The sequence below is a fragment of the Azohydromonas sp. genome, assembly GCF_035325925.1.
Classification (GTDB): Bacteria; Pseudomonadota; Gammaproteobacteria; order Burkholderiales; family Burkholderiaceae_C; genus Calidifontimicrobium.
The window spans coordinates 1-56,844 of the sequence record NZ_DAOKZA010000018.1 but is presented as its reverse complement, the minus strand read 5'-3'; the positions used below and the strand labels follow the sequence as shown (position 1 = coordinate 56,844).

Annotated in this window: 53 protein-coding genes (1 of these 53 only partly in view); 40 read left to right on the top strand and 13 right to left on the bottom strand. The window is 72.7% G+C overall.

What is annotated here, in order from left to right; translation table 11 throughout:
- From PKC53_RS08940 to PKC53_RS08895, 10 genes are all read left to right on the top strand, one after another.
- On the top strand, positions 1-350 hold the 3' portion of the coding sequence (locus PKC53_RS08940; protein ID WP_324428126.1) for a type II secretion system protein GspK. 505 nt of this gene lie to the left of the window's left edge; the window shows 350 of its 855 coding nt (coding positions 506-855); its start codon lies beyond the left edge, outside the window; it ends in the stop codon at positions 348-350.
- Entirely contained in the window at positions 351-1,508 is a 1,158-nt protein-coding gene (locus tag PKC53_RS08935; RefSeq protein ID WP_324428125.1) for a PilN domain-containing protein, read from the top strand.
- Positions 1,505-2,053, top strand: coding sequence for a type II secretion system protein GspM (gspM, locus tag PKC53_RS08930; RefSeq protein ID WP_324428124.1), 549 nt, complete (start codon positions 1,505-1,507; stop codon positions 2,051-2,053). The genes PKC53_RS08935 and gspM overlap by 4 nt, the downstream gene beginning before the upstream one ends.
- Positions 2,054-2,069: 16 nt before the next feature.
- Positions 2,070-2,717 (top strand): hypothetical protein, encoded by a 648-nt coding sequence (locus PKC53_RS08925; RefSeq protein WP_324428123.1) that lies wholly within the window; start codon positions 2,070-2,072, stop codon positions 2,715-2,717.
- A gap of 4 nt (positions 2,718-2,721) precedes the next feature.
- Positions 2,722-5,061, top strand: a complete 2,340-nt coding sequence (gspD, locus tag PKC53_RS08920) for a type II secretion system secretin GspD (RefSeq protein ID WP_324428122.1) — start codon at positions 2,722-2,724, stop codon at positions 5,059-5,061.
- A 19-nt stretch (positions 5,062-5,080) separates the two neighbouring features.
- A complete protein-coding gene (locus PKC53_RS08915; RefSeq protein WP_324428121.1) occupies positions 5,081-5,512 on the top strand; it encodes a hypothetical protein in 432 nt (143 codons plus the stop codon).
- Between the two features lie 132 nt (positions 5,513-5,644).
- On the top strand, positions 5,645-7,492 hold the full coding sequence (locus PKC53_RS08910) for a cell surface protein (RefSeq protein WP_324428120.1): 1,848 nt from the start codon (positions 5,645-5,647) through the stop codon (positions 7,490-7,492).
- A 154-nt stretch (positions 7,493-7,646) separates the two neighbouring features.
- Entirely contained in the window at positions 7,647-8,495 is an 849-nt protein-coding gene (locus PKC53_RS08905) for a peptidylprolyl isomerase (RefSeq protein ID WP_324428119.1), read from the top strand.
- A 67-nt stretch (positions 8,496-8,562) separates the two neighbouring features.
- Positions 8,563-9,342 carry an ABC transporter permease gene (locus PKC53_RS08900; protein WP_324428118.1) on the top strand — a complete coding sequence of 260 codons (780 nt, stop codon included), beginning with the start codon at positions 8,563-8,565 and terminating at the stop codon, positions 9,340-9,342.
- A 20-nt stretch (positions 9,343-9,362) separates the two neighbouring features.
- Positions 9,363-10,583: an ABC transporter ATP-binding protein gene (locus tag PKC53_RS08895; RefSeq protein ID WP_324428117.1), complete on the top strand. Its 1,221-nt coding sequence runs from the start codon at positions 9,363-9,365 to the stop codon at positions 10,581-10,583.
- A gap of 38 nt (positions 10,584-10,621) precedes the next feature.
- On the opposite strand, the gene PKC53_RS08890 is transcribed toward PKC53_RS08895, so the two are convergent.
- From PKC53_RS08890 to PKC53_RS08880, 3 genes are all read right to left on the bottom strand, one after another.
- Entirely contained in the window at positions 10,622-11,788 is a 1,167-nt protein-coding gene (locus PKC53_RS08890) for an acyltransferase (protein WP_324428116.1), read from the bottom strand.
- Positions 11,788-15,063 (bottom strand): methyltransferase domain-containing protein, encoded by a 3,276-nt coding sequence (locus tag PKC53_RS08885; protein WP_324428115.1) that lies wholly within the window; start codon positions 15,061-15,063, stop codon positions 11,788-11,790. The genes PKC53_RS08890 and PKC53_RS08885 overlap by 1 nt, the downstream gene beginning before the upstream one ends.
- Before the next feature lie 202 nt (positions 15,064-15,265).
- Positions 15,266-16,255 carry a class I SAM-dependent methyltransferase gene (locus PKC53_RS08880; RefSeq protein ID WP_324428114.1) on the bottom strand — a complete coding sequence of 330 codons (990 nt, stop codon included), beginning with the start codon at positions 16,253-16,255 and terminating at the stop codon, positions 15,266-15,268.
- A gap of 115 nt (positions 16,256-16,370) precedes the next feature.
- Between PKC53_RS08880 and PKC53_RS08875 the strand changes: the two genes are divergently transcribed.
- Positions 16,371-20,915: a rhamnan synthesis F family protein gene (locus tag PKC53_RS08875; protein WP_324428113.1), complete on the top strand. Its 4,545-nt coding sequence runs from the start codon at positions 16,371-16,373 to the stop codon at positions 20,913-20,915.
- On the opposite strand, the gene PKC53_RS08870 is transcribed toward PKC53_RS08875, so the two are convergent.
- From PKC53_RS08870 to PKC53_RS08860, 3 genes are all read right to left on the bottom strand, one after another.
- Positions 20,888-22,045, bottom strand: coding sequence for an O-antigen ligase family protein (locus PKC53_RS08870; RefSeq protein ID WP_324428112.1), 1,158 nt, complete (start codon positions 22,043-22,045; stop codon positions 20,888-20,890). The two genes, PKC53_RS08875 and PKC53_RS08870, sit on opposite strands and share 28 nt — an antisense overlap.
- 95 nt (positions 22,046-22,140) lie before the next feature.
- The gene (locus PKC53_RS08865; protein ID WP_324428111.1) at positions 22,141-23,019 is read right to left on the bottom strand and encodes a hypothetical protein; all 879 of its coding nucleotides are present in this window, start codon (positions 23,017-23,019) and stop codon (positions 22,141-22,143) included.
- Between the two features lie 74 nt (positions 23,020-23,093).
- Entirely contained in the window at positions 23,094-24,122 is a 1,029-nt protein-coding gene (locus PKC53_RS08860; protein WP_324428110.1) for a glycosyltransferase family 2 protein, read from the bottom strand.
- 425 nt (positions 24,123-24,547) lie between these two features.
- Between PKC53_RS08860 and PKC53_RS08855 the strand changes: the two genes are divergently transcribed.
- On the top strand, positions 24,548-25,930 hold the full coding sequence (locus tag PKC53_RS08855) for a DEAD/DEAH box helicase (RefSeq protein WP_324428141.1): 1,383 nt from the start codon (positions 24,548-24,550) through the stop codon (positions 25,928-25,930).
- Between the two features lie 76 nt (positions 25,931-26,006).
- Here the strand turns inward: PKC53_RS08855 and PKC53_RS08850 are convergent, their stop codons facing one another.
- Together PKC53_RS08850 and PKC53_RS08845 are read right to left on the bottom strand one after the other, a co-directional pair.
- Entirely contained in the window at positions 26,007-26,801 is a 795-nt protein-coding gene (locus tag PKC53_RS08850) for an SAM-dependent methyltransferase (RefSeq protein WP_324428109.1), read from the bottom strand.
- A complete protein-coding gene (locus PKC53_RS08845; protein WP_324428108.1) occupies positions 26,798-27,394 on the bottom strand; it encodes a Maf family nucleotide pyrophosphatase in 597 nt (198 codons plus the stop codon). The genes PKC53_RS08850 and PKC53_RS08845 overlap by 4 nt, the downstream gene beginning before the upstream one ends.
- Positions 27,395-27,433: 39 nt before the next feature.
- On the opposite strand from PKC53_RS08845, the gene PKC53_RS08840 reads away from it, so the two are divergent.
- From PKC53_RS08840 to nagZ, 22 genes are all read left to right on the top strand, one after another.
- Positions 27,434-28,027 (top strand): DUF177 domain-containing protein, encoded by a 594-nt coding sequence (locus tag PKC53_RS08840; RefSeq protein ID WP_324428107.1) that lies wholly within the window; start codon positions 27,434-27,436, stop codon positions 28,025-28,027.
- Positions 28,028-28,180: 153 nt separating this feature from the next.
- Positions 28,181-28,363: a 50S ribosomal protein L32 gene (gene rpmF, locus PKC53_RS08835; protein ID WP_324428106.1), complete on the top strand. Its 183-nt coding sequence runs from the start codon at positions 28,181-28,183 to the stop codon at positions 28,361-28,363.
- A 183-nt stretch (positions 28,364-28,546) separates the two neighbouring features.
- Positions 28,547-29,623 carry a phosphate acyltransferase PlsX gene (plsX, locus tag PKC53_RS08830; RefSeq protein WP_324428105.1) on the top strand — a complete coding sequence of 359 codons (1,077 nt, stop codon included), beginning with the start codon at positions 28,547-28,549 and terminating at the stop codon, positions 29,621-29,623.
- Between the two features lie 11 nt (positions 29,624-29,634).
- Positions 29,635-30,612, top strand: coding sequence for a beta-ketoacyl-ACP synthase III (locus tag PKC53_RS08825; RefSeq protein ID WP_324428104.1), 978 nt, complete (start codon positions 29,635-29,637; stop codon positions 30,610-30,612).
- Positions 30,613-30,635: 23 nt separating this feature from the next.
- The gene (fabD, locus tag PKC53_RS08820) at positions 30,636-31,574 is read left to right on the top strand and encodes an ACP S-malonyltransferase (protein ID WP_324428103.1); all 939 of its coding nucleotides are present in this window, start codon (positions 30,636-30,638) and stop codon (positions 31,572-31,574) included.
- Positions 31,571-32,326: a 3-oxoacyl-ACP reductase FabG gene (fabG, locus tag PKC53_RS08815; RefSeq protein WP_324428102.1), complete on the top strand. Its 756-nt coding sequence runs from the start codon at positions 31,571-31,573 to the stop codon at positions 32,324-32,326. The genes fabD and fabG overlap by 4 nt, the downstream gene beginning before the upstream one ends.
- A gap of 71 nt (positions 32,327-32,397) precedes the next feature.
- Positions 32,398-32,637: an acyl carrier protein gene (gene acpP, locus PKC53_RS08810; RefSeq protein WP_119288659.1), complete on the top strand. Its 240-nt coding sequence runs from the start codon at positions 32,398-32,400 to the stop codon at positions 32,635-32,637.
- Positions 32,638-32,644: 7 nt separating this feature from the next.
- Entirely contained in the window at positions 32,645-33,889 is a 1,245-nt protein-coding gene (gene fabF / locus PKC53_RS08805; protein WP_324428101.1) for a beta-ketoacyl-ACP synthase II, read from the top strand.
- A gap of 114 nt (positions 33,890-34,003) precedes the next feature.
- On the top strand, positions 34,004-34,459 hold the full coding sequence (locus PKC53_RS08800) for a hypothetical protein (protein ID WP_324428100.1): 456 nt from the start codon (positions 34,004-34,006) through the stop codon (positions 34,457-34,459).
- A gap of 21 nt (positions 34,460-34,480) precedes the next feature.
- Complete coding sequence (gene rpoE / locus PKC53_RS08795) at positions 34,481-35,086, top strand: RNA polymerase sigma factor RpoE (RefSeq protein ID WP_324428099.1); 606 nt, start codon at positions 34,481-34,483, stop codon at positions 35,084-35,086.
- Between the two features lie 43 nt (positions 35,087-35,129).
- The gene (locus PKC53_RS08790; RefSeq protein ID WP_324428098.1) at positions 35,130-35,711 is read left to right on the top strand and encodes a sigma-E factor negative regulatory protein; all 582 of its coding nucleotides are present in this window, start codon (positions 35,130-35,132) and stop codon (positions 35,709-35,711) included.
- A 9-nt stretch (positions 35,712-35,720) separates the two neighbouring features.
- On the top strand, positions 35,721-36,722 hold the full coding sequence (locus tag PKC53_RS08785) for a MucB/RseB C-terminal domain-containing protein (RefSeq protein ID WP_324428097.1): 1,002 nt from the start codon (positions 35,721-35,723) through the stop codon (positions 36,720-36,722).
- A gap of 55 nt (positions 36,723-36,777) precedes the next feature.
- The gene (locus PKC53_RS08780; protein WP_324428096.1) at positions 36,778-38,211 is read left to right on the top strand and encodes a DegQ family serine endoprotease; all 1,434 of its coding nucleotides are present in this window, start codon (positions 36,778-36,780) and stop codon (positions 38,209-38,211) included.
- Positions 38,212-38,845: 634 nt separating this feature from the next.
- The gene (gene lepA / locus PKC53_RS08775) at positions 38,846-40,654 is read left to right on the top strand and encodes a translation elongation factor 4 (protein WP_324428095.1); all 1,809 of its coding nucleotides are present in this window, start codon (positions 38,846-38,848) and stop codon (positions 40,652-40,654) included.
- A complete protein-coding gene (gene lepB / locus PKC53_RS08770; RefSeq protein ID WP_324428094.1) occupies positions 40,654-41,619 on the top strand; it encodes a signal peptidase I in 966 nt (321 codons plus the stop codon). The genes lepA and lepB overlap by 1 nt, the downstream gene beginning before the upstream one ends.
- 18 nt (positions 41,620-41,637) lie before the next feature.
- Positions 41,638-42,009, top strand: coding sequence for a DUF4845 domain-containing protein (locus tag PKC53_RS08765; RefSeq protein ID WP_324428093.1), 372 nt, complete (start codon positions 41,638-41,640; stop codon positions 42,007-42,009).
- A 26-nt stretch (positions 42,010-42,035) separates the two neighbouring features.
- Entirely contained in the window at positions 42,036-42,740 is a 705-nt protein-coding gene (gene rnc / locus PKC53_RS08760) for a ribonuclease III (RefSeq protein WP_324428092.1), read from the top strand.
- A complete protein-coding gene (gene era / locus PKC53_RS08755; RefSeq protein WP_324428091.1) occupies positions 42,737-43,642 on the top strand; it encodes a GTPase Era in 906 nt (301 codons plus the stop codon). The genes rnc and era overlap by 4 nt, the downstream gene beginning before the upstream one ends.
- Positions 43,643-43,646: 4 nt before the next feature.
- Complete coding sequence (gene recO / locus PKC53_RS08750; protein WP_324428090.1) at positions 43,647-44,435, top strand: DNA repair protein RecO; 789 nt, start codon at positions 43,647-43,649, stop codon at positions 44,433-44,435.
- 28 nt (positions 44,436-44,463) lie between these two features.
- Positions 44,464-45,249 carry a pyridoxine 5'-phosphate synthase gene (locus PKC53_RS08745; protein ID WP_324428089.1) on the top strand — a complete coding sequence of 262 codons (786 nt, stop codon included), beginning with the start codon at positions 44,464-44,466 and terminating at the stop codon, positions 45,247-45,249.
- Positions 45,250-45,255: 6 nt separating this feature from the next.
- The gene (gene acpS, locus PKC53_RS08740; RefSeq protein WP_324428088.1) at positions 45,256-45,666 is read left to right on the top strand and encodes a holo-ACP synthase; all 411 of its coding nucleotides are present in this window, start codon (positions 45,256-45,258) and stop codon (positions 45,664-45,666) included.
- On the top strand, positions 45,663-46,721 hold the full coding sequence (gene nagZ, locus PKC53_RS08735) for a beta-N-acetylhexosaminidase (RefSeq protein ID WP_324428087.1): 1,059 nt from the start codon (positions 45,663-45,665) through the stop codon (positions 46,719-46,721). Before acpS ends, nagZ begins: the two co-directional genes overlap by 4 nt.
- A 35-nt stretch (positions 46,722-46,756) precedes the next feature.
- Here the strand turns inward: nagZ and PKC53_RS08730 are convergent, their stop codons facing one another.
- Positions 46,757-49,666, bottom strand: coding sequence for an Rne/Rng family ribonuclease (locus tag PKC53_RS08730; RefSeq protein WP_324428086.1), 2,910 nt, complete (start codon positions 49,664-49,666; stop codon positions 46,757-46,759).
- Between the two features lie 665 nt (positions 49,667-50,331).
- On the opposite strand from PKC53_RS08730, the gene PKC53_RS08725 reads away from it, so the two are divergent.
- The 5 genes from PKC53_RS08725 (at position 50,332) to PKC53_RS08705 (ending at position 53,683) form a co-directional block, all read left to right on the top strand.
- Entirely contained in the window at positions 50,332-51,258 is a 927-nt protein-coding gene (locus tag PKC53_RS08725; protein ID WP_324428085.1) for an RluA family pseudouridine synthase, read from the top strand.
- 37 nt (positions 51,259-51,295) lie between these two features.
- On the top strand, positions 51,296-51,961 hold the full coding sequence (locus PKC53_RS08720) for an HAD-IA family hydrolase (protein ID WP_324428084.1): 666 nt from the start codon (positions 51,296-51,298) through the stop codon (positions 51,959-51,961).
- Complete coding sequence (locus tag PKC53_RS08715; protein ID WP_324428083.1) at positions 51,954-52,382, top strand: Rieske 2Fe-2S domain-containing protein; 429 nt, start codon at positions 51,954-51,956, stop codon at positions 52,380-52,382. The genes PKC53_RS08720 and PKC53_RS08715 overlap by 8 nt, the downstream gene beginning before the upstream one ends.
- Positions 52,379-53,392 carry a S49 family peptidase gene (locus tag PKC53_RS08710; protein WP_324428082.1) on the top strand — a complete coding sequence of 338 codons (1,014 nt, stop codon included), beginning with the start codon at positions 52,379-52,381 and terminating at the stop codon, positions 53,390-53,392. The genes PKC53_RS08715 and PKC53_RS08710 overlap by 4 nt, the downstream gene beginning before the upstream one ends.
- Before the next feature lie 96 nt (positions 53,393-53,488).
- Positions 53,489-53,683 carry a (2Fe-2S)-binding protein gene (locus PKC53_RS08705; protein ID WP_324428081.1) on the top strand — a complete coding sequence of 65 codons (195 nt, stop codon included), beginning with the start codon at positions 53,489-53,491 and terminating at the stop codon, positions 53,681-53,683.
- A gap of 23 nt (positions 53,684-53,706) precedes the next feature.
- Here PKC53_RS08705 and lysM read toward each other — a convergent pair whose 3' ends face one another.
- Both lysM and PKC53_RS08695 read right to left on the bottom strand, forming a co-directional pair.
- Positions 53,707-54,210 carry a peptidoglycan-binding protein LysM gene (gene lysM, locus PKC53_RS08700; RefSeq protein ID WP_324428080.1) on the bottom strand — a complete coding sequence of 168 codons (504 nt, stop codon included), beginning with the start codon at positions 54,208-54,210 and terminating at the stop codon, positions 53,707-53,709.
- A gap of 78 nt (positions 54,211-54,288) precedes the next feature.
- On the bottom strand, positions 54,289-54,867 hold the full coding sequence (locus tag PKC53_RS08695; RefSeq protein ID WP_324428079.1) for a DUF2242 domain-containing protein: 579 nt from the start codon (positions 54,865-54,867) through the stop codon (positions 54,289-54,291).
- 96 nt (positions 54,868-54,963) lie between these two features.
- Here PKC53_RS08695 and PKC53_RS08690 point away from each other — a divergent pair, with 96 nt between their 5' ends.
- Positions 54,964-55,635, top strand: a complete 672-nt coding sequence (locus PKC53_RS08690; RefSeq protein WP_324428078.1) for a DsbA family oxidoreductase — start codon at positions 54,964-54,966, stop codon at positions 55,633-55,635.
- A 17-nt stretch (positions 55,636-55,652) separates the two neighbouring features.
- Here PKC53_RS08690 and PKC53_RS08685 read toward each other — a convergent pair whose 3' ends face one another.
- Positions 55,653-56,126, bottom strand: a complete 474-nt coding sequence (locus tag PKC53_RS08685) for a DUF1854 domain-containing protein (protein ID WP_324428077.1) — start codon at positions 56,124-56,126, stop codon at positions 55,653-55,655.
- Positions 56,127-56,137: 11 nt separating this feature from the next.
- The coding region (locus PKC53_RS08680; RefSeq protein WP_324428076.1) for an ATP-binding cassette domain-containing protein at positions 56,138-56,844 on the bottom strand (707 nt) is incomplete at its 5' end.

Below are 56,844 nucleotides of genomic sequence, written 5' to 3'. Positions count from 1 at the left end.
CGCCTTTCGTGACGACCGGTTCGCGCGGCGGCGGTCGCGTCAACGCGCTGGCCGCGCCGTACGACATGCTGCTGTTCCTCGCCGGGGGCAACGCGGCGGTGGCGCAGCGGATCGCGGACGACCGCGACGCCGGCGTCGCCGCGATCGACACCACCCGACTCGAAGGCGCTTTCATCGATGCCACGGTCAGCAGCCGTTACCGGATCACGGCCCGGGTGCCCCTGCCCGACGGCGCGCAGGTGCTCGCCGTGCGCGACGTCGACCTGGCGGCCGCAGCGGGGCAGGCCGCGCCCTGGCAGACGCTGCGCGCATCGACCCGCTGGGTCGCCGCCGCGCGCGACGGAGGCTGAGTGAACGGCACGACGGGCACCGTGACGGCCCACGCCGCGCATCAGCGCGGCCTCGACCTGCCCGCGCAACAGCGCGGCCTCGGCCTGCCCGCGCAACAGCGCGGCGTGGATCTGCCCGCGCCGCCGCGCGGCGTGGACCTGGGCGCGCTGATGCACGCGCTGGTGCAGCCGTGGCGCGAACTGCACCGCTGGCCGCCGCTGTCGTGGCTGATGCCGCAGCCGCACGTGTGCCTGCTGCAGGCCGACGGCGGCGTCTCGCGCTGGGCCGGCGACGCGCCGGTGCCGGGCGACGCGCGTTCGGCGCCGTTCACTGCCGTCGAGCTGCCCGAGCCCATCCGGCTGGACTGCCGGCTGCAACTGCCGGCGATGTCCAGTGTCGACCTGCACGCCGCGGTGGCGCTCGAGGTGCGCACCGCCAGCCCGTTCGAGGCTTCCGACCTGGCCTGGGGCTACCGCGCACGCGAAGCCGGCGCCGGCCTCGCGGTGCACGCGGTGCTGGCGTCGCGCCGCGCCGTCGACCAGCACCTCGCGGCCTGCGCCGACCGTCTGGCCGGGCGCACCGCGCCCGAGGTGTGGGCGCGCGACGACGCCGGTCGTGCCGTCGTGCTGCAGGGCTACGGCGAGGCGGCGCGCGAACGCCGCGCGGTGCGCGGCCGCTGGAGCGTCTATGCGCTGCTCGCGCTGGCGCTGGCGCTCGGCGCCGCGGCCGCGGTCACGCCCACGGTGCAGCTCAAGCTGCGCGCGATGCAGGCGGCCGCGGCGATGCAGGAGGTCGAGGCCCGCATGGCGCCGCTGCTGGCGCAGCGCGAGGCGCTGGTGCGCACGCAGGGCGACATCGATGCGCTGCACGGCCTGATCGCCGAGCGCGTCGAGCCGCTGGCGGTGCTGGACCTGCTCACCCAGCTGATCCCCGACGACACCTTCCTGCAGCGGCTGCAGGTGCAGGGCACGAAGGTGACGATCAGCGGCCAGACGCCGAACACCGCGGCGCTGATGAACGCGCTCAGCGGCCACCCCGACGTGCGCGACGTGCGGTCGCCGTCGGCGGCCACGCGCGCGATGGGCGGCGGGCGCGAGAACTTCACGATCGAGCTGACCCTGTCGCCGTCGTCGCCGCCATCGTCGGCGGCCGGCCAGCCTGGAGGGAAGTCGTCGTGAGGCGTGGCGACGCCGCGCCATGGGCATGGGCCGTGTGGTTGCTGGTGCTGGCCGGCGCGCTGGCCTACGGCGCCTGGCGCGTGTGGGGCGTGCACGAGGGCGCGCGCGCGCACATCGAGTCGGTCGAGCCGCGCTACGCGCGGCTGCTCGGCCTGGCCGACCAGCGCGAACGCCTCGGCGTCGCACTGGACGGTGCGCGCCAGTCGCTCGAGCGGCACGCGTATCCGGCCAGCCGCGACGTCAGCCAGGCGGGCAACGACGCGCAGCAGCGCGCGCGCGACGTGTTCACCAAGGCCGGTCTCGACGTGGTCAGCATCCAGTTGCTGCCCGCGAAAGCCGCCGACCGCTTCGACCGCATCGTGATCACGCTGCGCCTCGAGGGCGAGCTGACCGCGCTGCAGACGGCGCTGGCGGCACTGCCGACGATGGCGCCGTCGTTGTTCGTCCAGGGCTTCAACGTGCAGGGCGCGGGCGCGCTGCAGCCCGACCGCCCGCTGCGCGTGGTCGCGCAGCTCGAGCTGTTCGCGCTGCGGGCGCGCTCCTGAGCGTGGCGAGGTCGTCGTGAGGCGTCTCGTGCTGCCGATGCTCGTCGTGCTCAACCTGGCGCTGGCCGGCCTGCTCGCGTGGCTGTGGTTCACGCCCACCGGCGCGTTGCGCGACCTGCGCTGGCAGCCGCCGCAGCCGGTGCCGCCGGCGCTGGCCGACGCCCGGGCGCTGCCCAACGTCGACATCGACGTCGCGCGCTACGTGGCCACCCTCGAGCGTCCGCTGTTCGTGCCGACGCGCCGGCCGCCTCCGCCGCCGCAGGCGGTGGCTTCCGCCCCCGTCGCCGATCCGCTGCCGCAGATCAGGCTGCTCGGCCTGTACGGCAACGACCAGGTCGGCGGCGTGATCGCGTCGATCGACGGGCAGGTGAGGCGCCTCAGGGTCGGCGAGTCGATCGGCAGTTGGTCGGTCAAGGAGGTGCGGCGCAACGAGGTGGTCATCGCGCGTGCCGACGACGTGCGCACCATCGCTCTCGTGCGCAGTGCGTCGGACGCGGCGGTGCCTGACACCGTCGCGGCCGGCGACTCCGCGCGCTCCGGCACCGCCTCCACTCCCACCGCGCAGGCGCAGCGCCAGCGCGACATCGAGCGCGCGCGCAATCAGGTGCGGCGCATGAACGTGCTGCGTGCGCGCAGCGGCCTGCCGCCCTTGCCCGAACCGTGACCCGATGACCCCGTTGCCGAACAAGTCCCTTTCCGTGGCCGCTGCCGTCGCCGTGTTCGCACTGCTGTCGGGGTGCGCGCAGACGCCCACGGCGCCCGCATTGGCGCGCGTCGGCGTGGCGGCGCCGGGGGGCGCGGCGCCCTCGCAACCCGGATCGGCCGCAGCCGCGCCCACCGCGTCGGCGACCGGCGGCGAAGCCGGCCCGCCGCGCCTGTACCGCGGCACCGACCGCGTCGTCGGCGACGGCGACCCGGGCAAGGCGCTCGCCGGCGCGCCCGTCGAACTGCGCTTCGAGGACGCGCCGGTGCGCGAGGTCGTGCACGCCGTGCTCGGCGACCTGCTGAAGGCCGACTACGTCATCTACCCGCCGCTCGAAGGCCGCATCACGATCGCCACGCCGAACCCCGTGCCTCCCGACCAGGCCGTGTTCCTGCTCGAGGCGGCGCTGCAGGTCAACGCGCTGGCGATGGTGCGCGACGCGCGCGGCACCTACCACGTCGGCAAGGCCGAGGCGCTGCAGGCCGTCTCGCCGATGGTGCGCCAGGTCGGCAAGGAGCCGCTGACGCCGGGCACCGGCGCCATCGTCGTGCCGCTGCGCTACATCGGCGCGGCCGAGATGGCGAACATCCTGCGCCCGCTGGCGCCGGCCAACGCGGTCGCGCGCGTGGACACCGTGCGCAACCTGCTGGTGCTGGTGGGCAGCCGCACGCAGGCCGAGGGCTGGCTCAGCCTCGTCAACACCTTCGACATCGACCTGCTCGCCGGCATGTCGGTGGGTGTGTTCCCGCTGAAGTACGTGTCGGTGCGCGACGTCGAGGCGGCGCTGCAGCTGATGAGCCCGGGCGCGCGACCCGCCGCGCCGACCGCGTCGACCGCGCCGACCCCGACGCCGCGCGCGCCGGCCACGGCCTCGGGGGCTGCCGCCGGCACGTCGGCCGGCGCGGCGGCGGCCACCGGCTTGGCCGAAGGTCACCCGCTGTTCGGCGCGATCCGCGTGCTGCCGATCGAGCGCATGAACAGCATCGTCGTGGTCACACCGCGCGCCGCCTACCTCGACGAGGCGCGGCGCTGGATCGAGCGGCTCGACCGCCCGGGCAACAGCGCGGCCGAGCCGCGGCTGCACGTGTACCCGGTGCGCAACGGGTCGGCGCGCCACCTCGGCGACGTGCTCAACGGCATCTTCGGCAGCGGCCAGGGCACCGCGCCTGCGCCCACCGGCGTCGCCCCGGGCCTGTCGAGCGTCACCGGGCGCACGCCGGGCGGGCTGCCGACCACGACGCAGCGCACCGCGGCGGGCGCAGGCGTGAGCCTGGGGCAGGGCCTGCCCGCGATGAGCACGAGCACCGGCCAGAGCGTGGCCGGCGGCGTGAGCGCGATGCAGATCGACGGCAACGTGCGCGTGGTCGCCGACGAGAAGAACAACGCGGTGCTGGTGTACGGCACGCCGGCGCAGTTCGAGCGCATCGAGGAGGCGCTGCGCCGGCTCGACGTGCCGCCGACGCAGGTGCTGATCGAGGCCAGCATCGTCGAGGTCACGCTCACCGACGAACTGCGCTACGGGCTGCAGTGGGCCTTCGGCACCGCCGACGGCGGCTACACCGGACGCGGCGCGCTCAGCGACCAGGCCGGCGGCGTGCTCGGCGGCGCGCTGGCGGGTTTTTCGTACGTGCTGCGCAACTCGCTGGGCAACGTGCGCGGCGTGCTCAACGCGCTGGCCGAGAAGTCGCTGGTGCGCGTGATCTCGACGCCGTCGCTGATGGTGCTCGACAACCACACCGCATCGATCGTGGTCGGCAACCAGCAGCCGATCCTGGCCAGCGAGACCATCAGCACCGAAGGCGGCGCGCGCACGCAGACCATCCAGTACAAGGACACCGGCGTGTCGCTGCAGGTCACGCCGTCGGTGGGCGCCGGCGACATGGTCACGATGAACATCAACCAGGCCGTCACCGACGTCGGCCAGATCGACACCGCCACCGGCCAGCGCGCGTTCCTGCAGCGCCAGATCGGCAGCATGGTGGCGGTGCGCTCGGGCGAGACGCTGGTGCTCGGCGGGCTGATCCGCGACAACAACACCGACGGTTCCAGCGGCGTGCCGGTGGTGCACGAGATCCCGGTGCTCGGCGCGCTGTTCGGCACCAAGCGCAACTCGGGCAACCGCACCGAGCTGCTGGTGGTCATCACGCCGCGCGTGGCGCGCTCCGACGAGGACACGCGCGCGATCAGCCGCGACCTGCGCGACCGCATGCAGGGGCTGGCCCCGATGCACGCGCCGCGCGAAGCGGCCCCCGCAGCGCCGGCCGGCGAGACGACCTTGCCGGCCGGTCCCAACAACGTCCCTTGACGAAGGAGTCCCTACGACGATGACGCCGCACGACGTCGTTCCGCTTTCCGTCACGCGCCGCAATGCGCTGGCCGCGGTGCTTGCCGCCGCGCTCGTGGCCGGCTGCGCCACGGCGCCGCGCACGCCCGAAGACCAGGTGCGCGCGCGCGCGCAGGCGCGCTGGGCCGCGCAGCTGGCCGGCGACACGAAGGCCTCGTACGAGTTCCTCAGCCCGGGCAGCCGCGCGCTGGTCAGCCCAGAACGTTTCCGCGCGCGCAACGCCGGCGCCGTGACCTACAAGGAAGCCGAAGTGGTGTCCGTGGTGTGCGAAACGTCTGAAAAATGCGTCGCGAAGGTGAAAGTCAGCTACGAGCCGGTCTTGATCTGGCCGAGAATGGGTACCATAGAAAGCTACCTGGAAGAGACTTGGCTGGTGGACGGCGGTCAGTGGTGGTTGCTGTACAAGCTGTGACGCTGACGTGCCGGGCCGGTCTCGAAGGCACTCGTGTGCGGTCACGTTGGGAGGGCGTTGCGTATACGAAGAAGGTCCAACCCACACCTGTTGCAAATCTTCAACACTCGGGTTTTGCAGGGAGTCGCCTGAGTGCTTCATCCAACCTCGCTGTGCTACAGTGAATTTCGCGTGATTGCTTCCCGTTGCGCTAAACAATCTTTCGACCGGAGTCAACATATGAGGAAAAGTCTTATCGCCCAGAGCGTCGCGGCCCTGATCGGCGGTCTCGCCATGGCGGGCGCGGCCAATGCCCAGGTCTGGGCGGCGCCGGCCGGTGCGCTGTCGGTGTACGGCACGCCGCAGGCCGACGAGCTGCGCGTCAACACCGACGGCATCGGTCACATCCTGCTGGTTCCGTACTACTCGACCCAGAACAACAACGACACGTACATCAACATCACGAACACCGACACCCGCATGGGCAAGGCCGTCAAGGTCCGCTTCCGTGCCGCGTCGAATTCGGACGACGTGTTCGACTTCACGGTGCTGATGTCGCCCGGCGACAACTTCTCGTTTGCGATCACGCAAGGCGCCAACGGCCTGCCGCGCCTGGTCACCAACGACAAGACCTGCACGCTGCCGCTCGACGTGAAGCAGTCGTTCGTCACCGCGCGTCTCGACTCGGCCCTGACCGACGACGAGAAGGCGTTCCAGACGCGCGAAGGCTATGTCGAGATCCTGAACATGGCCGACATCCCGCCGACGATCGCCTACAGCGCGGCCGACCCGACGACGCTGACGCTGTTCAACTCGATCAAGCACGTCGCCGGCGTGCCGCGTGACTGCAACTCGGCGGCGGTCAACGCGCTGGGCACCTTCACGACCGGTTACGGTGCTCGCGCTGCCGCGTTCAACGGCGACGGCGTGTACGACCCGCGCCTGGCCGGCATCGGTGCCGCCACCACGGCGCTGCGCCGCGGCCTCGACGTGCCGACCACCGGCCTGATGGCCAACTGGACGGTCATCAACGTGCCGGGCTCGTCGTCGTTCAGCGGCGCCGCGGTCGCGGTGGCGGCGGTGGAAGCCGCGACCAGCCAGTACGGCTACGGCAACGTCGTGTTCTTCCCGCAGACCTCGACCCCGGTCGATATCGCGAATGCGGAAGTGTGGACGTCGGACCCGCTGCTGCGCGGCGGCACGACGAACAACACGGTGCTGCCGACCATGACGGTCGCTGCGCCGGTCGAAGCCGCGGCCTACGACTTCCCGGACCTGTCGACGCCTTACCTCAGCGGCGTGCTCGGCGCGCTGGCCAACGGCGAGGCGACGCGCAGCCAGGCGGTCGTGCTGTCGAACGCGCTGGCGGTGCAGGCGGTGACGAACGAGTTCGTGACCGACCCCAACATCCTGGCGCAGACCGACTGGATCTTCTCGATGCCGACGCGCCGCTACAACGTCGCGTACGACTACGAGTTCGTCAGTGCCACCGGTGCGCGCGGCCGCCGTCTGTTCACCGACCTGGAGTTCGACGATGCGGACGGCGCGATCGTCGGCAACACGAACTTCTTCACCAACACGAACACCGCGGTGGTGAGCAAGCAGATCTGCGTGCTCGACATCTCGCTGTCGTCGCCGGCTTCCCTGGCCAACCGCTACAGCGGCGCCACGACGGCCGACCGTGAAGAGCGTTTCGTGACCCAGCCGACCGAGTTCGTGATCTCCCCGGGGACTCCGGCGGCGCCGCTGACCTTCTGCGGTGAAGTCAGCGTGCTGAGCTTCAACGCGGCCGGTGAGGCTTCGGTGCTCGGCGCCCAGATCGCCCGCAAGGACGTGACGGTGCCGTACGCCGACGGCTGGGTGCGCATCGCGACCCCGGGCCTGGGCGGCAACGGTCTGCCGATCATCGGCGCCGCGACGATGAACCTGTACAACGGTGCATCGGCTGCGGGCACGGCCTCGAACTACGGCCTGACCTTCCCGCACCGCTCGGTCCGCTGACCAGCGCGTCTTTCGAGTCTGACCAGGGCGGGGGCAACCCCGCCCTTTTTCATTGAGTCCGTTACTTCCTGTTGCGATGTTCCGCGTCACCGCCACTCCTTCCCATGCCGCACGCCGCGCAAGGCCGCGCCGTGCGAACCGGCTCGCGGCCCTCGTGGCTTCGATCGCCTTTTTCCACGTCACCGCCGGCGCCCAGCCCCTGTTGCAGGGGCCCGAGGCCACTGTCTCCGCCGACGACGTGCGCGCCGCCGCACAGCGCATTCCGGGCGCGTCGCGCGACGCGCTGTTGTCCCGGCCGGAGAACGTCGTGCGCCAGGCCGAGGACCTCTACGTGCGCCGCGCGCTGGCCGCCGAGGCCCGCCGCGACGGGCTGGACAAGGACCCCGTCGTCGCTGCCCTGCTGCGCCAGGCGCAGGAACGCATCCTGTCCGACGCGCGCCTGGCCGAGATCGACATCGCCGCCCTGCCGAGCGACGAGCTGGTCGCGCGCTACGCCCGCGACCTGTACCGCGAGAACCCTGCACGGTTCAACGCGCCAGCGCAGACGCGGGCCCGCCACATCCTGATCGGCCGCAGCGACGACGGCAAGGCGCGGGAACGCGCCGAGGCCTTGCTCGCCCAACTCAAGGACGGTGCGTCGTTCGAGGCGCTGGCGCGCGAACAGTCGGCCGACCTGGCCACCGCGAGCCGCGGCGGCGACCTGGGCTGGTTTGCCTCGGGCGCGATGGTGCCCGAGTTCGAGCAGGCGCTCGCCGCACTGGAGAACCCTGGCGACCTCTCCGGCATCGTCGAGACGCGGTTCGGCTTCCACATCGTGCGCCTCGAAGGGCGGCGCGCTGCGGGCCAACGCAGCTTCGACGACGTGCGCGGCGAGCTCGAACGCGAGGTGCGCGCCAAGGCGCAGGCCGAAGCGCGCCAGGCCAAGGTGCGCGAACTGCTGGGCGGCGCGAAGCCCGACACCGCGGCGATCGAGGCGTTCTCGCGCAGTTTCGCCAAACCTTGAGACTGCAGGGGTCGTTGCGGCCACGGGTCAGGTGGGTCACGCGCCACGCCGAGCCGAAGTGAGCAGCGTGATCCACGCCCGCGCGTGGTGGCTCTTCCTGCGCTTCGCCCAGCGCGAGGTGACGAACCGCTTCGCCGGCTCGCTGCTCGGCGGCGTGTGGGCCTTCGTGCACCCGGTGGCGCTGCTGGTGATCTACACCTTCGTGTTCACGACGGTGTTCAAGGTGCGCGCGGTCGGCGACGGCACGACACCGTTCGTCGTCTTCCTGGCGCTGGCGCTGTGGCCGTGGATGGCGTTCTCCGAGGCGGTGATGCGCGCCAGCGCGTCGGTGGTCGCCAACGGCGCACTGGTGAAGAAGATCCCGTTCGCGCACGAACTGGTCGTCTACGCCGCCGTGGCGGCCAGCTTCGCGGTGCAACTGGCGGGCTACGTGCTGGTGCTGGTGGTGGTCGCCTTCGGCGGGCACGCGCTGCACGCCGGCGGGCTGCCGCTGGTGCTGTTCGCGCTGGCCGCGCTGGCCACGCTGGCCACCGGGCTCGGCCTGCTGCTGGGCGCCGTGCACGTGTTCGTGCGCGACCTGGAGCAGGGCCTGGGGCACGCGCTGATGCTGCTCTTCTACCTCAGCCCGATCCTCTACAGCGCCGCGATGCTGCCCGAGTGGCTGCAAGGCGCGATGCTGCTGAACCCCGTCGCGGTGCTGCTGGAAGCTGCACGTGCCGCGTTGCTGCAGGGCCGTGCGCTGCCCACCGCGGCCGAACTGGCGGCGGGCGCGTTCTGTGTCGCGGTGCTGGTGCTCGGGCGGTTCGTGTTCCGTCGCCTGTCGCCGCACTTCGAAGAGGCGCTGTGAACCCGCACACCCTGGCTGCCATGCAAGACGCAGGCGCCGCAGTCGCGAGCAACGACGACGCGCCGCTGGTGCGTCTGCGCGACGTCGGCAAGGCCTACCCGCTGCAGACCTCCGCCGCGGGCCAGATCGCGTCGCTGTGGGCCAAGCTGCGCGGCGTGCCGCATGCCGCGTCGAGCTTCCAGGCGCTCGACGGCGTCACGTTCGACGTGCACCGCGGTGCTTCGACCGCGCTGGTGGGCGTCAACGGCGCGGGCAAGTCGACGCTGCTGAAGATCATCGCCGGCGTCGCTCGGCCCACGCGTGGCGAGGTGGTCGTCAACGGCCGCGTCGGCGCGCTGCTCGAGCTCGGCGCCGGTTTCCACCCCGAGTACACCGGCCGCGAGAACATCGCGCTGGGCTGCGCGCTGGCCGGTCTGTCGCCGGCGCAGGCGCGCGAGCGCGTCGACGGCATCCTGGCCTTCGCCGACATCGGTGCGCACATCGACCAGCCGGTGAAGCACTATTCGTCGGGCATGGTGGTTCGACTCGGCTTCGCGGTGGCCACCGCGCTGACGCCCGACCTGCTGATCACCGACGAGGTGCTGGCGGTGGGCGACGAGTCGTTCCAGCGCAAGTGCATCGCGTGGATGGAGGGTTTCCTCGCCGGCGGCGGCACGCTGCTGCTGTGCTCGCACAGCATGTACCACGTGCAGAAGCTGTGCCGGCAGGCGGCGTGGATCGACGGCGGGCGGCTGCGCCTGTTCGGCGCCGCGGCCGACGTGACGCGCGAGTACCTGGCCTGGCACGAGGAGCGCTCGGCCGAAGCGCGCCGGCTGCAGCCGCAGGCCGCCGCGGCCGGGGGCAGCATCTACCACGTGCGCAGCATGCAGCTCAACGGCATGGCCACCGACGAGCCGGTGCGGGTGCCCGAGGGTGGCGAGCTGGTCGTCACCGGCACCGTGCACTCGCCCGACGACCGCGTGCCGCAGGTGGCGGTGGGCGTGGTGCGCGTCGACGGCACGCCGGTGGCCGGCTGCTACTCCGAGATGGACGGCTTCGCGCTGCGTCGCGTCGAGCCGCGCCTGTACGCGTACACGCTGCGCCTGCCGCGGCTGCCGCTGCTGCCCGGGCGCTACGTGGCGCGCAGCCACGCGATGGACCCCGAGGGCATGCGCATGTTCGACCACGTCGAGCTGCGCTTCGACGTGGCCGGCGCGGCGCGCGAGACCGGACTGGTGCTGCTGGAGCACGAGTGGTCGTGAGCGCGGCGCCAGCGCCGCTGCGCTGAGGCCGGCGCCGCTCACCCGCGGCCCCTCGATCCTTCCGGCGGAGCGGGCGCCGCCGCGCCGCCGGCGCGTGCGAAGGCGTCGTGCCGATGCGGCCGCGAGGGGCGGAAGAAGCGCTTCTCGACCGCGTGGTAGCTGAACCAGGCGAGCGCGAACGTCAGCGCCGTCGTGGCCACCAGCGCCCAGACGCTGGCCTGCGGCGACGCCCAGCGTGCGGGCCAGAGCAGCACGAACGCCTGCTGCACGGGGTAGTGCCACAGGTAGATGCCGAAGCTCATCTCGCCCAGCCACTGCGCCGGCCGGCTGGCCAGCACGCCGAGGCCCGCCAGCGGCCGACGCAGCAGGTGGACGACGCCGGCAAGCACCAGGCCGAGCGCGGGCACCCACACCGCGAGGATCCAGTGGCCGCGCAGGTAGACCGCGTTCCAGGTCCAGATGGCGTACTGCAGCGCGAGGTAGGCGAGGCCCAGCGCCGCCAGGCCGAACCAGCGGCGGGCGGTCGAATCGACCGGCGCGCGGCGGGCGAGCCAGAAGCCGGCAGCAAACGTCGCCAGCGACCCCGGCAGCGCGTCGACCACGTGCAGCCGGTGGGCGAGGCCCTCGTCGGCGAACCAGACGATGCACAGCCAGCGCCAGCCGATGGCGACGGCCAGGCAGAGCGCGTACGCCGCGAGCGCGCTCCAGCGCTCGCGCAGCACGATCAGCAGCGGCAGCAGCACGTAGAAGCCGAGCTCGACCGGCAGCGTCCACCACACGCCGTTGAGCGGCACGGCCATCGCCGGCGGCAGATGGATCCACAGCAGCGCGTTCAGCAGCAGCGTGGCCGCGTCCCACGGCGCGATCAGGCCGGGCAGCGGGATCAGCAGCAGCAGGCCGAGCTGCAGCCACACGGCGGGGTAGATGCGAAGGAAGCGACGCTTCAGGTACGGCCGCACGGTGGCGGCAGTGACGGGCTTGTCGGCCCACTGCGACGCGAGCAGGAACGCCGAGAGGACGAAGAACAGCGGCACGCCCTGCCAGCCGTTGGCGAACGGCAGCGACAGGTTCATCCACGGCTCGGGGCCCCAGCGCATCGACGCCAGCACCTGGCTGGCCGCCGGGAAGTGCGTGCTCCAGTGGAACAGCAGGACGCCCAGCGCCGCGAGCCCGCGCAGGCCGTGCAGGTACGGGTTGAAGGGCATCAGCCGGCCGCGAGGCGGCCGGCGACCGCGTCGCGGTACGGCCGCGGCGGGTCACGCTCGATGTACGCGCGCACCAGCTCGTCGTAGTGCGGGTGCAGGCGCAGCATCGCCGCCATGGCGTGCCGCTGGAGCTCCTGCTGGCGCGGGCCGAAGCTCGAGCCGCCTTCGTGGCGAACGAACACGTCGAGCACGTGCAGGTGGCGCCAGCCGCGCGCGGTGGCGCGCAGGCAGAAGTCGTTCTCCTCGCCGTAGCCGGCGCCGAACGTCGCGGCGTCGAAGTCGCCGATCTCGTCGAGGCAGTCGCGGCGGATGTACATGCAAAAGCCCACCGCGGTCGGGATCTCGACCGTCTGCCCCGCAAGGGTCTGCGCGAACAGGCGGTCGAGCGAGGCCGTGGTGTGGCCGGGCGGCAGCGGATTGTCCTCGCAGAAGCGCGGGAACGAGCAGATCGTCGCGTTGTTCGAGAACGGGGTGACGGTGCCGGCGCGAGGGTCGGCGACGGCGGCGCGGCGCAGGCGGTCGAGCCAGCCGGGCGGCACTTCGGTGTCGCTGTTGAGCAGCACGACGTCGCGCCGCCCGGCCAGTCGGAAGCCGAGGTTGGCGGTGGCGACGAAGCCGAGGTTGCGCGCGTTCGCGACGACCGTCGTCTCGGGGTGCACGGCGGCGAACTCGCGCAACCAGCGGGTGGTCCCGGCATCGGGGCTGGCGTCGTCGATCACCGTCAGATGCCACGGCACGTCGCCGCCGCCGTCGACCACGCTGGCCAGGCAGCGGCGCACGAGGTCGACCTGGCCGTGCACCGGCACGACGACCTCGACGACGGGGTCGCGCGGCGGCGGCACGGCCGCGGCGGTGAGCGGCGCCAGCGGGGCCGGTGCGCGGTCTGCGGGTGCCGCGGGCAGCAATGCGAGGTAGTCGGCCGACAGCGGCCAGCCGCACACGGCCTCGAACGTCCACGGCGCCCCCGCCGGCGCCAGAGCCGCCACCGGCACAGGCAGGTCGAGGCCCGGCTCGGCGCCGCGCAGCAGCAGCGTCACGGCGCCGTCGGCCGCCGGCGTGCCGAGGTCGATCTGTTGCCGCCCGGCATCGCGCAGCGCGCGGTCGCCGTCGCGCGCCGCGACCCAGTCCCAGGCGACGCCGCCGTGGCGGTCGCGCACGCGCAGTGCGTGCAGGTGCAGGTAGCCGGGTCGGTCGGCCGGATACCAGCGCCACTGCGGCGGCACGCCGGCGTTGGCGGGGATCGGGAAGGCGAGCGTCTGCAGCTGCGCACCGACGCGGCCGAGCGCGTGCACGCCGCGCGCGCTGCCACCGCCGGCCGGTGCGACGGCGAGCGTCGACGCGTAGACGGCCACGCTCACTGCCGGGTCGGGCGGCGGGACCAGGGCGGCGAGCGGCTCGTCGCCCGCGCGCGCCTGCGCCTCGGTGCGCCGTGCCGCGAACACGAGCTGGTACGCCGACGCGTCGGGTTGCGCGAGCAGGTAGCGCGCCACCGTCGGCGGCAGGCGGTCGAAAGGGGTCCAGAACTCGGTGTAGTACCAGGTCAGATCGATCGGCTCGACGCGCTCGACGCGCCAGCCTTCGTCTTCGAGAAGGCGCCCGAATGACGCACGGGTGAAAAAGCGCAGGTGGGTGCGGTCTAGCAGGCCCTCGGCGCCGTAGGTCCAGCGTCCGTGCATGAGCTCGGCAACGAGGCCGGCGTAGGCGACGTTGGGCACCGAGGCGAGCAGCCAGCCGCCGTCGCGCAGCAGGCCGGCGCAGGCGCGCAGCACGCGCGCCGGCTCGCGCAGGTGCTCGAGCACGTCGGCACAGACGATCACGTCGTAGCGGCGGTCGGCGAAACGCGTGGCCCAGGCCGGGTCGTCGAGGTCGGCGACGACGAGGCGGTCGTAGGCCGGCGACGCGACGTCGCGCTCGGCGGCGCTGAGCGTGACGCCGTCGACCTCGCAGCGGCGCTGCCCGCGCAGGTGGCGGCCGAGCGCGCCGCTGCCGGTGCCGACGTCGAGCACGCGCGAGCCCGGCGTGACGAGCGCCGCGATCACTGACAGCGACGATCGCGTGCCGGGGTCGATGGCGCGCCGGTAGACGTGCGGCGTCTCAGGCGCGGTCGGTGGTCCGCCCGGCCAGCCGGCGTACAGCAGCACGCACTCGCCGCGCGGCGTCGGCGCAACGACTTCGACCCAGGGGGTGCGCCCGCCTTCGGGCAGCGCAAGGCGCAGCGCCCAGCCTGCGGCCGCGAGCCGCTCGTCGCCGAACACGTCGCGCACATCGGCGCGCATGCCGCCGGTCGGGCAGCGGTGCTCGGCGCCGTCGACGCGGATCGACACCGCGGGCAGCGCACCGTCGTCGAGCGACGCGGCCCAGCCGCGCAGCACGAGCGCGCCGGCATCGACGCGCCGCTCGTCGACCCAGCCCCACGGCCCGTGGCGGAACCCGGCGAGCGGCGACAGGTCGCGGCCGGGGTCGGCGGCGACGACGTAGACGTCCTGCTCGTGCGCCAGCGCCCTGGCGATGCGGTGCACCGGCGCGCGCGCGCCGATGCCACGCGCGATCGCGGCGCGCACGAAACGTTCGGTGACGTAGGTCGTGCCGTAGGCGTCGGCGTCGAGCCCGGCGTTCTCGCTGTGCGGGCTGAACAGCAGGCCGCTGGCCGGCATCGCGCCGGGCGGCGCGAGCACCTCGTCGTGCACGCTGAAGCACAGCACGCCGCGCGGCGTCAACAGCGCGTGCAGCCGCGACAGCCAGCGGTGGAACAGGCCCTCGGGCAGGTGCGAGAACAGCGACGCGACCCACACGACGTCGAAGCGCCGGCCCGGGTCGAACGCCTCGGGCGCCATCGCCGAGGGCACCGTGGCGACGCCGAACTCGTCGCCGACGAAGGCCAGCGCGTCGGGCTGGATCTCGGCGGCGGTGATCTCGACGTCGCGGTCGCAGGCGACGAGGAAGCGGATCAGGCGGCCGAATCCGCACGCGAAGTCGAGCAGTTCGAGGCGGCCCGAAGGGACCGGGAACAGCGTGTCGACGATCTGTCGCGCCGCGTGGTACTGCTGCAGCGCGACGTTGAAGTACTGGCTGACGGCGGCGCCGGCGTCGCGATGGTGGCGCAGCGAGTGCAGCAGCATCTGGTCGTCGGGGTGGATGCGCGTGCCGACGCGCCGGCCGCCGCGGCCGAGGGCCGGCCAGTGCGTGTGCAGCAGCGTCGCCAGCCGCGGGTCGGCGCACAGCGCAGCGGCTTCGTCGCACAGCGCCGCCAGGGCAGGGTCGGCCGGGGTCGACATGGCGCGTGGCTCAGCGCTGCGGTCGCCGGGGCGTGTGCGACGCCGCGATCCGGCGGCGCACGCTGCGGGCGTCGTCGCGACCGCGGCCGGTGCCGCGGCCGGCGGCGACGCCACGCCCCGACCGCGCGATCCGCGTGCCACGCATCGAAGCGCGCATCGCCGCTGCCAGACGGGCCCGCAGGATCATGTCGCCGACGGGCTCTCAGCCGACCGCGCGCCCCGGCGGCGCCTTGCGTGCGCTGAACACCAGCCCGCCGAAGCCGACATGGCCCAGCCACGGCCCCCAGTAGGCATGCGCCGCGACATCGGTGAAGCCGACGCCGCGCAGCGTGTCGACGAGGTCCCAGCCGAAGTTCTGGAAACACAGGGCGCCGCCGCCTTCGACCGGGTTGCCGTGCACCTCCGGCGGCAGCCGGTGTTCGATGCGGCCGTCCGGGTGCACCAGGGCGCGCACCTGGGTGCGGCTCAGGCCGCTGTTGAACGGCACCGTGAACACCAGGTGGCCGCCGGCGACGAGAACGCGGGCGCATTCGGCGAAGGCCGCCGGGTAGTCCGGCACGTGCTCGAACACGTCCTGCGTCACCACCCACTCGAAGCTCGCGTCGGCGAACGACAGCCCGGTCAGGTCCTCGTGGCGCACCTCGGCGTCGAACGCGGGCAGGTGCACCCGTTCGCCCGGCCGGCGATCGCGCCCGAGGTACTCGCTGCCGGTCAGATGCTCGAAGTGACGGCCGAACGCCGGGTACGAAGGCGTCACGCGTTCGGCCAGGTAACAGCGCGCGTCGCGGCGGTAGTCACCGTGCGCCAGCACGAAGCCCAGCAGGGCGCGCATGCGGCTGTTGAGCCCGCAGGCGGTGCACACGCTGGTCTCGGTCCACGCCGGATGCACCGAGCCGTCGGGCGTCGTCCCCGCGTGGCGCCAGTCGATGCGCATCGTCGTGAACGTCGCGCAGCTCTGGCAGTACGCGGTGTAGTCGCGCGGGTGGCGGCAGGCCACGATCTGGTCGTCGATGCCGCCGACGGTGGCGAGCAGCCCCTGCGCCGCGGTCATCGCGGCCGCGAAGCCGGCCTCGCCGTCGAAGCGCGCGATCCACGGCGACGGCAGCCTGACGCCGCTGGCGCCGCCGAGCGCGCCGGCACGGGCGTCGATGGCCGTGCCGGTCGGCGTGGGGGCAGGCGGGTGAGTGGTCATGCTGCGCAGGCGGGGCCGCCGCGCCCGGTGGGCGCGGCGAGCCGCTGCGCACTGTAGCCGATGGCGTAGGCCAGAATCCCGGGTCCGCCTGCCCCGACCCCCATCCGCACCCGCCATGCCCGACGCGGCCCGACCCGTCACCCTGCACATCGTCCACGACCTCGGCGGCGGCGTCGAACGCTGGTGGCGCGACTTCTGCCAGGCCGACGAAGGCAGCCGCAGCTACGTGCTCAAGGCGTTCCATCTCGAGGGCCACTTCGGGCGCGGGCTGGTGCTGTTCGATGCCGCCGATCTCGCGCGTCCGCTGCGCCTGTGGGTGTTCGATCGGCCGATCGCGGTGACGGCCACCGCGCACGACGAGTACCGCGCCGCGCTGCACGAGGTGGTGGCCGCCTGCGGGGTCGGTCGGGTGATCGTTTCGTCGCTGATCGGCCACAGCCTGGACGCGCTCGACACGGCGCTGCCGACGCTGCTGGTCGTGCACGACTACTTCCCGGCCTGCCCGGCGATCAACGCGCACTTCGGCGGCGTGTGCACGAGCTGCGACGACGCCCGGCTGGCCGAGTGCGCGCAGCACAACGAGCCGGGTTTCAATCCCCTGTCGGGTTTCGCCGTCGCCGACCGGATCGCGGTCCGGCGGCGCTTCCTCGAGCTGCTCGATGCCCGCGGGGCCGGGCCGGGCGCCGACCGCGACGCCGCGGCGTCGGGTGATGCGGCATTGCCGCAGGCGCTGGCGAGCGCGCCGCCGATCACCCTCGTCAGCCCCTCGCACGCGGCGCGCGAGCAGGTGAAGCGGCTGGTGAAGATCGCGCCGCACACGCGGTTCGAGGTGATCGCGCACGGCTATGCCGGCTGGCCGGCCGCGCGATCGGCCGCGCCGCAGCCCGCCGAACGGCTGCGCGTGCTGGTGCTGGGTTCTCTCAGCTCGGTCAAGGGGATGGACCTGCTGTTCCAGGCCCGGCACCGCTTGAGCGAGTTCGCCGACCTGCAGTTCCTCGGCTGCGGACCCCTCGGGCGCTTCTTCGAAGATCTGCCCGGCGCCACGGTCCGTGCCGAGTACGAGCTGGCCGATCTGCCGCGCCACGTGGCGCAGCTGCAGCCTGACGTCGGCCTGCTGGCCAGCGTGTGCGCCGAGACCTTCGGCTATGCGCTCACCGAGCTCACCCTGCTGGGCATCGTGCCGGTGGCGACCGCACTCGGCAGCTTCGCCGAGCGCATCGTCGACGGCGAGACCGGGTTCCTGTTCGCCCCAAATGCGGACGCGCTGGTGACCCGGCTGCGCCAGATCGCCGACGACCGCCCGGCCCTGGCGCGCGTGCGCGAGGCGGTGGCCGCGATCGAGCCGCGTTCGACGGCCGCCATGGTGGCCGACTACGACGTGCTGTGTCCGCCGCAGGCGCCTTTAGCCGACGTCGCGCCGGCCGCCGAGAACGCCGCGGCGCTGGCCACCTGGGCCACCGGCGTCGCGCCGCGGTTCGCGCAGCTGGAACGCTGCGCGGCGCGGCTGCGCCACGAAGTCGAGATCCAGCAGGCCGTGCGCCGCGAGCGCAATGCCCGGCTGGCCGAGGTGGAGGCGACGGTCGTGCAGCGCGACGACACGATTGCCGCGCTGTCGCAGACCGTGGCCGAACGCGACGCCGACATCGCACGCCGGGACGCGCAACTGGCGGCGCGCGAGGCCGTCATCGAGACCCAGCTGCAGCAGCTCGGCGCGGCGCGGCACGAGCTTGCCGCGCTGTACCGCTCGACGTCCTGGAGGCTCACGCGCCCGCTGCGCTTCGCGGCCAGGCTGGCGCGCGGCGACCGCGCCGGCGCGATGGCCGGACTGCGCCACCATGGCCACGCCTGGGCGCGGGGCGTCTACCGGCGGCTGCCGCAGGCGCTGCGCGGGCCGCTGGTCGAGCTGGCCTACCGCGGCGCGGGGCCGCTATTCCGCGGCGTCGGCCACTACGAGCGCTGGCGCTCGCGCCGCGCCGGCGGGGGCGCGGCACCGGCCGCCGGCCAGGGCAGCCTGGTCGACCTGGACCGCGTGGCGCCGTTCGACGCGTCGACGCCCGGCCGCATCGCCGTCCACGCCCACGTCTTCTACGCCGACCTGATCGACGAGTTCCTCGGGCAACTGGCGCAGATGCCGTTCGCCTTCTCGCTGTTCGTGTCGGTGTCCGACCCGAAGGTACAGGCGCAGTGCAGCGAGCGCCTGCGCCAGCTGCCGCGGCTGGTGTCGCTGGTGGTCGAGGTGGTGCCCAACCGCGGGCGCGACATGGCGCCGATGCTGTGCCGCTTCGGCCGCGAGCTGGCCGATCACGACTTCGTCGCCCACATCCACACGAAGAAGTCGCTCTACAACCGCGGCAGCACGCTGGGCTGGCGCGAGTACCTGGTGCAGGGGCTGTTCGGCTCGCCCGACCGCGTGCGCCGCATCTTCACGCTGCTGACGACGCCGGGCGTCGGCCTGGTCTACCCGCAGACCTATGTGGACGTGCCCTACCAGGCGCACAGCTGGCTGGCCAACCGGGGCCTCGGCGAACACTGGTGCCGCCGCCTCGGCATCGAACCGCCCAAGGGGTACTTCGACTTCCCGGTCGGCTCGATGTTCTGGGCGCGCACCGAGGCGCTGCGGCCGTTGTTCGACGCCGGCATCACCCTCGACGACTTCCCCGTCGAAGCCGGTCAGACCGACGGCACGCTGGCGCATGCCCTCGAGCGGCTGCTCGGGCTGGTACCACGCGCGGCCGGCTTCGGCCACGCGGTGCTCAGCGACGACCGCCACCCGAGCTGGTCGCGCTGGCGCTTCGACCAGTTCTTGGGACAGACCATCGACGGCGTGGTCGCGCAGCTCACCGCACCCGAGGTGCGCGCGGTGATCTTCGACGTGTTCGACACGCTGCTGGTGCGCCCGCTGCTCGACCCGGAGCACGTCAAGGCGATCGTCGCCCGGCGCATCGGCGGCGAGGCCGGCCGGCTCTACCTCGAGCAGCGCGCCGACGTCGAGAGCGAGGCGCGCGAGCGTGCCGGCCGCGACGTCGGGCTCGAGGACATCTACCGTGCGTGGCAGGGGCGCGGTGGCGCCATCACGCCTCACCTGGCGCGGCTTCACGAGCTCGAAGTCGAGGTCGAAACCGCCTCGGTGCAGGTGCGCACCGACGCCGTGGCGCTTCTCGACGCGGTCGCCCGCTCGGGCCGACGCGTGCTGCTGGCCAGCGACACGTTCCTTCCCGCGACGGTGGTCGAGGCCATGCTGCGCCACTGCGGCGTCGGCGGCTGGCACCGGTGCTACGTGTCGAGCGACGTCGGGCTGCGCAAGGACAGCGGCGAGCTCTACCGGCACATCCTGCAGACCGAGGGGCTGGCGATCGATCAGGTGGCGATGGTCGGCGACAACGAGCGTTCGGACTTCCAGATCCCTTGCGACATGGGCATGCGCCACTGGCACGTGATCCGCGCGGTCGAGCAGGCGCGCGCCATGCCGCGCTGGTCGGCGCTGGTCGACGACGCGCAGGCCGGCGTCGATCTCGACGCCAGCGCCTGCCTGGGCCTGCTCGTGCGGCGTTCGTTCTCGGCGCTGTTCGGGGTCCAGGCGCGGCCCGCCGACTTCGCACCGACAGCACGCGACGTCGGCTACCAGGTCGTCGGCCCGCTGGCGCTGGCCTTCGCGGGCTGGCTGGCGCGCGAGGCCCAGGCGCGGGGTATCGCGCGACTGCACTTCCTGTCGCGCGAGGGCGCGCTGCTGCACGTGGTCTACGACCGCTGGCGCGACGCCACCGGGGAAGGCCCGCCGGCCAGCTACCTCGTGCTGTCCAGGCGCGCGGTGACGGTGCCGATGATCGAGTCGATCGAAGACGTCTACGAGCTGGCGCGTGCGCGGTTCTATCCCAACGAGCTGTCGATCTTCCTGCGCGAGCGGTACGGCCTGGCGCTGGACGACGGCGACTGGCAGCAACTGGCCGAGCGCGGGCTGTGGCGCCAGGGGCGCCCGGTGGAGATCCTCGACGGCAACATCGAGGCCGTGCGCCCCGTGCTCGACCACCTGCATCCGCGGATCGTCGAAGCGGGGGCGCGCGAGAAGCCCGCGCTGATGGCCTATCTGCACGCGATGGGGCTCGACGGCGACGACGAGTGCGCGGTGGTCGACGTCGGCTACTCGGGCACCATCCAGTCGCGGCTGATCCGGCTGCTCGGGCGCAGGATCCATGGCTACTACATGATCGCCAACTCGACCTGCAAGGACCCCGAGGTCTTCCGCGGCGCCACCGCGCTGGGCTGTTATGCCGACGGCGTGCCGCCCGGCGCCCCGCAGCCGCTGCTGTACGGCCGCAGCTTCGACCTCGAGAAGATGCTCAGCAGCGACGAGGAGCAGGTGATCCGCTACGAGATGGTCGTAGAGGAGGGCGCGCCGCAGCCGCGAGCCCGGCTCCGGTCCGACACGACGATCGACCCGCGGTCGCGGCAGCTGCGTGCCGAGCTGCGGCAGGGCGTCGACGACTTCGTCACCGACGCGATGGCGTTGCGGCGCTCGTTGTGGCCCGGCTTCACGGTGCCGGTGGCGCTGGCCAGCCGCCTGTTCGACGCGATCGTCGAGGGCCGGACGCCGGCCGAGCAGGACGTGCTGAGCGCGATCGTGCTCGACGACTACTACTGCGGGCGAGGGCTGGTGTCCTGACGCGGCGCACGCGCGCCGCGCCACGCACCGCCACGCACCGCCACCGCCCCCGTCAGCGCGCCCAGCACCAGCAACGGCAGCGCGAACTTGGCGTCGCGCAGCACGACGTGGAACAGCCCCGCGACGACCAGCGTGGCCAGCACCATCTGCGCCGCGACGGCGCGCGCGCCGCAACGCCACAGCACGCGCAGCGCGACGGCGATCGCCGCGACCAGCAGCGCCAGCCCGACCGCCCCCGACTGCGCCGCCACCAGCAGGTACTCGTTATGCGGCGTCGTCTGCCGCTCGAGCAGGCCGCCCGAGACGCGCTGCCGCCATTCGGGCAGCCAGGCACCGACGCCGAAGCCGGCCACAGGACGCTCGCGCACCATCTGCAGCGTCACCTCGGCCATGCGCACGCGCATGCCCCAGCTGGTGGCGACGTCGTCGGCGGCGCGGTACTCGCGCAGTTCGGTGAAACCCTCGGCGAAACGCTGCTGCACGCCGTCCAGCGGCACCCAGGCGACGGCGGTGGCCAGCGCGACGACGCCGACCGTGCCGGCGCGACCGGGCCACGTGCGCGCCTTCGCCAATGCCAGCAGCACCAGCAGCAGCGGCAGCACCAGCATGCCGCTGCGCCGGTCCTGCAGCGCCAGGCCGGCCATGCACACCAGCGCACACGCCGCCCATGCGGTGCGGGCCCGCGGCGACGCGGCGTCGATCGCGAACAGCACCGCGAACCCCGCGCCCAGCGCCAGCAGCAGCGACATCGCGATGCGCTGGTTGCCGCGCACCTGCAGCGGCGGCAGCAGCGACCCCCAGGTGCCGAGCCAGCCGGTGGCCGCCACGGCGATCACCGCGGCGACCAGCGTCGACGCGGCGACGAAGTGGCGCAGCGCCCGCGACGCGTCGCCGGCGGCGCAGGCCAGCGCGATCGGCACCAGCGCGAGCGGCAGCGCGTAGACCCACAGCTGGCGCACCACTGCGGGCGCCGGCGCCTCCGTCCACGCCGCCGACGCTGCCAGCCAGCACCAGAAGGCCAGCAGCGCGAGGAACAGCGGCTGGCGCAGCTGCGCCAGCCGGCCGGCGCGCGACAGCGCGGCGATCGACGCCAGCGCGAGGCCGAGGTAGGCCGTGTACTGCAGTCCCACGGGCAGGTACAGGGTCCACGCCGCAGCGATCGGCAGCCACGTGGGCGGCCGGTGCGGCGACGATGCGGTCGGCGTCGCGGGGGCGGTCGACGCGTTCAGGCCGGCCTCCGCAGCAGGAAGCCGCGGCACGCCCCGCGCAGCAGGGCACCCAGCCGCGCGCGCTTGTCGTCCTCGGCGGCGACGATGCCGGCGGCCTCGTAGGCCAGCCGCGTCAGGCACAGGAACGCAAACGCCGGCTCGCGCCACGCCCAGCGGCGCGCCAGCCACGCGGTGTTGCGCCCGATCAGGTAGCGACGTGGCGGCGCGTGCCCGGTGGCCTGCATCTCGCGGCCGAGCAGGCGGAAGCGCCGGCGCCGGCCGATGGCGTGCGCGAACTCGTGGCTGCCGTGCACGTACAGGCGCAGCCCGAGTGCGCGTGCGCGCAGGCAGTGCTCGGTGTCGACGTGGTCGATCGCCAGGCCCTCGTCGAACGGGCCGATGCGCCGCAGCGCGTCGAGGCGCCACACCGTCATCGAGTTGATGACGAAGGCCACCGCGCGCACGCCCTCGAATTCGCGTGGCAGGTAGGCCAGCCGCCAGCGCCCGAGTTCGATGTGGCGGCCGCGCAGCCCGGTGGCGCGGTCGCGGTAGGCGGGGGCGACGGCGGCGGTGTCGTCGCGCGCCAGCAGCTCGCGCGTGCGCGCGTCGGCCAGCAGGCGCGCGAGCCCCGACGCATCGGAGTCCTCGTCGACGAACACCACCTGGCGCGGCGGCGCGGGCAGCGCCTGCAGCAGCTCCAGCGCGCGGTTGTAGGCGCCGGCCAGCGCGCCGACGTTGCGCGCGTGGACCAGCGCCGCGCCGTGGCGTCGCGCCAGGTCGGACAGCGACGCGTGGCCGTGTTCGGAGTTGTCGACCACGACCACCTGCGCGACGCTGCCGGCGAGCTGCGACACCAGCGCCTCGACCCCGTCGGGCAGCCGGTAGGCGACGAGCACCGCGGCGGTGGTCGCGGCCGGGTCGGGCCAGGCCGCGCGGCCCGTCTCGGTCCGAGGCGGCGTGTCGAGCGTGCTCAGAGGCGGTTGATCAGCGCGGCCATCGCCAGCCCGAGGTTGCCCAGCAGCGTCTGGCGGTAGATGCCGGCGCGGCGCAGCCCCAGCAGCCGGGGCACCAGCGCGCGGCGGCGGGCGCTGGCGAACTCGTCGAGGATCTGCCGGCTCTCGGGCGTCATCAGCGGGCGCACGCGTCCGAGCGCGGCCAGGTTGAGGTCGACCCAATCGCGGAAGCGGCCCTGCAGCAGCTGGCGCAGGCGGTCGAGCTGGGCGCGCAGGCTGCGGTTGGAGCCGAACTGGTTGCGTTCGTGCTGGCGGTAGCGCACCGTCGGGTACGGGTCGTAGTGGACGCGCCCACCGCACGCCGACACCAGCATGTAGGCCCACCAGTCGTGCGTGACGGCGCCGGCATCCTCGCCGGCGCGGCGCAGCAGGTCGCGCGCGGCACGGTTGAACACCATCGTGTTGCCACCGGCGATGCTTTGCACCAGGGCGTTGCGGAAGCCCGGCGCGTGTTCGAACAGCGTCGAGTAGCCGATGTGCTGGTTGCGCGCGTCGACGAGCAGCGTGCGCGACCCGTACAGCGCCGGCACGTCCGGCGGCACCGACTCGAGCCACGCCACGGCGCGCTCGAGCTTGTCGGCCTCCCACACGTCGTCCTGGTCGGCGTAGGCGAAGTAGTCGGCGTCGATGTCGGCGCGGCAGGTCAGCGACAGGAAGTTCGCGGTCGAGCCCTCGGCCGGCCCTTCGTGGATCGAGATGCGGTCGACGCCCCAGTGCGCCTGGTAGTACTCGAGGATCTCGTGCGTGTAGTCGGCCGAACCGTCGTCCGAGGCCCAGATCGCCCAGCGCGGGTGGCTCTGCGTGGCGATCGAGTTCAGCTGCTCGGCGAGGAAGCGCTGGCCCTGCATCGTGCACATCAGGATCGCGACCTTGGGCACGCCGACCGCGTGCTCGGCGAGCAGCGACTTCAGCGACACCAGCGGGATGATGCGCCGGAACTCCTCCCAGGGGCCGATCAGTTCGCTGACCGGGCGGCGCAGGGCCACGTGGCTGGCCTCGCCGTCCCGTGCCTGGGGCGGCGTCAGTGGGCTGCTGATTGTCGATTCCATCCGGCCTCTGTGCTCTGGTTCTTGCTGCGGCCACCGTCCGTCGACCGGGCGACGAGGGGCCGCATCGCCAACGACGCGTCGATTGTTCCCGACCGCCTGGGCGCCGCCTCCTGGGCGCCGGCGCCTGCGGTCGTTGGCGGGCGCGATTGTCGCCGCATTGCAACAGGTGATTGTCACAAATCTGTTCGGCCGCACCGGGCGGTCCGCACTGCCGGGTGCCTGAAGGGTGCCGTCGGCCGGGGGCCGCGGCGGTTCGCCGGCGGGGGGGCGGCGATAATCCCCGAGTGAACAGCGAACCCCTCAGCGACGCCCTCGGCGACGCCAACCCCCCCGCGGCCGACGCCGGCGGCGAATTTTCCTCGATCGCGCTCGACGCGAAGCTGCTGCGCGCGGTGGCCGAGGCGGGCTACATGTCGATGACGCCGATCCAGGCCAAGGCGATCCCGATCGTGCTCGCCGGCCGCGACGTGATGGGCGCGGCGCAGACCGGCACCGGCAAGACCGCGGCGTTCACGCTGCCGCTGCTGCAGAAGATGCTGCGCCACGAGAACGCCTCGGTGTCGCCGGCGCGCCACCCGGTGCGCGCACTGGTGCTGGCGCCCACGCGCGAACTCGCCGACCAGGTGGCGGCCAACGTCAAGACCTACGCCAGGTACACCCAGCTGCGCAGCACCGTGGTGTTCGGCGGCATCGACATGAAGCCGCAGACCGCCGAGCTGAAGCGCGGCGTCGAGGTGCTGATCGCCACCCCCGGGCGGCTGCTCGACCACATCGAGGCGAAGAACTGCGCGCTCAACCACGTCGAGTACGTGGTGCTCGACGAGGCCGACCGCATGCTCGACATCGGCTTCCTGCCCGACCTGCAGCGCATCCTCAGCTACCTGCCCAAGCAGCGGCAGACCCTGCTGTTCTCGGCCACCTTCTCGCCCGAGATCCGGCGCCTGGCGCAAAGCTACCTGCAGGATCCGGTGACCGTCGAGGTGGCGCGGCCGAACGCCACCGCGTCCACCGTCGAGCAGCGCTTCTACGCCGTCGACGCCGACGACAAGCGCGCCGCGGTGCGCCAGCTGCTGCGCGAGCGCGACCTCGCGCAGGCGATCGTGTTCGTCAACTCCAAGCTCGGCTGCGCGCGACTGGCGCGCTCGTTCGAGCGCGACGGCCTGCGCACCAACGCGTTGCACGGCGACAAGAGCCAGGACGAGCGGCTGAAGGCGCTCGACGCCTTCAAGAAGGGCGAGGTCGACGTGCTGGTGGCCACCGACGTCGCTGCGCGCGGGCTCGACATCGCCGACCTGCCGGCGGTGTTCAACTTCGACGTGCCCTTCAACGCCGAGGACTACGTGCACCGCATCGGCCGCACCGGTCGCGCCGGCGCGTCGGGGCTGGCGGTGACGCTGGTCGCGCGCGAAGACAGCCGGCTCGTCGCCGAGATCGAGAAGCTGCTCAAGAAGAAGATCGATCTCGAGCCACTCGAACTCGACGGCGACCGGCCACGGCGCCCGCGTCGCGCCGCGGCCGACGAAGTGGCGCCGCCGCGGGCCGACGCCGCGCCGCGCGAACGCGTGGCGCCGCGCCGCCCGTCGGCCGACCCGCTGTTCGACCGTCCGTACGAACCCGTCGAGGCCGGCGAGCCGGCCGCCTGGGAACGCGGCGCGGCGTCGACCTCGCCGAAGCCGCCGGCTGCGAACATCAAGCCGAAGAAGGCGGTGGCGGCGCTGCTGGGCGGGCGCAAGTCGCAGGGGTGATCGGCCCGCGGCTGCCGCGCCGATCCCGCGGCCACCGACAGGCCGTGGCGCAGCGTGCCGCCCGGGGCGTTCGGGCTCAGGCGAGGAACAGGAACACCGCGGGACGGTGGCGGTCGAGTTGCGGCGGGTCGCGGCGCCAGGCCTGCACCGTCGCGGTGCGGCACCAGCCGCCGGGCAGCGTGAGCGCGGTCGCCACGCTCAGCCGCGTGCCGGGCGCCAACTGGTGCAGCAGCGCCTGCAGCAGCGCGTCGTTGCGGTACGGGGTCTCGATGGCGATCTGCGTCTGCGCCTCGCGGCGCGAGCGCGACTCGAGCTCGCGAAGGCGTGCCGCGCGCGCCGCGTCGTCCTGCGGCAGATAGCCGACGAACGCGAAGCTCTGGCCGTTCAGCCCGCTGGCGGCGAGCGCCAGCAGCAGCGCGCTGGGGCCGGCCAGCGGCAGCACCGTCAGGCCGAGGCGGTGCGCGGCGTCGACCAGCGCGCTGCCGGGGTCGGCGACGGCGGGCAGCCCGGCCTCGCTGATCAGGCCGACGTCTTCGCCGTGCAGCGCCGGGCGCAGCAGCTGCTGCCACGGCTCGGCGTCGACGCCCGCGGCCCGGCCGCCCTTCGGCGCGCGCGGCAGCTCGCGCACCTCGATGTCCTGCAGCGGTCGCGCCAGCGGCACGACGGCGTCGACGCGCTTGAGGAAGGCGCGCGTCGTCTTCGCGTTCTCCGCCGCCCAGCAGCGCAGCCGCGCCGCGGCGCGCAGCACGCCCAGCGGCAGCACGTCGCCCAGGTCGACCGGATCGGCGCCGAGGTCGAGCGCGTTCGGCACCAGCAGCAGGCGCCCCGGCGTCGCCGCGGGCCCGGCCGGTGGGGGCGGCGCGGTGCTCACGCCGCGGCGGCCAGCGGGTCGAGCCCGGCGGCGCGCAGCAGCGCGCAGGTGCGGATCAGCGGCAGGCCGACCAGCGCGGTCGGGTCGTCGCTGTCGATCGCCTCGAGCAGCGCGATGCCCAGCGTCTCGCACTTGGCGCTGCCGGCGCAGTCGTAGGGCTGCTCGAGACGCAGGTAGCGCTCGATCTGCGCGTCGTCGAGGCGGCGGAAGTGCACCGTCACCGGCGCCGTGCGTGCGTCGGCGAAGCCGCGGTCGGCGCGCACCACCGCGACCGCGGTGTGGAACACGACGCGCCGGGCGCTCATCGCGCGCAACTGCGCCGCCGCGCGCTCGTGGCTGCCGGGCTTGCCCAGCGGCGTGCCGTCGAGGTCGGCCACCTGGTCCGAACCGATCACTACCGCGTGCGGGTGGCGCGCCGCGACCTCGTGCGCCTTGGCCAGCGCCAGCCGACGCGCCAGCGCGTGCGGCGTCTCGTCGGCGTGCGGCGTCTCGTCGACCTGGGGGGCCACGACCTCGAACGGCAGGCGCAGGCGCTGCAGCAGTTCGCGACGGTAACGCGAGGTCGACGCGAGGATCAGCGCGGGGCGGGCCATGGCCCGGGATTGTCCCATCGGCGACTTACACTCGGATGCATGTCCGCCAAGCCGCGCGCCCATGACCCGCGACGCCTCGACGTCGCGGCGTTCGCCGCCCAGGGCGGCGAGCTCGAGGGGCACTGGCCGCTGGCCGGCTTCGAGCGGCTGCTCGACGACCGGCCCGTCCGAATCGATGCCGGGCGGCCGCCGGACGACTCGACTGCCTCCGGGGCTCCCGGGCCGACCTCCGACGTGACCTGGCGCGCGCGCGGCGAACGCCGTGCGGTGGCCGTCGGCGCGCCGCAGCTGTGGCTGCACCTCGAGGCCGACGCCGTCGTGCAACGCCGTTGCCAGCGCTGCCTGCAGCCGGTCGAGCTGGCGCTGCAGGTGCGGCGTGCGCTGCGTTTCGTCGACGGCGAGGCCCTCGCCGCCGAGCTCGACGCCGACAGCGACGACGACGTGCTGGCGCTGGAGCGCGCGCTGGACCTGCACGCGCTGGTCGAGGACGAACTGCTGCTGGCGTTGCCGATGGTGCCGCGCCACGAGCACTGCGCCGCCCCGGCGGCGGGCACCGCGCCGGCCGACACCGACGCCGCCGCACCGCACCCCTTCGCCGCGCTGGCGCGGTGGCCTCGCGGCACCGACCCTTGATGCGCGGCGGCGCTGCTATACTGCGCGGTTTCGCAACGGGCTGGTGCCGTCCCGCTGGGCCGCGGTGCGCGCCGCGGCCGCGCCGGCCCTGTGCACCGCAACCCCCGGCTCGTCCGTTCGACGCACCGCGCCGGCGATGCCCAGGAGAACCTCATGGCCGTCCAGCAGAACAAGAAGTCGCCGTCCAAGCGCGGCATGCACCGCTCGCACAACGCGCTGGCGGCGCCCGGTATCGCGATCGAGCCGACCACCGGCGAGACGCACCTGCGCCACCACATCAGCCCGAGCGGCTTCTACCGTGGCCGCAAGGTGCTGAAGACCAAGGCCGACGCCTGAACGGCGCCCGGCGGCCCGAACGCGCGCCGCTGTGTCCGAGCACCCCCAGGGCCGTGCCAGCCCGGCCCGCCCCCCGACGGGGATCCAGCAAGGTGGCCAGGCCGCGTTTGACCGAGAGCGCGCGCGGCGCCGGCCTCGCCATGCCGGCCGCGCCGACGCACGCCTGAACACCCTCCGACGACGATGATCGCGCCGCTGTCGCCCGTGCGCATCGCCGTCGACTGCATGGGCGGCGACCACGGCCCGGCGGTCACGCTGCCGGCCTGCCGCGGCTTCCTCGAACGCCACCCCGACGCCGAGTTGCTGCTCGTCGGCACCGAAGCGGCGCTGGCGAGCGCACGCGGCACACCGCGGTGCCGCATCGTCGTGGCCAGCGAGGTCGTGACGATGGACGACCCCGTCGAGGTGGCGTTGCGCCGCAAGCGCGACTCGTCGATGCGCGTCGCGATCGCGCAGCTCAAGGCGGCGCCCGACGGTACCGTCGCCGCGGACGCCTGCGTCTCGGCGGGCAACACCGGCGCGCTGATGGCGGTGGCGCGCTACCTGCTGAAGACGCTCGACGGCATCGACCGGCCGGCGATCGCCACCGTGATGCCCAATCGCCGCGACGGCTTCACGACGGTGCTCGACCTCGGCGCCAACGTCGACTGCACGGCCGACCACCTGCTGCAGTTCGCGGTGCTCGGCAGCGCGCTGGTGGCTGCCGTCGACGGCAAGGAGGACCCGAGCGTGGGCCTGCTCAACATCGGCGAGGAGGCGATCAAGGGCAGCGACACGATCAAGCGCGCCGGCGAGCTGCTGCGCGCCGCGGCCGACGGCGGCCACCTGAACTTCCACGGCAACGTCGAGGGCAACGACATCTTCAGCGGCACGACCGACATCGTCGTGTGCGACGGCTTCGTCGGCAATGTTGCGCTGAAGACCGCCGAGGGGCTGGCGGCGATGCTGACCGACTTCATCCGCCAGGAGTTCACCCGCACCGGCTACGCCAAGCTCGCGGCACTGGTGGCGTTGCCGGTGCTCAGGCACTTCAAGTCGCGCGTCGACCCGCGCCGCTACAACGGCGCGGCGCTGCTCGGTCTGCGCGGGCTGGTGTTCAAGAGCCACGGCTCGGCCGACGCGTTCGCCTTCGAGCAGGCGCTGACCCGCGCGTATGATGCGGCCCGCAACCGCTTGCTCGAGCGGGTCCACGACCGCATCCTGGAGACCTTGCAGGCCCTGCCCGACGCGGCACCGGGTGCGGCCGTCAGCACTGCATGAAAGCGCTCCCCTTGCCCCGCACGACCCGCATCACCGGCACCGGCAGCCACCTGCCCGCGCGCCGGGTGACCAATGCCGACCTGGCGCACGACCTGGCCTCGCGAGGCATCGAGACCAGCGACGCGTGGATCGTCGAACGCACCGGCATCCGCGCGCGCCACTTCGCCGCCGACGGCGTCAATGCCAGCGACCTCGCGCTCGCCGCCTGCCGGCACGCGCTCGAGGCCGCCGGGCGGCGCGCCGACGAGATCGACCTGATCATCGTCGCCACGTCGACGCCCGACATGGTCTTTCCGTCGACGGCGGCGATCCTGCAGGCCAAGCTCGGCGTCGCCGGCTGCCCGGCGTTCGACGTGCAGGCGGTGTGCTCGGGCTTCGTCTACGCGCTGACGGTGGCCGACGCGCTGATCCGCACCGGCGGCGCGAGGCGGGCGCTGGTGGTCGGCGCCGAGGTCTTCTCGCGCATCCTCGACTTCGACGACCGCACGACCTGCGTGCTGTTCGGCGACGGGGCCGGCGCCGTGGTGCTCGAGGCCAGCGACGAACCCGGGCTGCTCGCCAGCGAACTGCACGCCGACGGCCGCCATGTCGGCATCCTGTGCGTGCCGGGCACGGTGGCCGGCGGCCGGACGCTGGGTGACCCGCTGCTCAAGATGGACGGGCAGGCGGTGTTCAAGCTGGCGGTCGGCGTGCTCGACGAGGTCGCGCGTGCGGTGCTGGCCAAGGCCGGGCGCGAGGCCGGCGACGTCGACTGGCTGATCCCGCACCAGGCCAACATCCGCATCATGCACAGCACCGCCAAGCGGCTGAAGCTGGCGCCCGAGCGTGTCGTCGTCACCGTCGACGAGCACGGTAACACCTCGGCGGCCTCGATCCCGCTGGCGCTCGACGTCGCGGTGCGCGACGGCCGCATCCGCCGCGGCGACACGCTGCTGCTCGAGGGCGTCGGCGGCGGCTTCACCTGGGGCGCGGTGCTTCTCGACTTCTGAGTCCCCATGCGGAGCTACGTTCGATGACCTCGTTTGCCGTCGTCTTCCCGGGCCAGGGCTCGCAGTCGGTGGGCATGCTCGACGCGTTCGGGGACCACCCGGCGGTGCAGCACACGCTGGCCGAGGCCTCCGACGCGCTCGGCGAGGACGTCGGGGCGCTGATCCACGCCGGTCCGAAGGAACAGCTCGACCTGACGACGAACACGCAGCCGGTGATGCTCACCGCCGGCGTCGCGTGCTGGCGAGCGCTGCAGGCCGAGACCGGCCTGACCCCGGCGGCGGTGGCCGGCCACTCGCTCGGCGAGTACGCGGCGCTGGTCGCCGCCGGCGTGCTGAGCCTGGCCGATGCGCTGCCGCTGGTGCGCTTTCGCGCGCAGGCGATGCAGGAGGCGGTGCCGGCCGGCGCCGGCGCGATGGCGGCGATCCTCGGCCTCGACGCCGACGCGGTGGTGGCCGGCTGTGCGGAGGCCGCTGCCGCGACCGGCGAGGTCGTCGCCGCAGCGAACTTCAACGACCCGAAGCAGACCGTGATCGCCGGTACCAAGGCCGCCGTCGACCGCGCCTGCGAACTGCTCAAGGCGCGCGGCGCCAAGCGCGCGCTGCCGCTGGCGGTGTCGGCGCCGTTCCATTGCCCGCTGATGCAGCCCGCGGCCGAGCGGCTGCGCGAGCGGCTGGCCGGCGTCGCGCTGGCGGCACCGAGGATCGCGGTGGTCAACAACGTCGACGTCGCGTCGCCGGTCGATCCGGTGGCGATCGCCGACGCGCTGTACCGGCAGGCGCACCAGCCGGTGCGCTGGGTCGAGGTCGTGCACGCGCTGCGCGCTCGCGGGGTGACCCACGTCGTCGAGTGCGGGCCGGGCAAGGTGCTGGCGGGGCTGACCAAGCGCATCGACGCCGAACTCGTCAGCGCCGCGGTGTTCGACCCGCCGTCGCTGGCCGAGGCGAAGGGGTTGCTGCGATGAGCGCCGACGCCCCGGCGCTGGGCGGTCAGGTCGCGCTGGTCACCGGTGCGTCGCGTGGCATCGGGCGCGCGATCGCGCTGGCGCTGGCGGGCCGCGGCGTCAAGGTCACCGGCAGCGCCACCAGCGAAGCCGGCGCGCAGGGCATCGCGCAGGCGCTGGCAGCGCACGAAGGCTGCGCCGGCGTCGTGCTCGACGTCAACGACGCCGCCGGCGTCGACGCCGCGGTCGACACGCTCGTCCAGCGGCACGGCGCGATCCACATCCTCGTCAACAACGCCGGCATCACGCGCGACACGCTGGCGATGCGCATGAAGGACGCCGACTGGGACGCGGTGCTCGACACCAACCTGAAGGCGGTGTTCCGCGCCAGCCGCGCGGTGATGCGGCCGATGATGAAGCAGCGTTATGGGCGCATCGTCAACATCACCTCGGTGGTCGGCGCCAGCGGCAACCCGGGGCAGGCCAACTACGCGGCGGCGAAGGCCGGCGTGGCCGGCATGACGCGCGCGCTGGCACGCGAGCTCGGCAGCCGTGGCATCACCGTCAACTGCGTCGCGCCGGGTTTCATCGCCACCGACATGACCGACGCGCTGCCCGAGGCGCAGCGCGCGGCGCTGCTGCAGCAGATCCCGCTCGGGCGCCTGGGCTCGCCCGACGAGGTCGCCGAGGCAGTCGCCTTCCTCGCCTCGCCTGCCGCCGGCTACATCACCGGCACCGAACTGCACGTCAACGGCGGCATGTACATGGGCTGAGGCCGGCCGGTGCGCCCGACGGGGCCGGCTAAAATCAGCGCCGTTTTTTGCAATCCACTCCCGGAGGAGTCATGAGCGATATCGAAGCGCGCGTCAAGAAAATCATCGCCGAACAGCTCGGCGTGTCCGAGGCCGAGGTCACCAACGAGAAGGCCTTCGTCGCCGACCTGGGCGCCGATTCGCTCGACACCGTCGAACTGGTGATGGCGCTCGAGGACGAGTTCGGCATCGAGATCCCCGACGAGGAAGCCGAGAAGATCACCACGGTGCAACTGGCGATCGACTACGCGATGAAGCACCAGAAGGCCTGATGCACGCATGAGCCGTCGCCGCGTCGTCGTCACCGGACTCGGGCTGATCAGCCCGGTCGGCAATTCGGTCGCCGAGGGCTGGGCCAACCTGCTCGCCGGCCGCTCGGGCATCGCCGCCATCACGCGCTTCGATGCGTCGGCGCTGGCCTGCCGCTTCGCCGGCGAGGTCAAGGGATTCAACGTCGAGGATTACATCCCCGGCAAGGAGTCCCGCCACATGGACACCTTCATCCACTACGGGATGGCGGCGGCCGTGCAGGCGATCGCCGACGCCGGGCTGCCGGGCGGTGCGCAGCTCGACGAGGCGGGTGCGGAGCGCGTCGGCGTGATGATCGGCTCGGGCATCGGCGGCCTGCCGATGATCGAGCAGACTCACAAGGAGTACAGCGAGCGCGGCCCGCGGCGCATCTCGCCGTTTTTCGTGCCGGCGTCGATCATCAACATGATCTCCGGCCACGTGTCGATCCGCTACGGCTACACCGGCCCGAACTTGGCGATCGTCACCGCGTGCACCACGGGCCTGCACTGCATCGGCGAGGCCGGGCGCCTGATCGAGTACGACGACGCCGACGTCATGATCGCCGGCGGCGCCGAGAGCACCGTCTCGCCGCTGGGCGTGGGCGGCTTCGCCGCGGCGCGTGCGCTGTCGACGCGCAACGACGACCCGGCCACTGCGTCGCGCCCGTGGGACAAGGACCGCGACGGTTTCGTGCTCGGCGAGGGCGCCGGGGTGCTGGTGCTCGAGGAGTACGAGCACGCGAAGCGGCGTGGCGCGAAGGTCTATGCCGAGCTGGCCGGCTTCGGCATGGGTGCCGACGCGTTCCACATGACCGCGCCGAACGTCGACGGCCCGAAGCGCGCGATGAAGGCCGCGCTGCGCAACGCCGGCGTCAACGCCGACGAGGTGCAGTACCTCAACGCGCACGGCACCTCGACGCCGCTGGGCGACATCAACGAGACCAACGCGATCAAGCTCGCGTTCGGCGACCACGCGAAGAAGATGGTCGTCAACTCGACCAAGTCGATGACCGGCCACCTGCTCGGCGGTGCCGGCGGTATCGAGTCGGTGTTCACCGTGCTGGCCGTGCACCACCAGGTCTCGCCACCGACGATCAACATTTTCTCGCCGGACCCCGAGTGTGACCTCGACTACTGCGCCAACGCCGCGCGCGAGATGAGGATCGACGTGGCGGTGAAGAACAACTTCGGCTTCGGCGGCACCAACGGCACGCTGGTGTTCCGTCGCGCATGAACCGGCGCGTGGCCTTCGCCGGACTCCGAGCCGCGTGCGACCTCGCCCGCGGGGCGAACTGCTGCGCGCGGCGGGCCGGCCGCCGCGGCGACTGAAGCTGCCGCGGCCACCACGATGGACACGGCGCCGGCGGTCGACGTCGGACTCGACGACGACCCGGCGACCCGCTGGGCGCTGTCCTGCCTGTGCGCCGCGGCCGCCGCGTCGTTGGTCGGCTGGGGCCTGGCCTGGCTGCAGGCGCCGGCGATCGCCGTGGCCGTCGGCGTCGCCGCCTGCACCGGCGCGTTGGCCGGCTGGGGCGCTGCACGCGTTCGTTCACCGGGCCGGTTGCGCTGGGACGGTCGCGCGTGGTCGCTGCTGGCCGACGGGGCGTCCACGCCGCTGGTCGGCGCGGTCGACGTGGCGCTGGACCTCGACGGCTGGATGCTGCTGCGCTTCGACGGCAGTGACGGGCGCCGCCGCTGGTGGCCGTTGTCGCGCAGGCGACAGGCGTCGTGCTGGCACGCCTTGCGCTGCGCGCTGTTCGCGCGCCGGCCCGAGCCGCAGCCGCTGGCCGGCACGCGGATCTGAGCGTCAGACCCCGACCCGACGATGAGCGCCGAAGCCGACGCCCAGCTGATCGAGCGTGTCAAGCGGGGCGACACGCGCGCCTTCGAGATGCTCGTCGTCAAGTACCAGCGCCGTGTCGAGCGGCTGATCGCGCGCATGGTGCGCGACGTCGACCTGGTGCCGGACATCGCGCAGGAGACGTTCATTCGCGCCTACCGCGCCCTGCCGCAGTTCCGTGGCGACAGCGCGTTCTACACCTGGCTGTACCGCATCGCGGTGAATACCGCGAAGAAGGCGCTGGTCGAACTCAAGCGCGACCCGCTGGTGTCCGAGGCGGCGCGACCGGCCGGCGATGACGGCGACGAAACTTCCCGCGTGGAGAACGAACTAACCGACGGCGAGACCCCCGACGCGGTGCTGGCGAGCAAGCAGGTGGCGGCGACCGTGAATGCCGCCATCGAGGCCCTGTCCGACGACCTGCGCCAGGCGATCACGCTGCGCGAGATCGAAGGACTGAGCTACGAAGAGATCGCCGAAGCGATGAACTGCCCGATCGGCACGGTGCGTTCCCGCATCTTCCGCGCGCGCGAGGCGATCGCCGAGCGCCTGCGGCCGCTGCTGGGCACCCGGGACGGCGAGCGCTGGTGACGGGGTGGGACGCAATGGGCTGGAGTGCATGATGGTGGACCGGTTGAACGAGGAACGTCAGCGGCAGCGGTTGTCGGCGCTGATGGACGGCGACCTCGCCGAAGGCGACGCGGCGGCGCTGTGTCGCGACTGGCGCGACGACGCGCAGTTGCGCGTGACCTGGCATGCCTACCACCTGATCGGCGACGTGATGCGTTCCGAGGACTTGGCCCACGACGGCGCGCGCGACGAAGCGTTCCTGCACGCGCTGCGGCGCCGGTTGGCCGACGAGCCGGTGGTGCTGGCGCCGGCGGCGACGGTGGCCTCGCCGGTGCGCCACCGTCGTCGCGGGTGGATGGCGCCGATGGTGGTCGCTGCAGGATTCGCCGCGGTGGCCGGCGTGATGGTCGTGACCCGGCTCGCCGCCCCCGGCGACAGCCCGGGTGCCGTGATCGCGGCGCAGCCGGCCGCGGCGGTGCGTGTGTCGACCGATCGCCCCGCGCCGCTCGCCGGCGTCGAGGGCGTGCTGATCCGCGATGCGCGGCTGGACCGCTATCTCGAGGCGCACAAGCAGTACGGGCCGAGTGCGGCGCTGGTGCCCGGCGGCGTGGTGCGCAGCACCGCGACCGCGGTGCCGCAACGCTGACGCCCGGTCATGGCGTTGCGGCACTGGCGCGTCTGGCTGGCGGCAGCGGCACTGGCCGGCTGGACTTCGATGGCCGCGGCGGCGCCGCCGTCCGACGGCCCGCCGCTGGACGCGCGCGGCTGGATCGAGCGAGTCTACGAGGCCGTCGCCTTCGGCAACTACCAGGGCACGCTGGTGTCGACGGTCGGCGGCGCGATGAGCAGCTCGCGCATCGCGCACTTCTGCGAGGGTCGGCAGCAGTTCGAACGTGTCGAACTGCTCGATGGCGAGGCGCGGCTCGTGTATCGCCACAACGACCTGGTGCACACGGTCTGGCCCGCGCAGAAGGTGGCCGTGGTCGAGCAACGCGACGCCAGCCACACGCTGCCGTCGCTGCTGCGGGCGCAGCCCGACGACGCGCTGTTCGAGCGCTACGAGTTGCGTGCCGAGGGCGAAGGGCGCGTGGCCGGCCATGACGCGTCGGTGTACGTGCTGCAGCCGCGCGACACTCGGCGCTTCGCGCAGCGCCTGTGGGTCGAACGCCGCAGCGGGTTGCTGCTGCGCACCGACGTCATCGGCGCCGACGGCCGCGTGCTCGAGAGCGCTTCGTTCAGCGACGTGACCATCGGCGTCAGGCCGCAGCCCGACAGCGTGCTCAAGCCGATGCGCAAGCTCGCCGGTTACCGCGTGCTGCGACCCGACGTCGGCGCCACCGACCTCGCCGCCGAGGGCTGGCAGCTCGAGCCGGTGGAGGGTTTCCGACAGGTCAGCTGCGTGCGCCGCGTCGTCGACACGGGCGACGCGCAGGCGCACGGACTGCCGGTGCTGCAGACCGTGTACTCGGACGGCCTGACGCACGTGTCGGTGTTCATCGAGCCGTACCGCGAGGGTCGGCACCGCCCCGGGCACACGGCGATCGGGGCCACGCACACGCTGATGAAGCGGCTCGACCAGTGGTGGGTCACGGTGATGGGCGACGTGCCGATGTCGACCGTGATGCAGTTCGCCGAGGCCCTGACACGCCGGCGCTGAATGCGCCGCGTCGTCCGGCCGCGGTCGTCTTCGATTCGATCGGGAGAGTTCGTCGATGTCCATGTTCCAGCCGTCCAAGCGCATCGCGGCCTGTGCCACCCTTGCCGCGGCACTGGTGCTGTCGTGGCCCGCGTCGGTCGCCGCACAGCAGGTCGTGCTGCCCGACTTCACCGAACTGGCCGAGCGCGTGAGCCCGGCGGTGGTGAACATCCGCACGCTCGAGCGCGGGCGCCAGGTGTCCCGTGCGCTGCCCGAGCTGGACCCCAACCTCGAGGAGTTCTTCCGCCGCTTCGGGATCCCGCTGCCGGGCCGGCCCGGACCGCGCGGTGCGCCGGGGGACGACGAACCGGCACAGCGTGGCGTCGGCTCTGGCTTCATCATCAGCGCCGACGGCTACGTGATGACCAACGCGCACGTGGTCGAGGGCGCCGACGAGGTCATCGTCACGCTGCCCGACCGCCGCGAGTTCAAGGCCAGGATCGTCGGGTCGGACCGGCGCACCGACGTCGCGGTGGTCAAGGTCGACGCGAGCGGGTTGCCGGCGGTGAAGATCGGCGACGTCAGCAAGCTCAGGGTCGGCGAGTGGGTGGTCGCGATCGGCTCGCCGTTCGGACTCGAGAACACCGTGACCGCGGGCATCGTCAGCGCCAAGCAGCGCGACACCGGCGACTTCCTGCCGTTCATCCAGACCGACGTCGCGATCAACCCCGGCAACTCGGGCGGTCCGCTGCTGAACCTGCGCGGCGAGGTCGTCGGCATCAACTCGCAGATCTACAGCCGCTCGGGCGGCTTCATGGGCATCTCGTTCGCGATCCCGATCGACGAGGCGGTGCGCGTGTCCGAGCAGCTGCGCCAGCACGGGCGTGTGATTCGCGGGCGCATCGGCGTGCAGATCGCGCCGGTGACCAAGGAGGTCGCCGAGGCGATCGGCCTGGGCGAGGCGCGCGGCGCGCTGGTGCAAAGCGTCGAGAGCGGTGGCCCGGCCGACAAGGCCGGCATCGAGGCGGGCGACATCATCGTGCGCGTCGACGGCAAGGCGGTCGACAAGTCGATCGACCTGCCGCGCATGATCGGCGGCACCGCACCCGGGACGCAATCGAAGGTGCAGGTCTTCCGTCGCGGCAGTTACCGAGATCTGAGTGTCGCCGTGGCGGAGTTCGAGCCCGACCGTCCGCGCCGCGTCGCGCAGACGACGACGCCGGCGCCGGCGCAGACCACCGCGATCGGTGTCGCCGTCAACGACCTGAGCGAGGCGCAGAAGCGCGAACTCAAGCTGCGCGGTGGCGTGGTGGTGGCTGCGGTCGAGGGGCCTGCGGCACGCGCCGGGCTGCGCGAGGGCGACGTGATCCTGTCGGTCAACAACAGCGAGATCGGCGACGCAAAGCAGTTCAACAGCGTCGTCGGCAAGGTCGACAAGGAAAAGCCGGTCAGCCTGATGGTGCGGCGCGGCGACTGGGTGAACTACCTCGTCGTGCGCCCGCGCGGCTGAACCGCGGCGCCGGTCCGGCGCCCGCGTCCGCGAGGAGTCAGGGCCACCCGCGGTCTGCGACAGATCCGAGCAGCGCAGCGGGTCTTTCCAGCATGCGGGATGGTCGCTGGCCGGATGTGGGCCACGCGTAGCGTTTGATGTGAGTGTTCGCTTTGGAACTCGCGCCAGAGGTCGAGGATTGATCGCGCCGGCGTCTACAATGATGCGTTTCAACGGCTCGTTTCTCTCATCGAAGGGGTACCACTGAGCGTGCGAGCGCTCACACCATGGAACGCACCGAACCTGTGGATTTTCTGTTGACAACATTCGCCTGTTGGCGGGCTGCAACGGCCGCAAATCAAGCATTGGCGCGGTCTCCAGCCCGGTCCTTTTGGCTACAATAAAAGCCCAACAAGCAGTTGCCATACGTTTTGTTGGAAGGCGCGTCACCTCTTCGGCGCGCCTTATTTTTTTGCCCTCGGCGCACGCCGCGGGACGCGGTGCGAGCGCTTCGTCGTGCAGCGTCGCGGCCCCGTGATCGATCGCGCGACACGCCGGCCGAAGCCACGCGCGACCGAATGAACCGCTGGCGCGCCGGCGCGATGCGGCTCCCGTCGTCGCGTCGCCCTCCGGCCGTCATGCCCTGCCCAAACCGATGGACCACATCCGCAACTTCTCCATCATCGCCCACATCGATCACGGCAAGAGCACGCTCGCCGACCGCCTGATCCAGCGCTGCGGCGGGCTGTCCGACCGCGAGATGGAGGCGCAGGTGCTCGACTCGATGGACATCGAGCGCGAGCGCGGCATCACGATCAAGGCGCAGACCGCCGCGCTGCACTACACCGCGCGCAATGGCAGGACGTACCAGCTCAACCTGATCGACACGCCCGGGCACGTGGACTTCTCGTACGAAGTCAGCCGCTCGCTGTCGGCGTGCGAGGGCGCGCTGCTGGTGGTCGACGCCAGCCAGGGCGTCGAGGCGCAGACGGTGGCCAACTGCTACACCGCGCTCGACCTCGGCGTCGAGGTCGTGCCGGTGCTCAACAAGATGGACCTGCCGCAGGCCGACCCCGAAGGCGCGAAGCGCGAGATCGAGGACGTGATCGGCATCGACGCGTCCGACGCGATCCCGTGCTCGGCGAAGACCGGCGAGGGCATCGACGACATCCTCGAGGCGGTGATCGCCCGCATGCCGTCGCCGCGCGGCAACCCCGACGGACCGCCGCGCGCGATGATCATCGACGCCTGGTTCGACAACTACGTCGGCGTGGTGATGCTGGTGCGCGTGGTCGACGGCGAACTGAGGAAGGGCGACCGCATCCGCCTGATGGCCACCCACACCGTCTACCCGCTGGAGCAGATGGGCGTCTTCACGCCCAAGAGCGAGCCGCGCGAGCTGCTGCGCGCCGGCGAGGTCGGCTTCCTGATCGCCGGCATCAAGGAGCTCGCCGCGGCCAAGGTCGGTGACACCGTGACGCTGGAGAAGAAGCTGCCGAACAACGCCGGGCCGGCCAGCGAACCGCTGCCCGGCTTCAAGGAGATCCAGCCGCAGGTCTTTGCGGGCCTGTACCCCACCGAGGCGAGCGAGTACGACCAGCTGCGCGACGCACTCGAGAAGCTCAAGCTCAACGACTCCAGCCTGCGCTACGAACCCGAGGTGAGCCAGGCGCTGGGCTTCGGCTTCCGCTGCGGCTTCCTCGGGCTGCTGCACATGGAGATCGTGCAGGAGCGCCTCGAACGCGAATTCGACCAGGACCTGGTGACCACCGCGCCCAGCGTGGTCTACGAGGTGGAGCTGAACGACGGCACCGTGCTGCAGGTGGAGAACCCGAGCAAGATGCCCGACGTCGGCCGTATCCGCGAGATCCGCGAGCCGATCGTGACGGTGCAGCTGTACATGCCGCAGGACTGCGTCGGCCCGGTGATGACGCTGGCCAACCAGAAGCGCGGCATCCAGGTCAACATGGCCTACCACGGCAAGCAGGTGCACCTGACCTACGAGCTGCCGCTGGCCGAGATCGTGCTCGACTTCTTCGACAAGCTGAAGTCGGTGTCGCGCGGTTACGCGAGCATGGACTACGAGTTCAAGGAGTACCGCGCCGCCGACGTCGTGAAGGTCGACATCCTGATCAACGGCGAGCGCGTCGACCCCCTGGCGATGATCGTGCACCGCTCGCAGGCGCAGTTCCGCGGCCGCGCGGTGGCGGCCAAGATGCGCGAGCAGATTCCGCGGCAGATGTACGACGTGGCGATCCAGGCGGCGATCGGCGCCAACATCATCGCGCGCGAGAACATCAAGGCGCTGCGCAAGAACGTGCTGGCAAAATGTTACGGCGGCGACATCACCCGCAAGCGCAAGCTGCTCGAAAAGCAGAAGGCCGGCAAGAAGCGCATGAAGCAGATCGGCACCGTCGAGGTGCCGCAAGAGGCCTTCCTGGCCATCCTCCAGGTCGAAGACTGATGAGTTCCCTCACCGCGGTGCTGTACGGCGCGCTCGCCATCTACCTGGGTGGCTGGTTCATGGGCTACTGGATGGGCAACTTCGCGCTGCTGCTGCTGCTGCTGTCGCTGGTCACCTTCACGTACTGGCTGGCCGAGAAGCTGTACTTCAGGCCGGCGCGCGTCGCGGCGGCCGCGCGGCTCGAGCAGCAGGATGCGCAGCGCCGCGCCGAACTGCAGAGGATGGGCATCGACAAGGTCGACGGCGACCTTGCCGAGGCGCGCCAGCGCGTGCTCGCGCAACCCTGGTGGCTCGACTGGACCGCCGGCCTGTTCCCGGTCATCGTCGCGGTGTTCCTGCTGCGCTCGTTCCTGTTCGAGCCGTTCAAGATCCCGTCGGGGTCGATGATTCCGACGCTGGCCATCGGCGACCTGATCCTGGTCAACAAGTTCCACTACGGCATCCGCCTGCCGGTGGTCAACACCAAGGTTGTCGCCAACCACGAGCCGCAGCGCGGCGACGTGATCGTGTTCCGCTACCCCGTCGACCCGCGCGTGGACTACATCAAGCGTGTCGCCGGACTGCCCGGCGACGAGGTCAGCTACCTGAACAAGCGGCTGGCGATCAACGGCGTCGAGGTGCCGCTGACGCCGCTGCCCGAGTTCTACGACGACGACAGCATGCGCTACGCGCTGCAGTTCTCCGAGAAGCTCGGCGAGGTCGAGCACCGCATCCTGGTCGACAAGGACCGCCCGGGCTTCATCCCGGCGGTCGCCTCGTTCCCGCACCGAGACGCCTGCCGCTACAGCGCCGAGGGCGTGAGCTGCACCGTGCCGCCCGGCCACTACTTCGTGCTCGGCGACAACCGTGACAATTCGCAGGATTCGCGCTACTGGGGCTTCGTGCCGGACCGCAACATCGTCGGCAAGGCCTTCTTCGTGTGGATGAATTTCGGTAACCTCGGACGCATCGGCAGCTTCCACTGAACCACAGGGAGATCGGGCATGCACGCAGGAGGGAGACGTACGGGCGCGCGCCAGCGCGGCATCTCGCTCATCGGGCTGCTGTTGTGGGCCATCGTCGTCGCTTTCGTCGCGCTCGTCGCGCTGCGGGTGGTGCCGACGGTCAACGAGTACCTGACGATCCAGCGCGCGGTCAACAAGATCGCCACCGAGGGTGCGACCACCGTGCCCGAGATCCGCGCCGCGTTCGAGAAGCAGAAGGAGATCGAGTACTCGATCTCGTCGATCTCGGGCAAGGACCTCGAGGTGACGAAGGAGAACGACCGCGTCGTCATCCGCTTCGCCTACGACAAGGAGGTCGAACTGATGTCGCCGGTGTTCCTGCTCATCAAGTACGAAGGGCGCTCGCGCTGAGCGCCGCGCCGGCGCCCACGCCACGCATGGACCCGCGACTCGACGCCCTGCAGCAACGCCTGGGTCATCGCTTCGCGCAGCCCCTCCTGCTGGTGCGCGCGCTGACGCACCGCAGCTTCGGCGCCGACCACAACGAGCGGCTCGAGTTCCTCGGCGACGCGGTGCTCAGCGCCGCGGTCTCGGCGCAGTTGTTCGAGCGCTTCGCCGGATCCGACGAGGGCGATCTGACGCGCGTGCGCGCGCACCTGGTGCGCGAGGAAAGCCTGCACCGCGTCGCGCTCGCGCTGGGCCTGCCCGAAGTGCTGCGGATGTCCGACGGCGAGGCGCGCGGCGGCGGCGCGCAGCGCCCGTCGATCCTCGCCGACGCGCTCGAGGCGCTGATCGGCGCGGTGTTCCTCGACGGCGGCTTCGACCCGGCGCAGGCGATGGTGCGGCGGCTGTTCGGCGAACTGATCGCCGGCACCGACGCCGGCAGCTGGAGCAAGGACGCGAAGACCGAACTCCAGGAGTGGCTGCAGGCGCGCAAGCTGCCGGTGCCCGCCTACCGCATCGTCGCCACGCGCGGACAGGCGCACGCGCAGACCTTCGAGGTCGAGTGCGCGGTGGCCACGCTGGGGCTCGCCGAGCAGGGGCGCGGACGCTCGCGCCGCGCCGCCGAGCAGGAGGCCGCCGGGCGCATGCTCGACACGCTCAAGGCCAGCGACCGGGCGGGTGGACCGCTGAGAAGTTGAGCACCGCGCAACCCCAGCGCTGCGGGCTGGTGGCCATCGTCGGCCGGCCGAATGTCGGCAAGTCGACGCTGCTCAACGCGCTGGTCGGGCAGAAGGTGAGCATCACCTCGCGCAAGGCGCAGACCACGCGCCACCGCATCACCGGCGTTCGCACCGAGGGTGACACGCAGTTCGTGTTCGTCGACACGCCGGGGTTCCAGACGCGACACGGCTCGGCGCTGCACCGCACGCTCAACCGCACCGTGGTCGCGTCGCTGGTCGACGTGGACGTCGTGCTGTTCGTCGTCGAGGCGGGCCGCTTCGGCCTGGAGGACGCGAAGGTGCTGGCGCTGCTGCAAGGCGGCGCGATGCAGGGCAAGCCGGTGCTGCTGGTGGCCAACAAGGTCGACGCGGTGCACCGCAGGAGCGAGCTGCTGCCGTGGCTCAAGAGCATGGGCGAGCGCGCCGACTTCGCCGAGTTCGTGCCGCTGTCGGCGAAGAAGCCGGCCGACGTCGAGCGGCTGCTGGGCATCGTGCGCCCGTACCTGCCCGCGCAGCCCTGGTTCTACGACCCCGAGCACCTGACCGACCGCAGCGAGCGCTTTCTGGCCAGCGAGATCGTGCGCGAGAAGCTGTTCCGCCTGACCGGCGACGAGCTGCCGTACGCGTCGACGGTGTTGATCGACCGGTTCGAGGAGGACGGCGCGCTGCGCCGCATCGCCGCGACCATCGTCGTCGAGCGCGACGCGCACAAGGCGATGGTCATCGGCGAGGGCGGCGAGCGCATCAAGCGCATCGGCACCGAGGCGCGGCACGACCTCGAGCGCCTGCTCGACGCGAAAGTGCACATCGAGCTGTGGGTGAAGGTGCGCTCGGGCTGGGCCGACAGCGAGGAACACCTGCGCAGCTACGGCTACGAGTGAGCGCATGAGCCGAGCGCGCCGCGCCGCCGCCGCGCCGCTGGCGGCCTACGTGCTGCACCGCTGGGACTGGAGCGAGTCGAGCCTGATCGTCGACCTGTTCACGCGCGAGCTCGGCCGCGTGGTCGTCGTCGCGAAGGGCGCGAAGCGGCCGACCTCGCAGCTGCGCCCGGTGCTGCTGCCGTTCCAGCGGCTCGCGGTCACGCTCGGCCGCGGCGCGGCCGACGACCAGGCCGCGGCCGAGGTCCACCCGCTGCGCGCCGCCGAGTGGGCCGGCGGCGCGCCGCTGGCCGGCGGCGCGGCGCTGCTGTCGGGCTTCTACCTCAACGAACTGCTGATGAAACTGCTCGCGCGCCACGACGCGCACGCGACGCTGTTCGACGCCTACGCCGACACCCTCGCCGCGATCGGCGCCGACGAGACCGCCACGCAGGCGGCGCTGCGGGCGTTCGAGCTGGTGCTGCTGCGCGAGATCGGCCTGCTGCCCGACCTGTCGATGGCCACGCCGACGCAGCAGGCGCTGCAGCCGCGGGCGGCGTACGTGCTGCACGCGGAGACCGGGCTGGTCGAGGCGAGCGGCCACGGTGCGTCGCTCCACGGGCACGGCTGGGTCGCGCTGCAGGCCGCGCTCGACCGCCGCGGCGTCGACGCGCTGCGTGCCGCGTGCCAGGCGCACGGTGCGCCGCTGCGCACGATGCTGCGCGCGGTGCTTCACTATCATCTGGGCACGCCGTCGCTGCGCACGCGCGACCTGGTGCGCGAGTTGCAGCGACTCGCCGCCCCGCGCCGGCCCTGATCGACCTGCACACCACCGAGCCCGCCCGATGAACCCGCTCGTCGCCCCCGAAGCGTGCGCCCGCGACGCGCGCACCGCGCTGTCGGTGAACCTGAACAAGGTCGCCCTGCTGCGCAACACGCGCCACCTCGGCATCCCCAGCGTCACGCGTGCGGCGACGATCGTGCTCGACGCCGGCGCGCAGGGCGTCACCGTGCACCCGCGCCCCGACGGCCGCCACATCCGCGCGCACGACGTGCACGAGCTGGCCGAACTGCTGCGCGATCGTCCGCACGCCGAGTACAACATCGAGGGCAACCCGCTGCACAACCTGATGGACTTCGTGCGCGCCGTGAAGCCGCACCAGGCCACCTTCGTGCCCGACACCGAGGGGCAGTTCACGTCCGACCACGGCTGGAACCTGCCGGCCGATGCCGCCACGCTGCGCCCGCTGATCGACGAGTGCCACGCGCTGGGCGTGCGCGTGAGCCTGTTCATGGACCCGCTGCCCGAGGCGATGACGCACGCGCGCGCCTCCGGCGCCGACCGCGTCGAGCTCTACACCGAGGCCTATGCGCGCGCCCACGGCACGCCCGTGCAGGCCGACATGCTCGCGCGCTACGCAAGCGCCGGCGAGGCGGCGCTGGCGGCCGGGCTGGGGCTGAACGCCGGGCACGACCTGAACCGCGACAACCTCGCCGATTTTCTGCGCGCCGTGCCCGGTGTGCGGGAGGTGTCGATCGGCCACGCGCTGATCGCCGACGCACTCGAGCTGGGCTACGCCGAGACGGTGCGCGACTACCAGCGTTGCATCGGGCGCGCGTTCGCGCGCTGACGCGCCGTGGCCATCTACGCGATCGGCACCGACATCGTCGACCTGCGCCGCATCGCCGCCACGCTCGAGCGGCGCGGCGAGCGCTTCGCCGAGCGGGTGCTGGGACCGCACGAGCTGCGCGTGTACCACGCGCGGCACGCGCGCTCGGCGCGGCGCGGCCTCGCGTTCCTGGCCACGCGCTTCTCCGCCAAGGAGTCGTTCTCGAAGGCGATCGGGCTGGGCATGCGCATGCCGATGACCTGGCGCGCCTGCGAAATCCTCAACCACCCGAGCGGACAGCCGTACGTGCGCCTGCACGGCGAGCTGGCCGAGTGGTTCGATGCGCGCCACCTTCGCGCGCACGTCACACTCAGCGACGAGAGCGACTACGCGACCAGCGTCGTCGTCGTCGAGACCCTGGAGAACCCGTCGCCATGACTGTCCACGCCCCCGTCGTGCTCGACGTCGCTGGCACCGAGCTGAACACCGACGACCGCCGACGCCTCGCGCACCCGCTGGTCGGCGGGCTGATCCTGTTCGCGCGCAACTGGCGCGACCGCCGGCAGCTCGTCGCACTGACCGCCGAGATCAAGACGCTGCGCCCCGACCTGCTGATCTGCGTCGACCACGAGGGCGGGCGCGTGCAGCGGTTCCGCAGCGACGGCTACACGCACCTGCCCCCGATGCGAAGCCTCGGCGAGCTGTGGATGCGCGACGCGATGGCCGCCACCGACGCCGCCACCGCGTGCGGGTACGTGCTCGGCAGCGAGCTGCGCGCCTGCGGCGTCGACCTGAGCTTCGCGCCGGTGCTCGACCTCGACCACGGACCGAGCACGGTGATCGGCGACCGCGCATTCCACCGCGACCCGCGCGTGGCGACGCTGCTGGCCAAGAGCCTGATGCACGGGCTGCTGCTCGCCGGCATGGCCAACTGCGGCAAGCACTTTCCCGGCCACGGACACGTCGCCGCGGACAGCCACGTCGACGTGCCGGTCGACCGTCGCGCGCTGGCCACGATCCTCGCCGACGACGCCCGGCCCTACGAGTGGCTCGGCACCAGCCTGGCCAGCGTGATGCCGGCGCACGTGATCTACCCGAGGGTCGACGCCCGGCCCGCCGGCTTCTCGGCGCGCTGGCTGAAGGAGATCCTGCGTGGGCGGCTCGGCTTCGACGGCGCGATCTTCAGCGACGACCTGAGCATGGCCGGCGCGCGCCGGCTCGCCGGTCGCGAGCTGCGCTACGCCGAGGCGGCGGCGCTGGCGCTCGACGCCGGCTGCGACCTGGTGCTGCTGTGCAACCAGAGCGTGGACGGCGGGCGCGCCGTCGACGACCTGATCGACGGCCTCGCCGCGCAGGCCGACGCCGGCAGCTGGCGACCCGACCCCGACAGCGAGGCGCGGCGCCTGGCCCTGCTGCCGCACCTGCCGCCGCTGAGCTGGGACGAACTGATGCACCACCGCCCGTACCAGCACGCGCTCGAGCGGCTGCCCTGACGGGGCCAGCCGCCGCGCCGCGGCGCAACGACGGGTCAGTGCGCCGTCGGTGCCGCGCCCGCCGCGCCGCCCGCGAGCTCGAACGGCAGCTTCATCTGCGACAGGTCCTTGCGCGTCTCGACCAGCACCAGCGGCCCCTCGTCGACGACGATCTGCGGCCTGCGCTCGCGCGGCACGCGCACCGGCGGCGGCTCGCTGGCGATCGCCGCCTGCGCGGCGCGCACCTTGTCGAGGTCGGAATTGACCCATTCGAGCCCGGCGCGCTGCGCGACGGCGATCAGTTCGTCGGCCGGCAGCACGTAGCCCGGCACCGCGGCGACCGCCGGCGGCGCCGGTGGCGCCTCGACCGCAACCACCTCGAGCACCACCTCCTGCGGCACGGCGGGCGGCACGACGGCCGCGGTGCGCACCGCCGGCGGCGCTGCGACCGCGTCCACGGCGACCTCCGCGGCGGGCTCGCTCGTGGCCTCGACCGCGGTGTCGACCGCGGCGCCTTCCGCGGCCTGCTCGCCGACGTCGACGGCGGTCACCTCGTCGCCGTCGCGACGATCGCGGCGACCGCGACGGCGGCGGCGTGCCCTGCGCTCGCCGTCAGCGTCGGCTTCGCCTTCGCCGGCTTCGATTCCGGCTTCGACCGCCTCGGCGGCGACCACCGCGGCTTCGGCCGACCGTTCGACGTCGGTCGGCGGCATCGTCTCGACCGCCTCCTCGGCGACGGTCTCGGCGTCGAGCGACTCGTCGGCGCCCGGCACCTCGGCGCGCGCCGCGTCGCGGCCGCGGCCGCCACGACGCCCGCGGCGCCGGCGGCCGTCGCGCGCGGCGCTGCCGGCGTCGCCCTCGCCGCCGGGCTGCGTGTCGACGAACGAGGCGACCGCTTCGCGTTCGCTGGCCGGCTCGGCGGCCGGCGCCACGGGCTGCGGCCGCGCGCCGCGCTGCTCGTCGACGGGCTTGGCGGCCGCGTCGGCGGGGCCGCGTCGCTGGTCGCGGCGGCCGTCGCGGCGCGCTTCGCCCTGGCGCGGCTCTTCGCGGCGCTCGTCGCCGCGTCCGCCGCGCGCCTCGCCACCGCGACCGCGACCGCCGCGGTCACCGCGGCGCTGGTCGCCGCGGCGCGGCTCGCGTGCCTCCTCGCGTGTCTCGCGCGGCCCGGGCGCCGCCTCGGCGGGCGCAGCCAGCGGTGCCCGCGCCGGCGTCGCCGCCGGCGCGGCGCCGAACAGTCTGCGGATCCAGCCGAAGAAGCCGCTGCCGGCCGCCGCAGCCGGGGCGGCCGGCGTGGCCGCCGCCGGCGGCGTCACGGGCGGCGGCGCGATCGGCGCGGGCGCCGGCTTGGGTTCGAGCGGCGCCGGCGGCAAGTCGGGCAGCACGCCCTTGATCACCGGCTCCTGCTTGGCCTTGGCCTTCTCGCGGCGCGTGATGCCGACCTCGTCGTCGGGCTCCTCGATCATCGTGTAGCTGGCGCGGTAGGCCTCGAGGCGCGGGTCGTCGTGGCGCAGCCGCTCGAGCTTGTAGTTCGGCGTCTCCAGGTGCGGGTTCGGGATCAGCAGCACGGTCACGCGCTGCTTGAGCTCGATCTTCGTGATCTCGGTGCGCTTCTCGTTGAGCAGGAAGCTCGTCACCTCCACCGGCACCTGCACGTGCACGGCGGCGGTGTTCTCCTTCATCGACTCCTCCTGCACCATGCGCAGGATCTGCAGCGCGCTGCTCTCGGTGTCGCGGATGTGCCCGGTGCCGTTGCAGCGCGGGCAGGTGATGTGGCTGCCCTCGGACAGCGCGGGACGCAGCCGCTGGCGGCTGAGCTCCAGCAGGCCGAACTTGGAGATCGAGCTGAACTGCACGCGCGCGCGGTCCTGGCGCAGCGCGTCGCGCAGGCGCTGCTCGACCTCGCGGCGGTTCTTGCTCTCCTCCATGTCGATGAAGTCGACGACGATCAGCCCGCCGAGGTCGCGCAGCCGCATCTGGCGCGCGATCTCGTCGGCGGCCTCCAGGTTCGTGCGCGTGGCGGTCTCCTCGATGTCGCTGCCGCGGGTGGCGCGCGCGGAGTTGACGTCCACCGACACCAGCGCCTCGGTGTGGTCGATGACGATCGCGCCGCCCGAGGGCAGGTTGACGGTGCGCGAGAACGCGGTCTCGATCTGGTGCTCGATCTGGAAGCGCGAGAACAGCGGCGCGTTGTCGCGGTAGCGTTTCACCCGCGAAGCCTGGTCGGGCATCACGTGGTTCATGAACTGCTGCGCCTGATCGAAGATGTCGTCGGTGTCGATCAGGATCTCGCCGATGTCGGCGGTGAAGTAGTCGCGGATCGCGCGGATCACCAGCGACGACTCCTGGTAGATCAGGAACGCGCCCTTGCCGGCCTTGGCCGCGCCGTCGATCGCGTCCCACAGCTTGAGCAGGTAGTTCAGGTCCCACTGCAACTCGGCGACGCTGCGGCCGATGCCGGCGGTGCGCGCGATCAGGCTCATGCCCTTCGGGTAGTCGAGCGCCTCGAGGTTCTCCTTCAGCTCCTCGCGGTCCTCGCCCTCGATGCGCCGGCTCACGCCGCCGCCGCGCGGGTTGTTGGGCATCAGCACCAGGTAGCGGCCGGCGAGGCTGACGAAGGTCGTCAGCGCGGCGCCCTTGTTGCCGCGCTCCTCCTTCTCGACCTGCACCAGCAGTTCCTGGCCTTCCTTGATCGCGTCGCCGATCTTCGCGCTGCGCGCCTCGACGCCCTCGCGGAAGTAGTTCTTCGAGATCTCCTTGAACGGCAGGAAGCCGTGGCGGTCCTCGCCGTAGTCGACGAAGCAGGCCTCCAGGCTGGGCTCGACGCGCGTGACGACGGCCTTGTAGATGTTGCCCTTGCGCTGCTCGCGCCCCTCGATCTCGGTCTCGAAGTCGAGCAGCTTCTGCCCGTCGACGATCGCCAGGCGCCGCTCCTCGGGCTGCGTGGCGTTGATCAGCATGCGTTTCATTGACGTGCACTCCATCGCGGCCGGCGTCGTGCGCGCGGCCGCGTTCAGGCCCAGCCGCCGGCGCGAAGCCGGCGGCAGTTCGATGCACGAGCGACCGAAGAAGAACCGGGGAGGAACTGGCCGGGGCCGCGCGCCGTCCGCTGAAGCGGTCAGTCGCGCGGCGAAGCCACGTGCGCACCGGCGGACGAGCGTGCGCGCGCCCCGTGGACGTCCCGCGGCCGCGCGGCGGCGCGCGGCACTGCGCGCGCACTCGCTCGTGGCGGGCGCGGCAGCGGTTCGGGGGACGGCGGGGGCGACAACGGACGCGCGTTCACTGGGCGCTGGCGCGAGCGGACTTGCGACCGTCGCACCGATCAACCTGGTCGATGCCGCAGGCCCGTGCGTTGCTTCCCACGGGCCCGTGGCGGGATTCTTCTGGCGGTGTCTCTTCCACCCTCGGTCGGCGGCTGCGGGGTCACGTGGGGACCGGGCCCGTCGTCGGCCGGTGGCGTTGCATCACCGGTTGTGCGTCCTCCTGGGGCGGGGCGGGTGCCCGGCTAAACTCTGACGAATCAAGCACTTACCGTTTCCAGGTGCGCGCGCGAATTATAGGGGCGGAAGCCGCCGCGGCCGGTGCGCCGAAAAAGCCGGGCCAAGCCGCGCCGATCCGGCCTTCGGCACCGCCGGTGCGGCAGGTGCTGGTCGGCGAAGGCGGCGACGGGCAGCGGCTCGACAACTTCCTGCTGCGCCTGCTCAAGGGCGTGCCGAAGACCCACGTCTACCGGCTGATCCGCAGCGGCGAGGTGCGCGTCAACAAGGGCCGCGCCGGGGCCGACACCCGCCTGGCCGCCGGCGACACGGTGCGCGTGCCGCCGGTGCGCGTCGCCGCGCCGTCCGCGACGGCGGCGCCGCCGCGCGAGTTCGCCGCCGTCCACGAGGACGAGCACCTGCTGGCGATCGACAAGCCGGCCGGCGTCGCGGTGCACGGCGGCAGCGGTGTGAGCTTCGGCGTCATCGAGCAGCTGCGCCGCGCACGGCCCGAAGCGCGGTTCCTCGAACTGGTGCACCGCCTCGACAAGGAGACCTCGGGGCTGCTGCTGCTGGCCAAGAAGCGCAGCGCGCTGAAACACCTGCAGGACCAGTTCCGCGCGCGCGGCACAGAGAAGCTGTACGCGGCGCTGGTGTTCGGCGACTGGCCGGCGCAGCGCAAGGTCATCGACCTGCCGCTGCTCAAGGGCACCGACGCGCAGGGCGAGCGTCACGTGCGCGTGGTCGGCGCCGGCCACGAGGCGGCACAGCGATCGATCTCGATCGTGCAGGTCGTGCGCCGCGTCGGCGGCTGCACGCTGCTCGACGTGCGCATCGCCACCGGGCGCACGCACCAGATCCGCGTGCACCTGGCGCATGCCGGCTGTCCGATCGTCGGCGACCCGAAGTACGGCGACTTCGCGCGCAACAAGGCGTTCGCGCGCGACCGGGGCTTCGAGCGCATGTTCCTGCACGCGCGGCGCCTGGCGTTCGACCACCCGGCCAGCGGCGATCGTGTCGTGCTCGAGGCGCCGCTGCCGGCGGACTGCGCCGCGCTGCTCGACGCGCTGGCGCAAGACCGGTGACCGGGAGACGCGCGGCCGTTGCGCGACACTTGCCGCCGTGAACGCCACCTCACGCCGCTTCGACCTCGTCGTCTTCGACTGGGACGGCACGCTGTTCGACTCGACCGCGTCGATCGTGCGCTGCATCCAGGACGCCTGCCGCGACGTCGGCGCGGCGGTGCCCAGCGACGCCGACGCGGCCTACGTCATCGGGCTCGGGCTGCACGACGCACTGCGCCACGCCGCGCCGTCGCTGCCGAGCGAGCGCTACGCCGAGCTCGGCCACCGCTACCGCCACCACTACCTGGCGCGCCAGCACGAGCTGAGCCTGTTCGACGGCACGCTCGAGATGCTCGGCGCGCTGAAGGCGCGCAACCAGCTGCTCGCGGTGGCCACCGGCAAGGGGCGGCAGGGTCTGAACGACGCGCTGGCGCATGCCCGGCTGCGCGGCGTGTTCGACGCTACCCGCACCGCCGACGAGACCGCGAGCAAACCGCACCCGCGCATGCTGCTCGAGTTGATGGACGAGCTCGACGTGCCGCCCGAGCGCACGCTGATGATCGGCGACACCACGCACGACCTGCAGCTCGCGGCCAACGCCGGCGCCGCCTGCGTCGCCGTGGCCTACGGCGCGCACGAGCCGGCGCAGCTGGTCGGTCACGAGCCGCTGGCGGTGGCGCACAGCACGCGCGAGCTGCACGACTGGCTGCTGCGGCATGGCTGACGACGCCCGCGCCGGCGACGCGGCGCAGTTCCTGTGCCGCGGCGACGAGCTCGTCGAGCGCGGCCGCGCGCTGCTCTTCGACGTGGTCTGGCGCGGCGAGCCGATGCGCGCGTTCGCGCTGCGCTTCGAAGGCCGCGCGGTGGCCTATCTGAACCGCTGCGTGCACGTGCCCAGCGAACTTGACTGGCTGCCGGGCGAGTTCCTCGACGCCGAGCGGCGCTACATCGTCTGCGCGGTGCACGGTGCGACCTACGAGCCGGCCAATGGCCGCTGCGTCGGCGGGCCGTGCGGCCGCGCGCGGCTCACCGAGGTGGCGCTCGAGGAGCGCGCCGACGGGGTGTATTGGTATCCTTCCGCGGCCCTGCGGCCGCCGCAGTTCGACGACCACGACGCCGCCGCGGCGTCCGGGAGACCGCGATGAACACCGACCCCGAAGACCCCGCCGGCGCGCCCCCGCCGAGCGCGACCGCGCCGCCTGCTGCCCGGCCCGCCCCGGCGGCCGGCAGCGCCCGCCTCGAGGACACCGTCGAGCGGCTGGTGCGCGACCTGCTGCGCGACCGCCGCAGCGAGCGCCGCTGGCGCGTGTTCTTCAGGCTCGCCTGGTTCGGGTTGTTCGTCGCGGTGGCATGGGCCATCTTCGTCGACAGCCGCCTGTCGGCGGCGCCGGCGGGCCCGCACACGGCGCTGGTCGAGGTCAAGGGCGAGATCGCCACCGATGCCGATGCGAGCGCCGAGGCGATCGTCGCCGGCCTGCGCAGCGCCTTCGAGGATGCCGGCGCGCAGGCCGTGGTGCTGCGCATCAACAGCCCCGGGGGCAGCCCGGTGCAGGCGGGCATCGTCAACGACGAGATCCGCCGGCTGAAGGCGCTGCACGGCAAGAAGCTCTACGCCGTCGTCGAGGAGGTCTGCGCGTCGGGTGCGTACTACATCGCCGCGGCCGCCGACGAGATCTTCGTCGACAAGGCGAGCCTGGTGGGCAGCATCGGCGTGCTGATGGACGGTTTCGGCTTCACCGGCGCGATGGACAAGCTCGGCGTCGAGCGCCGCCTGCTGACCGCCGGCGACAACAAGGGCATGCTCGACCCCTTCTCGCCGCAGAACGAGCGCCACGTGGCCTACGCGCAGGCGATGATCGACCAGATCCACCGCCAGTTCATCGACGCGGTGCGCGACGGCCGCGGCGCGCGGCTGAAGGAGACGCCGGAGATGTTCTCCGGGCTGTTCTGGAACGGCGAGAAGGCCGTCGAACTGGGGCTGGCCGACCGCACCGGCAACCTCGACTACGTGGCGCGCGAGGTCGTCAAGGCCGAGGAGATCATCGACTACACGCCGCGCGGCAACCTGGCCGAGCGGCTGGCCAAGCGCTTCGGCGCCGGCATCGGCGAGAGCGCGGTGCGCGCGCTCGGCGGCATGGCGCCGGCGCTGCGCTGAGCGCCGCGGCGCCGGCGATCACCGGATCGACAGTACTATTGCGAAGCATTCGCATTTGTACTAGAGTCCGATTCAGGAATCGAACCGGACCGCGTCATGATCGTCTGCCTGTGCCACCGCATCTCCGAGCGTGACATCGAGCGCCACGCGCGCGACGGCGTGACCGATTTCGACGCGCTGCAGGACGAGACCTGCATCGCGCGTCACTGCGCCTGCTGCGAGGACTGCGCGCGCGAGGTCTTCGCGAACGCCCGCGCCGCCGTGCCGCGGGCCGTGCTCGAGCCGGCCTGAGGCCGGCCCGCCCCGGCACCTCGTCAGGCCTCGGGCGGGATGCGCAGCGCCTGCCCCGGGTAGATCTTGTCGGGGTGCGTGAGCATCGGCTTGTTGGCCTCGAAGATCTGCATGTACTTGTTCGGCGTGCCGTAGAACTCCTTCGAGATCTTCGACAGCGTGTCGCCCTTGACGACGACGTAGATCTTCGACTCGGGCTGCGGCGCGACGACGGTCAGCTGGTCGTTGACCGCCGAGACACGGTCGACGTTGCCGCAGCACAGCACCACCTTCTCGCGCGTGGCCTGGTCGGCGACCTGCCCCGAGACGGTCACCGTGCCGGTGCCAGAGTCGACGTCGACCTTCAGGCCGTCGACCTTCAGCCCCATCGCGACGATGTAGTTGGCGATCGCGTCGCCGGCGGCCTTGTTCAGCCGGGCCACGTTCTCGGCGCTGGCCTGTTTCGCGGCGGCTTCCTGCGCGGCCTTGGCCTCGCCGGTGCCGAACAGCTTCTCGCCGGCCTCCTTGATGAAACTGATCAGACCCATCGGGGACCTCCTGTGCTGTGGGTGGGAATGATCGACTGTAGTCGATCGCATTGCCGTTGCCGGTGCGCGCTCGCTTGGTCAGCGCGGCGTCGCCGGTGCGTCGTCGTCGACGTCGGGCGACGGAGCGCCTAGGAAGCGGTAGACCAGCGCGTAGAAGCGGTCGTAGAAGGCCGGTTGCGTGATGGTCTGGGTGCCCACGCGCACCAGCGCCTCGTCGCCGGCGGCGAACGGCAGCGACAGCGACCCGAGCGCGCCGACGCCGACGCTGGCCGAACTGCTGCTCTTCTTCAGCGCGTAGCGTTCCTCGGTGCCGCTGACGAACACCGTCGCGATCTCGCCGCCGGGCGACTCGCGCACGCACACCACGCGCATCTCCAGGTCGACCTGCGCCTCGCGCGTGGGCTGGAACGACTTGCGGCCGCTGACGAACTCGGCGCCGGCGCTGCCGATCAGGTAGCCCTGGCTGAGCAGCGCGCGGCGCGCGGCCTCGCAGGCCTGCGCCGGCGTCGCGTCGACGAGTCGCGCGTGCGTCTCCTGCGAGTCGAAGTTCTCGAACCGCGACGCCGACAGCGGCGCCCGCGAACCGGCGCAGCCGACGATCGCCGTCGCGGCTGTGAGCGCGGCGGCAACGCGGGGCAGGCGGGGGCAGCGGGTCACGGCAGTTGGCGGGGCGGGCGGGCGCGCGGGCGCAACGGCTGCGGATGCTACGCCGCGCGCCGGCGCGATCCGCCGCCCGGGGGGACAATCGGCGTCATGACGGCCCGCACGCTGCACATCGACTTCGTCTCCGACGTGGCCTGCCCTTGGTGTGCGGTTGGCCTCGCCGCGCTCGAGCGCGCGCTCGAGGCGATGCGCGTCTCGCACGGCGACGCGCTCGAGGTCGCGCTGCAGTTCCAGCCGTTCGAGCTCAACCCCGCGCTCGGCCGCGACGGCGAGGACGCCGCCGAGCACCTGAAGGCCAAGTACGGCATGGACGACGCGCAGCTCGACGCCGCACGCGACGCGCTGCGCGAGCGCGGCGCCGCGGTGGGTTTCGAGTTCGGCGAGCGCCGGCGCGTGTGGAACACCTTCGACGCGCACCGCCTGCTGCACCACGCCGGTGGGGTCGGCGCGCAGGCGCAGCGCCGGCTGAAGCACGCGCTGCTGCGAGCCTATCACCGCGACGGCCGCAACCCGGGCGCGCCCGAGGTGCTGCTCGACGCGGCCGCGCAGGCCGGGCTCGACCTCGATGCGGCGCGCGCGGTGATCGAAGGCGATGCCTGCGCCGACGAGGTGCGCGCGGCCGAGCAGGCGTGGCTGCAGGCGGGCATCCGCGCGGTGCCTTCGGTCGTCGTCGACCGGCGTCACCTGCTGCAGGGCGCGCAGCCGCCCGAGGTGTACGCGCGCGCGTTGCTCGACCTCGCCGGCCTCGGTGCGCCGCGGTGAGGCGGCGTCCGCGCGCGTCACAAGAAGCGTTCGAGCAGCCGCCGCGAGTGGCGGTCCAGCGCGAAGCGGTCGCGCACGCGGTAGCCGACGCCGTGGCTGTCGGTGACCAGCAGCGCGTGCTCGCCGAGGCGGCGGATGTCCTCCTCGCCCTTGAGCACGAAGCGCGTCTCGCCGCGGTCGGTGTCGACGTGCCAGGTGCTCGGCGTGCCGAACGTCGACACCGCGCGCAGGCGCAGGATCTCGGGGGCGAACTCGCGCGCCGCGAGCTCGTCGTCGAGCAGTGCACGCGGCCCCGGCGGCAGTGCGTCGAGGCGGTCGATCCACAGCAGTTCGCGGCCGTCGCCGCCGACCAGCGACACGCCGGCGTCGGGCGCCGACAGCGGGAAGGCGCGCATCGGCACCACGCCGACGTGCACGCCGCCGTCGGCCAGCGTCAGCACCAGGCGGGCGTGCGCGTCGCGCTCGATGCGCCAGTCGACCGTTGCGTTCATCGGCGGCGTCGTCATGCCGCGCCCGCCGGGTGCGCCGCCGGCGGCGCCGGGGGCACGACGCGCTCGGCGAAGTCGGCCTCCTCATGGTCGACCTGCCGCGCCTGCGCCTCGTACAGGCGCCAGTAGGCGCCGCGGCGCGCGAGCAGGTCGTCGTGCGTGCCGACCTCGACGATGCGCCCGCGGTCCATCACCACCAGGCGGTCGGCGCGGCGCAGCGTCGACAGCCGGTGCGCGATGGCGATCGTCGTGCGCCCGCGCACCAGGTTGTCCAGCGCCTTCTGGATCTCCTGCTCGGTCTCGGTGTCGACGCTCGACGTGGCCTCGTCGAGGATCAGGATGCGCGGGTCGATGAGCAGCGCGCGCGCGATGCTGATGCGCTGGCGCTCGCCGCCCGACAGCCCCTGGCCGCGCTCGCCGACCAGCGCGTCGTAGCCGTGCGGCAGCCGCAGGATGAACTCGTGCGCGTGCGCCGCGCGGGCCGCCGCGACGATCTCCTCGCGCGACGCGCCCGGCTTGCCGTAGGCGATGTTCTCGGCCACGGTGCCGAAGAACAGGAACGGCTCCTGCAGCACCAGCCCGATGTGGCGGCGGTAGTCGGCCACCGCGTAGCGGCGCAGGTCGACGCCGTCGACCCGGATCGCGCCGTCGGTGACGTCGTAGAAGCGGCAGATCAGGTTGACCAGCGTGCTCTTGCCCGAGCCGCTGTGGCCGACCAGGC

What these genes read in the sequence shown, in the direction of transcription:
- plsX (WP_324428105.1), top strand. Translation starts at nt 28,547, where the DNA reads ATGATCGCGCCGCTGTCGCCCGTGCGCATCGCCGTCGACTGCATGGGC.
- PKC53_RS08685 (WP_324428077.1), bottom strand. Translation starts at nt 56,126, where the DNA reads ATGAACGCAACGGTCGACTGGCGCATCGAGCGCGACGCGCACGCCCGC.
- lepA (WP_324428095.1), top strand. Translation starts at nt 38,846, where the DNA reads ATGGACCACATCCGCAACTTCTCCATCATCGCCCACATCGATCACGGC.
- lysM (WP_324428080.1), bottom strand. Translation starts at nt 54,210, where the DNA reads ATGGGTCTGATCAGTTTCATCAAGGAGGCCGGCGAGAAGCTGTTCGGC.
- PKC53_RS08915 (WP_324428121.1), top strand. Translation starts at nt 5,081, where the DNA reads ATGACGCCGCACGACGTCGTTCCGCTTTCCGTCACGCGCCGCAATGCG.
- PKC53_RS08705 (WP_324428081.1), top strand. Translation starts at nt 53,489, where the DNA reads ATGATCGTCTGCCTGTGCCACCGCATCTCCGAGCGTGACATCGAGCGC.
- PKC53_RS08730 (WP_324428086.1), bottom strand. Translation starts at nt 49,666, where the DNA reads ATGAAACGCATGCTGATCAACGCCACGCAGCCCGAGGAGCGGCGCCTG.
- PKC53_RS08845 (WP_324428108.1), bottom strand. Translation starts at nt 27,394, where the DNA reads ATGGCCCGCCCCGCGCTGATCCTCGCGTCGACCTCGCGTTACCGTCGC.
- recO (WP_324428090.1), top strand. Translation starts at nt 43,647, where the DNA reads ATGAGCCGAGCGCGCCGCGCCGCCGCCGCGCCGCTGGCGGCCTACGTG.
- PKC53_RS08875 (WP_324428113.1), top strand. Translation starts at nt 16,371, where the DNA reads ATGCCCGACGCGGCCCGACCCGTCACCCTGCACATCGTCCACGACCTC.
- fabD (WP_324428103.1), top strand. Translation starts at nt 30,636, where the DNA reads ATGACCTCGTTTGCCGTCGTCTTCCCGGGCCAGGGCTCGCAGTCGGTG.
- nagZ (WP_324428087.1), top strand. Translation starts at nt 45,663, where the DNA reads ATGACTGTCCACGCCCCCGTCGTGCTCGACGTCGCTGGCACCGAGCTG.
- PKC53_RS08880 (WP_324428114.1), bottom strand. Translation starts at nt 16,255, where the DNA reads ATGACCACTCACCCGCCTGCCCCCACGCCGACCGGCACGGCCATCGAC.
- PKC53_RS08765 (WP_324428093.1), top strand. Translation starts at nt 41,638, where the DNA reads ATGCACGCAGGAGGGAGACGTACGGGCGCGCGCCAGCGCGGCATCTCG.
- PKC53_RS08895 (WP_324428117.1), top strand. Translation starts at nt 9,363, where the DNA reads ATGCAAGACGCAGGCGCCGCAGTCGCGAGCAACGACGACGCGCCGCTG.
- PKC53_RS08780 (WP_324428096.1), top strand. Translation starts at nt 36,778, where the DNA reads ATGTCCATGTTCCAGCCGTCCAAGCGCATCGCGGCCTGTGCCACCCTT.
- PKC53_RS08785 (WP_324428097.1), top strand. Translation starts at nt 35,721, where the DNA reads ATGGCGTTGCGGCACTGGCGCGTCTGGCTGGCGGCAGCGGCACTGGCC.
- rpoE (WP_324428099.1), top strand. Translation starts at nt 34,481, where the DNA reads ATGAGCGCCGAAGCCGACGCCCAGCTGATCGAGCGTGTCAAGCGGGGC.
- lepB (WP_324428094.1), top strand. Translation starts at nt 40,654, where the DNA reads ATGAGTTCCCTCACCGCGGTGCTGTACGGCGCGCTCGCCATCTACCTG.
- PKC53_RS08715 (WP_324428083.1), top strand. Translation starts at nt 51,954, where the DNA reads ATGGCTGACGACGCCCGCGCCGGCGACGCGGCGCAGTTCCTGTGCCGC.
- gspD (WP_324428122.1), top strand. Translation starts at nt 2,722, where the DNA reads ATGACCCCGTTGCCGAACAAGTCCCTTTCCGTGGCCGCTGCCGTCGCC.
- PKC53_RS08890 (WP_324428116.1), bottom strand. Translation starts at nt 11,788, where the DNA reads ATGCCCTTCAACCCGTACCTGCACGGCCTGCGCGGGCTCGCGGCGCTG.
- PKC53_RS08885 (WP_324428115.1), bottom strand. Translation starts at nt 15,063, where the DNA reads ATGTCGACCCCGGCCGACCCTGCCCTGGCGGCGCTGTGCGACGAAGCC.
- fabF (WP_324428101.1), top strand. Translation starts at nt 32,645, where the DNA reads ATGAGCCGTCGCCGCGTCGTCGTCACCGGACTCGGGCTGATCAGCCCG.
- acpP (WP_119288659.1), top strand. Translation starts at nt 32,398, where the DNA reads ATGAGCGATATCGAAGCGCGCGTCAAGAAAATCATCGCCGAACAGCTC.
- fabG (WP_324428102.1), top strand. Translation starts at nt 31,571, where the DNA reads ATGAGCGCCGACGCCCCGGCGCTGGGCGGTCAGGTCGCGCTGGTCACC.
- PKC53_RS08800 (WP_324428100.1), top strand. Translation starts at nt 34,004, where the DNA reads ATGGACACGGCGCCGGCGGTCGACGTCGGACTCGACGACGACCCGGCG.
- rpmF (WP_324428106.1), top strand. Translation starts at nt 28,181, where the DNA reads ATGGCCGTCCAGCAGAACAAGAAGTCGCCGTCCAAGCGCGGCATGCAC.
- PKC53_RS08840 (WP_324428107.1), top strand. Translation starts at nt 27,434, where the DNA reads ATGTCCGCCAAGCCGCGCGCCCATGACCCGCGACGCCTCGACGTCGCG.
- rnc (WP_324428092.1), top strand. Translation starts at nt 42,036, where the DNA reads ATGGACCCGCGACTCGACGCCCTGCAGCAACGCCTGGGTCATCGCTTC.
- PKC53_RS08690 (WP_324428078.1), top strand. Translation starts at nt 54,964, where the DNA reads ATGACGGCCCGCACGCTGCACATCGACTTCGTCTCCGACGTGGCCTGC.
- PKC53_RS08710 (WP_324428082.1), top strand. Translation starts at nt 52,379, where the DNA reads ATGAACACCGACCCCGAAGACCCCGCCGGCGCGCCCCCGCCGAGCGCG.
- PKC53_RS08745 (WP_324428089.1), top strand. Translation starts at nt 44,464, where the DNA reads ATGAACCCGCTCGTCGCCCCCGAAGCGTGCGCCCGCGACGCGCGCACC.